At 68.2% G+C, this 57,671-nt stretch carries 49 protein-coding genes and 1 tRNA gene (1 of these 50 running past the window's edge); 32 read left to right on the top strand and 18 right to left on the bottom strand.

Annotated elements, in window-relative coordinates; all coding sequences use genetic code 11:
• On the bottom strand, positions 1 to 341 hold the 5' portion of the coding sequence (locus tag ACFWPX_RS11105; protein WP_378920859.1) for a MerR family transcriptional regulator. The gene continues 28 nt to the left of window position 1, outside the view; 341 of the gene's 369 nt are visible here — the first part of the coding sequence; it begins with the start codon at positions 339 to 341; its stop codon lies off the left edge, out of view.
• Between the two features lie 60 nt (positions 342 to 401).
• Here ACFWPX_RS11105 and ACFWPX_RS11100 point away from each other — a divergent pair, with 60 nt between their 5' ends.
• The gene (locus ACFWPX_RS11100) at positions 402 to 1,163 is read left to right on the top strand and encodes an alpha/beta fold hydrolase (RefSeq protein ID WP_378927265.1); all 762 of its coding nucleotides are present in this window, start codon (positions 402 to 404) and stop codon (positions 1,161 to 1,163) included.
• A gap of 35 nt (positions 1,164 to 1,198) precedes the next feature.
• Here ACFWPX_RS11100 and ACFWPX_RS11095 read toward each other — a convergent pair whose 3' ends face one another.
• Positions 1,199 to 2,611, bottom strand: a complete 1,413-nt coding sequence (locus ACFWPX_RS11095) for a glycosyltransferase family 39 protein (RefSeq protein WP_378927264.1) — start codon at positions 2,609 to 2,611, stop codon at positions 1,199 to 1,201.
• Positions 2,612 to 2,737: 126 nt separating this feature from the next.
• Between ACFWPX_RS11095 and ACFWPX_RS11090 the strand changes: the two genes are divergently transcribed.
• The 4 genes from ACFWPX_RS11090 to ACFWPX_RS11075 all read left to right on the top strand — a co-directional run bounded on the left by ACFWPX_RS11090 (position 2,738) and on the right by ACFWPX_RS11075 (position 7,604).
• Entirely contained in the window at positions 2,738 to 4,135 is a 1,398-nt protein-coding gene (locus ACFWPX_RS11090; protein WP_378920863.1) for an acyl-CoA dehydrogenase family protein, read from the top strand.
• A gap of 30 nt (positions 4,136 to 4,165) precedes the next feature.
• Entirely contained in the window at positions 4,166 to 5,380 is a 1,215-nt protein-coding gene (locus ACFWPX_RS11085; RefSeq protein ID WP_378927263.1) for an acyl-CoA dehydrogenase family protein, read from the top strand.
• A gap of 313 nt (positions 5,381 to 5,693) precedes the next feature.
• Positions 5,694 to 6,470 carry a DUF1206 domain-containing protein gene (locus ACFWPX_RS11080; RefSeq protein ID WP_378927262.1) on the top strand — a complete coding sequence of 259 codons (777 nt, stop codon included), beginning with the start codon at positions 5,694 to 5,696 and terminating at the stop codon, positions 6,468 to 6,470.
• A gap of 111 nt (positions 6,471 to 6,581) precedes the next feature.
• On the top strand, positions 6,582 to 7,604 hold the full coding sequence (locus ACFWPX_RS11075; protein ID WP_378927261.1) for a TIGR03617 family F420-dependent LLM class oxidoreductase: 1,023 nt from the start codon (positions 6,582 to 6,584) through the stop codon (positions 7,602 to 7,604).
• Positions 7,605 to 7,636: 32 nt separating this feature from the next.
• Here the strand turns inward: ACFWPX_RS11075 and ACFWPX_RS11070 are convergent, their stop codons facing one another.
• Positions 7,637 to 8,599 carry a DUF5996 family protein gene (locus tag ACFWPX_RS11070; RefSeq protein ID WP_378927259.1) on the bottom strand — a complete coding sequence of 321 codons (963 nt, stop codon included), beginning with the start codon at positions 8,597 to 8,599 and terminating at the stop codon, positions 7,637 to 7,639.
• A 223-nt stretch (positions 8,600 to 8,822) separates the two neighbouring features.
• On the opposite strand from ACFWPX_RS11070, the gene ACFWPX_RS11065 reads away from it, so the two are divergent.
• From ACFWPX_RS11065 to ACFWPX_RS11015, 11 genes are all read left to right on the top strand, one after another.
• Positions 8,823 to 9,806, top strand: a complete 984-nt coding sequence (locus ACFWPX_RS11065) for a diiron oxygenase (protein WP_378920869.1) — start codon at positions 8,823 to 8,825, stop codon at positions 9,804 to 9,806.
• Between the two features lie 98 nt (positions 9,807 to 9,904).
• Complete coding sequence (locus tag ACFWPX_RS11060; RefSeq protein WP_266292300.1) at positions 9,905 to 10,207, top strand: type II toxin-antitoxin system prevent-host-death family antitoxin; 303 nt, start codon at positions 9,905 to 9,907, stop codon at positions 10,205 to 10,207.
• Complete coding sequence (locus tag ACFWPX_RS11055; RefSeq protein ID WP_378920871.1) at positions 10,204 to 10,581, top strand: hypothetical protein; 378 nt, start codon at positions 10,204 to 10,206, stop codon at positions 10,579 to 10,581. Before ACFWPX_RS11060 ends, ACFWPX_RS11055 begins: the two co-directional genes overlap by 4 nt.
• Positions 10,582 to 10,711: 130 nt before the next feature.
• Entirely contained in the window at positions 10,712 to 11,344 is a 633-nt protein-coding gene (locus ACFWPX_RS11050) for a hypothetical protein (RefSeq protein ID WP_378920873.1), read from the top strand.
• A gap of 99 nt (positions 11,345 to 11,443) precedes the next feature.
• On the top strand, positions 11,444 to 11,938 hold the full coding sequence (locus ACFWPX_RS11045; protein WP_378920875.1) for a helix-turn-helix domain-containing protein: 495 nt from the start codon (positions 11,444 to 11,446) through the stop codon (positions 11,936 to 11,938).
• A gap of 118 nt (positions 11,939 to 12,056) precedes the next feature.
• A complete protein-coding gene (locus ACFWPX_RS11040; protein WP_378927549.1) occupies positions 12,057 to 13,679 on the top strand; it encodes an acyl-CoA synthetase in 1,623 nt (540 codons plus the stop codon).
• 126 nt (positions 13,680 to 13,805) lie between these two features.
• Complete coding sequence (locus ACFWPX_RS11035; protein WP_378927258.1) at positions 13,806 to 15,464, top strand: acyl-CoA synthetase; 1,659 nt, start codon at positions 13,806 to 13,808, stop codon at positions 15,462 to 15,464.
• A 63-nt stretch (positions 15,465 to 15,527) separates the two neighbouring features.
• Positions 15,528 to 16,088 carry a hypothetical protein gene (locus ACFWPX_RS11030; RefSeq protein ID WP_378920879.1) on the top strand — a complete coding sequence of 187 codons (561 nt, stop codon included), beginning with the start codon at positions 15,528 to 15,530 and terminating at the stop codon, positions 16,086 to 16,088.
• A gap of 134 nt (positions 16,089 to 16,222) precedes the next feature.
• Positions 16,223 to 17,686: a PepSY-associated TM helix domain-containing protein gene (locus ACFWPX_RS11025; protein ID WP_378927257.1), complete on the top strand. Its 1,464-nt coding sequence runs from the start codon at positions 16,223 to 16,225 to the stop codon at positions 17,684 to 17,686.
• Between the two features lie 65 nt (positions 17,687 to 17,751).
• Positions 17,752 to 18,084 (top strand): hypothetical protein, encoded by a 333-nt coding sequence (locus tag ACFWPX_RS11020; RefSeq protein WP_378927256.1) that lies wholly within the window; start codon positions 17,752 to 17,754, stop codon positions 18,082 to 18,084.
• 37 nt (positions 18,085 to 18,121) lie between these two features.
• The gene (locus ACFWPX_RS11015) at positions 18,122 to 19,702 is read left to right on the top strand and encodes an alkaline phosphatase D family protein (RefSeq protein WP_378927255.1); all 1,581 of its coding nucleotides are present in this window, start codon (positions 18,122 to 18,124) and stop codon (positions 19,700 to 19,702) included.
• A 38-nt stretch (positions 19,703 to 19,740) separates the two neighbouring features.
• Here ACFWPX_RS11015 and galK read toward each other — a convergent pair whose 3' ends face one another.
• Positions 19,741 to 20,847: a galactokinase gene (gene galK, locus ACFWPX_RS11010; RefSeq protein WP_378927254.1), complete on the bottom strand. Its 1,107-nt coding sequence runs from the start codon at positions 20,845 to 20,847 to the stop codon at positions 19,741 to 19,743.
• A gap of 292 nt (positions 20,848 to 21,139) precedes the next feature.
• Here galK and ACFWPX_RS11005 point away from each other — a divergent pair, with 292 nt between their 5' ends.
• Entirely contained in the window at positions 21,140 to 22,651 is a 1,512-nt protein-coding gene (locus ACFWPX_RS11005; RefSeq protein WP_378927252.1) for a diguanylate cyclase, read from the top strand.
• A gap of 104 nt (positions 22,652 to 22,755) precedes the next feature.
• Here the strand turns inward: ACFWPX_RS11005 and ACFWPX_RS11000 are convergent, their stop codons facing one another.
• From ACFWPX_RS11000 to ACFWPX_RS10990, 3 genes are all read right to left on the bottom strand, one after another.
• Positions 22,756 to 23,118 (bottom strand): VOC family protein, encoded by a 363-nt coding sequence (locus ACFWPX_RS11000; RefSeq protein ID WP_378927251.1) that lies wholly within the window; start codon positions 23,116 to 23,118, stop codon positions 22,756 to 22,758.
• 85 nt (positions 23,119 to 23,203) lie between these two features.
• On the bottom strand, positions 23,204 to 23,971 hold the full coding sequence (locus ACFWPX_RS10995) for a DUF6319 family protein (protein WP_378927250.1): 768 nt from the start codon (positions 23,969 to 23,971) through the stop codon (positions 23,204 to 23,206).
• Positions 23,972 to 24,108: 137 nt separating this feature from the next.
• Complete coding sequence (locus ACFWPX_RS10990; RefSeq protein WP_378927249.1) at positions 24,109 to 25,284, bottom strand: alpha-hydroxy-acid oxidizing protein; 1,176 nt, start codon at positions 25,282 to 25,284, stop codon at positions 24,109 to 24,111.
• An 80-nt stretch (positions 25,285 to 25,364) separates the two neighbouring features.
• Here ACFWPX_RS10990 and ACFWPX_RS10985 point away from each other — a divergent pair, with 80 nt between their 5' ends.
• Positions 25,365 to 25,589, top strand: coding sequence for a hypothetical protein (locus ACFWPX_RS10985; protein WP_378920896.1), 225 nt, complete (start codon positions 25,365 to 25,367; stop codon positions 25,587 to 25,589).
• 3 nt (positions 25,590 to 25,592) lie between these two features.
• On the opposite strand, the gene ACFWPX_RS10980 is transcribed toward ACFWPX_RS10985, so the two are convergent.
• Complete coding sequence (locus ACFWPX_RS10980) at positions 25,593 to 26,411, bottom strand: amino acid-binding protein (RefSeq protein ID WP_378927248.1); 819 nt, start codon at positions 26,409 to 26,411, stop codon at positions 25,593 to 25,595.
• Positions 26,412 to 26,672: 261 nt separating this feature from the next.
• Here ACFWPX_RS10980 and ACFWPX_RS10975 point away from each other — a divergent pair, with 261 nt between their 5' ends.
• The 4 genes from ACFWPX_RS10975 to ACFWPX_RS10960 all read left to right on the top strand — a co-directional run bounded on the left by ACFWPX_RS10975 (position 26,673) and on the right by ACFWPX_RS10960 (position 31,068).
• Entirely contained in the window at positions 26,673 to 27,440 is a 768-nt protein-coding gene (locus ACFWPX_RS10975) for a DeoR/GlpR family DNA-binding transcription regulator (protein ID WP_378927246.1), read from the top strand.
• On the top strand, positions 27,437 to 28,417 hold the full coding sequence (locus tag ACFWPX_RS10970) for a 1-phosphofructokinase family hexose kinase (protein ID WP_378927244.1): 981 nt from the start codon (positions 27,437 to 27,439) through the stop codon (positions 28,415 to 28,417). The genes ACFWPX_RS10975 and ACFWPX_RS10970 overlap by 4 nt, the downstream gene beginning before the upstream one ends.
• Before the next feature lie 162 nt (positions 28,418 to 28,579).
• Positions 28,580 to 30,784, top strand: coding sequence for a fructose-specific PTS transporter subunit EIIC (locus ACFWPX_RS10965; protein WP_378927243.1), 2,205 nt, complete (start codon positions 28,580 to 28,582; stop codon positions 30,782 to 30,784).
• A gap of 26 nt (positions 30,785 to 30,810) precedes the next feature.
• Positions 30,811 to 31,068 (top strand): HPr family phosphocarrier protein, encoded by a 258-nt coding sequence (locus tag ACFWPX_RS10960; protein ID WP_378920463.1) that lies wholly within the window; start codon positions 30,811 to 30,813, stop codon positions 31,066 to 31,068.
• Between the two features lie 52 nt (positions 31,069 to 31,120).
• On the opposite strand, the gene ACFWPX_RS10955 is transcribed toward ACFWPX_RS10960, so the two are convergent.
• A tRNA-Met gene (locus ACFWPX_RS10955) sits at positions 31,121 to 31,194 on the bottom strand.
• Between the two features lie 345 nt (positions 31,195 to 31,539).
• Here ACFWPX_RS10955 and ACFWPX_RS10950 point away from each other — a divergent pair.
• The gene (locus ACFWPX_RS10950; protein ID WP_378927242.1) at positions 31,540 to 32,082 is read left to right on the top strand and encodes a transglycosylase family protein; all 543 of its coding nucleotides are present in this window, start codon (positions 31,540 to 31,542) and stop codon (positions 32,080 to 32,082) included.
• Positions 32,083 to 32,148: 66 nt separating this feature from the next.
• On the opposite strand, the gene ACFWPX_RS10945 is transcribed toward ACFWPX_RS10950, so the two are convergent.
• On the bottom strand, positions 32,149 to 35,133 hold the full coding sequence (locus tag ACFWPX_RS10945) for a UPF0182 family protein (RefSeq protein WP_378920467.1): 2,985 nt from the start codon (positions 35,131 to 35,133) through the stop codon (positions 32,149 to 32,151).
• 156 nt (positions 35,134 to 35,289) lie between these two features.
• Here ACFWPX_RS10945 and ACFWPX_RS10940 point away from each other — a divergent pair, with 156 nt between their 5' ends.
• Positions 35,290 to 35,868, top strand: coding sequence for a PPA1309 family protein (locus tag ACFWPX_RS10940; protein WP_266292347.1), 579 nt, complete (start codon positions 35,290 to 35,292; stop codon positions 35,866 to 35,868).
• A gap of 1 nt (position 35,869) precedes the next feature.
• Here ACFWPX_RS10940 and ACFWPX_RS10935 read toward each other — a convergent pair whose 3' ends face one another.
• Positions 35,870 to 36,895, bottom strand: a complete 1,026-nt coding sequence (locus ACFWPX_RS10935; RefSeq protein WP_378927241.1) for a PDZ domain-containing protein — start codon at positions 36,893 to 36,895, stop codon at positions 35,870 to 35,872.
• A gap of 129 nt (positions 36,896 to 37,024) precedes the next feature.
• Between ACFWPX_RS10935 and ACFWPX_RS10930 the strand changes: the two genes are divergently transcribed.
• The 3 genes from ACFWPX_RS10930 to ACFWPX_RS10920 all read left to right on the top strand — a co-directional run bounded on the left by ACFWPX_RS10930 (position 37,025) and on the right by ACFWPX_RS10920 (position 40,984).
• The gene (locus tag ACFWPX_RS10930) at positions 37,025 to 38,488 is read left to right on the top strand and encodes a zinc-dependent metalloprotease (protein ID WP_378927239.1); all 1,464 of its coding nucleotides are present in this window, start codon (positions 37,025 to 37,027) and stop codon (positions 38,486 to 38,488) included.
• 209 nt (positions 38,489 to 38,697) lie between these two features.
• Positions 38,698 to 39,573 carry a TOMM precursor leader peptide-binding protein gene (locus ACFWPX_RS10925; protein ID WP_378927238.1) on the top strand — a complete coding sequence of 292 codons (876 nt, stop codon included), beginning with the start codon at positions 38,698 to 38,700 and terminating at the stop codon, positions 39,571 to 39,573.
• A 61-nt stretch (positions 39,574 to 39,634) separates the two neighbouring features.
• Positions 39,635 to 40,984 carry an ABC1 kinase family protein gene (locus tag ACFWPX_RS10920; RefSeq protein WP_378927237.1) on the top strand — a complete coding sequence of 450 codons (1,350 nt, stop codon included), beginning with the start codon at positions 39,635 to 39,637 and terminating at the stop codon, positions 40,982 to 40,984.
• 90 nt (positions 40,985 to 41,074) lie between these two features.
• Here the strand turns inward: ACFWPX_RS10920 and ACFWPX_RS10915 are convergent, their stop codons facing one another.
• The 3 genes from ACFWPX_RS10915 to ACFWPX_RS10905 all read right to left on the bottom strand — a co-directional run bounded on the left by ACFWPX_RS10915 (position 41,075) and on the right by ACFWPX_RS10905 (position 44,108).
• Positions 41,075 to 41,398 (bottom strand): WhiB family transcriptional regulator, encoded by a 324-nt coding sequence (locus ACFWPX_RS10915; RefSeq protein ID WP_101468522.1) that lies wholly within the window; start codon positions 41,396 to 41,398, stop codon positions 41,075 to 41,077.
• Between the two features lie 137 nt (positions 41,399 to 41,535).
• Positions 41,536 to 41,841 (bottom strand): hypothetical protein, encoded by a 306-nt coding sequence (locus tag ACFWPX_RS10910; protein ID WP_378920479.1) that lies wholly within the window; start codon positions 41,839 to 41,841, stop codon positions 41,536 to 41,538.
• A gap of 110 nt (positions 41,842 to 41,951) precedes the next feature.
• Complete coding sequence (locus tag ACFWPX_RS10905) at positions 41,952 to 44,108, bottom strand: ATP-dependent DNA helicase UvrD2 (protein WP_378927236.1); 2,157 nt, start codon at positions 44,106 to 44,108, stop codon at positions 41,952 to 41,954.
• A gap of 105 nt (positions 44,109 to 44,213) precedes the next feature.
• Here ACFWPX_RS10905 and ACFWPX_RS10900 point away from each other — a divergent pair, with 105 nt between their 5' ends.
• Positions 44,214 to 44,447 (top strand): mycoredoxin, encoded by a 234-nt coding sequence (locus ACFWPX_RS10900; RefSeq protein ID WP_143876199.1) that lies wholly within the window; start codon positions 44,214 to 44,216, stop codon positions 44,445 to 44,447.
• A 9-nt stretch (positions 44,448 to 44,456) separates the two neighbouring features.
• Here the strand turns inward: ACFWPX_RS10900 and nudC are convergent, their stop codons facing one another.
• The 4 genes from nudC to ACFWPX_RS10880 form a co-directional block, all read right to left on the bottom strand.
• Complete coding sequence (gene nudC, locus ACFWPX_RS10895; RefSeq protein ID WP_378927548.1) at positions 44,457 to 45,350, bottom strand: NAD(+) diphosphatase; 894 nt, start codon at positions 45,348 to 45,350, stop codon at positions 44,457 to 44,459.
• A gap of 26 nt (positions 45,351 to 45,376) precedes the next feature.
• Positions 45,377 to 46,432: a potassium channel family protein gene (locus tag ACFWPX_RS10890; RefSeq protein WP_378927235.1), complete on the bottom strand. Its 1,056-nt coding sequence runs from the start codon at positions 46,430 to 46,432 to the stop codon at positions 45,377 to 45,379.
• 195 nt (positions 46,433 to 46,627) lie between these two features.
• Positions 46,628 to 50,221, bottom strand: a complete 3,594-nt coding sequence (locus tag ACFWPX_RS10885; RefSeq protein WP_378927234.1) for an ATP-dependent helicase — start codon at positions 50,219 to 50,221, stop codon at positions 46,628 to 46,630.
• Entirely contained in the window at positions 50,218 to 54,102 is a 3,885-nt protein-coding gene (locus tag ACFWPX_RS10880) for an ATP-dependent helicase (protein WP_378927547.1), read from the bottom strand. Before ACFWPX_RS10880 ends, ACFWPX_RS10885 begins: the two co-directional genes overlap by 4 nt.
• 88 nt (positions 54,103 to 54,190) lie before the next feature.
• Between ACFWPX_RS10880 and ACFWPX_RS10875 the strand changes: the two genes are divergently transcribed.
• The 4 genes from ACFWPX_RS10875 (at position 54,191) to ACFWPX_RS10860 (ending at position 57,556) form a co-directional block, all read left to right on the top strand.
• Positions 54,191 to 54,979, top strand: coding sequence for an alpha/beta fold hydrolase (locus tag ACFWPX_RS10875; RefSeq protein WP_378927233.1), 789 nt, complete (start codon positions 54,191 to 54,193; stop codon positions 54,977 to 54,979).
• A gap of 4 nt (positions 54,980 to 54,983) precedes the next feature.
• Positions 54,984 to 55,274, top strand: a complete 291-nt coding sequence (locus tag ACFWPX_RS10870) for an MGMT family protein (RefSeq protein WP_378920489.1) — start codon at positions 54,984 to 54,986, stop codon at positions 55,272 to 55,274.
• Positions 55,275 to 55,359: 85 nt separating this feature from the next.
• Positions 55,360 to 57,099: an NTP transferase domain-containing protein gene (locus ACFWPX_RS10865; RefSeq protein WP_378927232.1), complete on the top strand. Its 1,740-nt coding sequence runs from the start codon at positions 55,360 to 55,362 to the stop codon at positions 57,097 to 57,099.
• Positions 57,100 to 57,397: 298 nt separating this feature from the next.
• Positions 57,398 to 57,556, top strand: a complete 159-nt coding sequence (locus ACFWPX_RS10860; protein WP_378920493.1) for a hypothetical protein — start codon at positions 57,398 to 57,400, stop codon at positions 57,554 to 57,556.
• Positions 57,557 to 57,671: the final 115 nt, after the last annotated feature.

Raw genomic sequence — 57,671 nt, 5'->3', positions numbered from 1 at the left:
AGGCTCGCGCCGAGTTGCGCCGCGAGCCGGGACCGCTGGCTGTCGAGGTCGGCGATGCGTCGTTCCAGCTCAGCGGTTCTCTCGGCCATGACTCGCACCGACATCTCGCAGGCCTGGACCGGTCCCGGGTCCTCGGCGCACGGCATGAGCAGGGCGATGTCATCGGTGTTCAGTCCCGCGGCCAGCAGTTCCCTGATCCGGGCGACCGTGGCCACCGCCGACGCGGGGTAGCTGCGATAGCCATTGCCCTCGCGGTACGGATGCAGCAGACCCTGCTCCTCGTAGTAGCGCAGCAGCCGGGTGGCGACCCCGGTGCGTTGCGCCAATTCGCCGATCAGCATGTGACCACCGGCACCTTCGGCTTGACCTTCACACCCATGTCAATCCCTAACGTCGCCCCCATGACCACGATTCCCCTGCACACCACCGTTTATGGCTCCGGCCCCGGTATCGTCCTCGCGCACGGCGCGGGCGGCGGGATCGAGAGCAATTTCGGCACCGCGATCCCCGCGCTCGCCGAGGCGCACACCGTGGTCGCCTCGGACTACCCGGGCGACGACACCCCGCTGGACCTCGACGGCCTCGCCGATGCCCTGGTGGCGGCCGCCGTCGACGCGGGTGTCGAGACCTTCACCATCGTCGCCTTCTCACTCGGCACCGCGGTGGCCGTGCGCGCTGCCGTCCGCCACCCCGAACGCGTCACCGGCCTCCTGCTCACGGCCGGCCTGGCCGCGCCCGACAATCGCGCCCGGCTGATCGCGCGGTCCTGGCAGGACCTCCTCGATCGGGGCGAGTACGAGTCCTTCGCCCGTCTCGTGGTGCTCACCGGCTTCTCCACCGGCTTCGTCAACGATCTGCCCGTGGCCACCATCGACGACATCGTCGCGCAGACCGCCGCGTCGATTCCCGGCGGCACCCGCCGACAGGCGGCGCTCGTCGAGTCGGTGGACACGACAGCCGACCTCGCCGCCATCGCGGTGCCCACGCTCGTCGTGGCCACCACCGCCGACCTCCTCGTCGACCCGGCCAACTCGCGGGCACTGGCCGCCGCGATTCCCGGCGCGGAGTACGCGGAAATCGAAGCGGGCCACGTTGTCATGGTCGAGCGCCCCGACGAGTGGCACAAGCTGCTGACCGACTTCCTCGACCGCAACGGGCTCTAGATTCCCTGCCGCGGCGGATGTGGGAACGAGCCAGGTCATCCGAGCGTGCGCAACTGCGGCCACAGTTGAGACCAAGGCCGGATCGGGTTGCGGCAGACGAACATCGGCTCACCCTGCTCGTCGTTGTCGATGCCGAGGCCGTTGTCGAGGATGCCCGCGGGCTCGACGATCGAGCAGATCTCGGTGAGTCGTTCGCGGTCGATGCCGACGGTGAGGACCTCCGTCGCGGAGTCCGGCGGAGGTCCCCACCACCAGTAGGCATTGTGGCCGGAATACGGTGTGGGCAGGGCATATTCGGGGCCGAAGCGCTCGATCGCGCCCGCCTCGCCGTAGTTGGCGGTGAGGACGGGGGCGCCGGGTGGGCGTGCGGCGGCGATCTGTTCGACGTAGCGGGGCCAGGCGATGGTCTCGCCCGCGTCGTAGTTGACGGCGAGGACAGGCGAGTCCCGCAGCCACGCGATCGGCAGCACCGGCAGGAACAGCAGCGCCGACATCACCGCGTTCACCACGATCACCGAAGTGACTGCCGCCCATCGCTTTCGGTCATCGGCCAGCCACCGGCACAGACCGACAGCGCCGGCCGCGAGCAGCACCGGATACATCCCGCCGAGGTAGTAGGCCTTTCCGCCGGTCACCAGAAACACCACGAACAGCACCGCGTAGGTCAGCGGAAACGCCCGCCATCGCGAGTTCCACAACCGCCACAACCCGTACCCCCACAGCGGCACCAGCAAGGGCCCGAACAGCCCGAACTGCAAGAGCACGAACGTGATCGGTGAATCCGAGGTCCCCGACGAACCACCGGCGATCGCCCTGCTCAGCTCCCACTGCGGGAACCCGTTGTCCGCCTGCCACCACAGATACGGCAGCTGCAGCACCAGCGCGATCCCGACGGCGAACCCGAAGTACCCGGTGGCGAACAGCTTTCGCTCTCCTACCGCCGAGAGCGCCCCTGCCAGCACAAGAACCGGCACGATCAGCAACACCTTGTTCTGCAGCCCGATTCCCACAACCAGCCCGATCAGCAGCCACCATCGCGGATCCCGCCCGAGCTTCAACACCAGCAGACAGATCAGCGACCAGGCCGCCAGATCGAACACCGTGGTCCCCAGTAGGTGCCCCACGCCCATGACCAGCGCGGAACTCGCGACCGCACCGGCGGCCAGCGCTCGCGCGCCACGCCCACCGCCCAACTCCCCCGCCATCAACCCCGCACACACCACGACGAACGTGGCCGCGGCGGTCGCGGGCAATCTCATGACACATAACGAATCGGGATCGACCGCAGCCATGAATCTGGCCAGAAACGGCGACAACGGCGGCTGATCGGGGTAAGACCAGTCCAGTCGCCGACCAGCTGCCAGAAAGTACAGCTCGTCGCGGTGGTAGCCGTAACGCCCCGAGGTCGCCAGCAGAACGAGCGCGAAAATCGACGCTATGACGGGCACTCGACCAGCGTGACAGAAGTCGCCGATCCCACAATGGGTCAGCGCACATCTTACTCTGGAGTAAGATAGACTTACCGAAGAGTAAGATGGTGGGGTCGAAGGCACCCCGACAGCCGAGGAAATCAGGTGATGATGAGCACTCGAGACAGCGCGACGAAGCGACGTCCGAACGACACGTCCGCGGTCGGCCTCAGCCAGCCCAAACGGGACTGGATGGGCGCCGCGATGCGCGCTTTGACGACCATTACCGGGTCGGAGCTCGCGGGCAAGTACAACCTGCGCAAGCCGATCGAGCGAGTCACCTACGAGGGCACCAAGACCGGGTTCCGCACCCTGGGCGCGGCCACTCGTACGTTCGCCAAGGTCGCGGGCGGCGGTGAGCCCAAGCGTCTGGTCGACAACGAGTCCAAGACCAAGGACTACTTCGATCTCACCCCGTCCGACGAGCAGCAGATGATCGTCGAGACCGTGCGTGATTTCGCGGGCGAGATCCTGCGCCCCGCGGCCTACGACGCCGACAACGCCGCCAAGGCCCCGCGCGATCTGCTCGAGCGCGCCGCCGAACTCGGCATCACCCTGATCAATGTGCCCGAGGAGCTCGAAGGCGCGGCTTCCGAGCGCGGCGCCGTCACCAACTCCCTGGTCGCCGAGGCTCTCGCGCACGGCGACATGGGCCTGGCACTGCCGATTCTGGCACCCAGCGGTGTCACCGTCGCACTCTCGCAGTGGGGCACCGACGCTCAGCAGCAGACCTACCTGCCCGCCTTCACCGGCGATGCCGTGCCGCAGGCGTCCGTGGTGATCAACGAGCCGCGCGCCCTGTTCGACCCGTTCGCGCTGCAGACCAAGGCCGTTCGCTCCCCCAGCGGCTTCAAGCTCACCGGTGTGAAGAGCCTGGTCCCGGCCGCCGCCGACGCCGAGCTGTTCATCGTGGCCGCCGAGCTCGACGGGCGCCCCGCGCTGTTCATCGTCGAGTCCGACACCGCCGGGCTGTCCGTGGAAGCCGATCCGAGCATGGGTCTGCGCGCGGCGGGCCTCGGCCGGCTGATTCTGGACAACGTGGCCGTCGGCGCCGACGCCATCCTCGGCGACGGTGACGCCAAGACCCGTGCCGCCGAATACGGCGACGCGGTGCAGCTCGCCCGGCTCGGTTGGGCCTCGCTGGCCATCGGCACCGGCCAGGCCGTGCTCGACTACGTGATCCCCTACGTGAACGAGCGCGAAGCGTTCGGCGAGCCCATCTCGCACCGTCAGGCGGTGGCCTTCATGGTCGCCAACATGGCGATCGAGCTCGACGGACTGCGGCTGGTGACTCTGCGGGGCGCCTCCCGCGCCGAACAGGGTCTGTCGTTCGCCCGTGAGGCGGCGCTGGCGCGCAAGCTGGCCACCGACAAGGGCATGCAGATCGGTCTGGACGGCGTGCAGCTGCTCGGCGGCCACGGCTTCACCAAGGAACACCCGGTCGAGCGGTGGTACCGCGACCTTCGTTCCGTCGGTGTCGCCGAAGGCATCGTGCTGGTCTAGGCCCGTTTCTCACCTTCCAGGAGCCCCCTCATGATCAATCTCGAACTCCCCAAGAAGCTGAAGGCGAGCGCCAACCAGGCCCACCAGGTCGCCTCGCAGATCTTCCGTCCCATTTCCCGCAAGTACGACCTCGCCGAGCACGAGTACCCGGTCGAGCTCGACACGATGGCCGCCATGATCGAAGGGCTCGCCGACTCCGGCACCCAGAAGATCGGTGGCGCCGCGGGCGGCCGTAACGACGAGGCCGCCACCGACCTGACCGCCAATGCCAACGGCGGCAACATGTCCGCGCTGCTCAACGCCCTCGAGACCTCGTGGGGCGATGTCGGCCTGATGCTCACCATCCCCTACCAGGGACTGGGCAATGCCGCGATCGCCGCGGTCGCGACCGACGAGCAGCTGTCGCGTTTCGGCAAGGTGTGGGCCGCGATGGCGATCACCGAGCCGTCCTTCGGTTCCGACTCCGCCGCCGTCACCACCACCGCCACTCTCGACGGCGACGAGTGGGTGCTCAACGGCGAGAAGATCTTCGTCACCTGCGGTGAGCGCGCCACCCACATCGTGGTGTGGGCCTCGGTCGACAAGAGCCTCGGTCGCGCCGCGATCAAGTCCTTCGTCGTCCCGCGTGACGCTCCGGGTCTGTCGGTGGCGCGGCTCGAGCACAAGCTCGGCATCAAGGCCTCCGATACCGCGGTGCTGCTGCTGCAGGACTGCCGTATCCCCGCCGACAACATTCTCGGTTCGCCGGAAGTCAACGTGGAGAAGGGCTTTGCCGGGGTCATGCAGACCTTCGACAACACCCGCCCCCTCGTGGCGGCCATGGCCGTCGGCGTCACCCGCGCCGCGCTCGAGGAACTGCGCGCCGTCCTCACCGAGGCGGGTGTCGAGATCTCCTACGACACCCCCGCGATGAACCAGTCCGCCGCGGCCGCTGAATTCCTGCGCATGGAAGCCGACTACGAATCGGCCTACCTGCTCTCCCTGCGCGCCGCCTGGATGGCCGACAACAAGAAGCCGAACTCCCTCGAGGCCTCGATGTCCAAGGCCAAGGCAGGCCGCACCGGCACCGACGTCACCCTCAAGGCAGTGGAGCTCGCAGGCACCATCGGCTACTCCCAGCGCACCCTGCTCGAAAAGTGGGCCCGCGACTCGAAGATCCTCGACATCTTCGAAGGCACCCAGCAGATCCAGCAGCTGATCGTGGCTCGCCGCGTGCTCGGAAAGACCAGCTCCGAACTGAAGTGACCTGGTAGACAACAGAAATCCGGTGTGAGTCGACTGCTGACTCGCACCGGATTTTCTTGTTTCGACGCATTCGCTTGCCCGGCAGCAGATCTCGCGCGTCGAAGTTTCCTTCATGGTGTTTGAACTTCACGATGCGGGCATTCCCGCAGAGGAAGAGATAGGGAACACCATGGGCGTATTTCGCAGCGCGAACAGATATCGACGACGTGATCGGGTCCGGTCCGGCCGGCGCGGGTGGCGGTCGGTCCGAAACCGGGGCTGGGGCCGCCGGTCCTATGAACGGGCGCCGCGCAGGTCCACCGGTTCCGGCGGAGTGGAGGCAGCCGCCCGTTTCGGTTTCTTGGCGCGTGGCATCGCCTACATCGTGATCGGCATTCTCGCTTTCCTGCTGGCGATCGGAACGGCCGAGCACGAGCCGGACGGCGGCGGGGCACTGGCCGCGATCGCCGCGAAGCCGTTGGGCTATCTGCTGCTGTGGATCCTCGTGTTCGGCTTCGCCGCGCTGGTCGTGTGGCGCGTGGTGCAGGTGGCCGGTGCCCGGCGGACCTATTCGGGCGGGCACCGCCCCTACGCCGTGATCTCCGGAATCGTCTACGCCCTGGCCTTTTGGGCCACCCTGCGGTTCGTGATGCACGGCCGCACGCCGACGCCGAGTGATGCGGTCGCCCGCGATCTGACCGGCCGAATCCTGAGCTGGGACGGCGGGCAGGTGGTCGTGCTGCTGATCGGTGTCGCCATCCTGGCCTTCGGCGTCTGGCAGACAGTGCGCGGTCTGCGCCTCGACTTCGCCGAGGACCTTCGGATGGGCTGGATGACGCACGGTATGCGGCAGGCCGCGATCTGGCTGGGCCGGGTCGGCTATCTCGCTCGGGGCGCGATCGTGATCGGCATCGGTTTCGCCGCCGTGGTAGCGGCGGTGAACTATGACGCGGCGGCCGCCAAGGGTGTCGACGCGGTACTGCACGATTTCGCGGGAAACCCCTTCGGCCCTTGGCTACTCATGCTGATCGCGCTCGGCCTCATCGCATTCGGTGGGTTGTCCTTCCTCGAGGCCAAGCACCGCAGGACCTACGGCGGTGTCCCGGTCTGATCCGCAGACCGGTCGAGTCGGTGTCATCGGCGTTTGCCGGATCAGCCCGGATCGGCGCCTGCGCGGCGATACGTTGACGGTCGGATTGTTGCGGCACACGACGGTGATGGGATGCGCGTTTTGAAGATCGACACAACGCTGACCGGCGGGCTCGCCACGATGGGCAAGGATGCCGCCGCCGCGGAGGCCGCCGGGTACGCGGGTATCTGGACGTTCGAAGGGGCCCACGACCCGTTCCTGCCGCTATTGCTTGCCGCCGAGCACACGGAACGGGTCGAGCTGGGTACCTCGATCGCGGTGGCGTTCGCCCGCAATCCACTGTTGCTGGCCACCATCGCGTGGGATCTCCAGGCGTACTCCCGCGGACGTTTCGTGCTCGGCCTCGGTAGCCAGATCCGCGCGCACATCACCCGGCGCTACTCGATGCCGTGGAGCAGACCGGCCGATCGGATGCGTGATCTGGTGCTGGCGGTGCGCGCCATCTGGACGAGCTGGGAGGACGGCGGGCGGCTCGATTATCAGGGCGAGTTCTATCAGCACACCCTGATGCCGCCGCTGTTCCGCCCCGACGCCGCCGAGGTGGCCGGGTTCGGCCCACCGCCGATCTATCTCGCGGGCGTTGGGCCGGGGATGACCGCGGTCGCGGGGGAGGTCGCCGACGGATTCATGTCGCACCCGTTCTGCACTCCGAGATTTCTGCGCGAGGTGACCGTGCCCGCTCTGGCACAGGGTGCGGTGCGCGCGCGGAAACCCGTAGGCGACATCGTGATCCACCACTCGGCGATGATCGCGACGGGCAGATCCGCGAGCGAACTCACTGCGGCCAGGCAGGCCATCCGAAAGCAGCTGGCTTTCTACGGATCGACACCGGCCTACTGGCCGATTCTCGAGCTGCACGATCGGGCCGAACTCGGACCCCGGCTCAAAGGTATGTCCAAGAACGGGGAATGGGATCGGATGGCCGACCTCATCGACGACGATTTCCTCGACGCCGTCGCGATAACGGCCACCGACCCCGCCCGCGCGGCGGAGCAGCTGCACGAGCGCTACGACGGAATCGTGGAGCGGCTCGGCTTCAACACGCCCTATCGGGTGGACCCCACGCTGCTGACGGAACTGTTGCGGGAGTTGTGATTTCGCGCTAGCTGTCGAGCCGGCCGACGGTGTCAGAGCGCGGTCGTATCGTCGGCGTGGAGTTGGCGGTTGAGTCGGCGGGGGTCGACTTCGAGGAGAGGCCGATCCCACTGCGCCAGCTCGGCGGCGGAGGCGTAGGTGGTGTCGAGGAAGTGCAGGAGGGTGGCGTCGGGGTCGGGGGAATTTCGGACCGATTCGTAGGGGAGGACGAATTCGCCGAGGGTGGTGTCCCACTGGGCGCCGTCGGGGCCTGCGGGGCGGCCGGAGTAGCCGTCGGGTGCGGGATAGGAATAGGCGTAGAAGGTGCCTTCGGTACCGCCGGGCCAGAAGCCGGCGCTGGCGCATTCGCGGGAGTAGGCCTCTTCCATCACCCAGTCGGCGCAGTTCGGGGCGCCGCCGGGGTGCAGGGGCGCGGGGCGGCCGGAGAAGCGCGTGCAAGCCAGGTCGAAGGAACCCCAGAAGAACTGCACCGGACTGGATTTCCCGGCGAAACCGGCACGCCAGAGCTGGAAGACCCGCTCGATCTGGACGAGCTGTTGCCAGAACAGGTGGACGGCGTCCGCGTTATACGAGTGGTGGGTGGTGTCCTCGGCGAACGGGATGGCCGGATCGACCTCGTTCGGTGACGCCTCGATGTCGACCACGATGTCGAGCCGGCCGAGGACGTGGCCGAGCTCGGCGTAGAAGTCGGCGACCGTGCGCGGGCGCAGAGCGATCGTGGCGTGGCGGCCGTCGCTGCTGCGCAGGACGAGTTCGTGGTCGACGAAGTCGAATTCGATGTCGAGCAGGCGGCCGTCGACGGGAATCGCACCGGTCGCCATCCCGCGCGCGCTGACCGCGAACGTGACATTCCACCAGTGGTTGACCAGCGGCGTCCCCGCCAATTTCAGCTTGCCGATGATCTGCGACCACATGTGCAGGGTGTCGCGGGTATCGGACCAGGAATCGACGCGCAGGGTCGGCCAGACGGCCTTGGCTGGAGTTGAACGAGCCATCGGATTCCTCGCTCTCTCGGTGCGCGACCGACATGGGTCCCGCCCGTTCACAGCCAGGTGCGCTGGCTGACTGGTCAACCGTTCGGCGTGTCCTCGGACGTTTCATCCTACGTCGGTGCTGGTAGATCGCGCCGCAACGGCGTTTCCGACCACCGCGGGGTTGTGTGGGACTCCGAGTCTCATATAACGTGGAGCTTGCGCCACACCAAAGGAGACACCACCGATGCTGTCGACAATCAAGAACACCGCCACCGATCCCGAGTACCACGAGATCCTGCGCAACCTGTCCGAAGGTTCGGTCAACCGGCACTTCGACCCCTACGTCGACATCGACTGGGACTCACCGGAATTCGCCGTGCACAGCGACGACCCGCGCTGGATCATGCCCGACGAGGACCCGCTCGGCCGTCACCCCTGGTACAAAGCCCAGCCGATCGAGAAGCAGATCGCCATCGGCATGTGGCGCCAGGCCGGTATCGCCAAGGTGGGCCTGGATTTCGAGCAGCTGCTCATCCGCGGGCTGATGCAGTACCTGGTGTCGGTCCCCAACGGTGACCCGGAATTCCGCTACATCACCCACGAGGCTGCCGAAGAGTGCAACCACACGATGATGTTCCAGGAGATGATCAACCGCATCGGCTATCGCGATGTGGTCGGCATGGGCACCATCGATCGCAAGCTGACGATGGCCATCTGGCCCGCGGTGAAGTACTTCCCCGAGCTGTTCTTCACGATGATCCTCGGCGGCGAGGAGCCGATCGACCACCTGCAGAAGTCGCTGCTGCGCGCCGGCGTCGACCTGCATCCGATGGTGCAGCGGGTCATGCAGATCCATGTGGCCGAGGAAGCCCGGCACATCTCCTTCGCGCACGAATACCTGCGGCGGAACGTGCCCGGCATGAACCCGATCACGAAATCGGTTCTCTCCGTGGCCTTCCCGATCGCCATGCGGGTGATGCTCGACATGATCATGACGCCGCCGAAGGAATTCGTCGAGAAGTTCGGCATTCCGGCGGAGGTCATGCGTGAGGCGTACTGGAGCAGCGAGGAATCGCAGACCACGATGCGCAACATCTTCGGTGACGTGCGTGCGCTGGCCACCAACAGCGGCCTGATGAACCCGGTCGCCAAGCTCACCTGGCGACTGCTCGGCATCGACGGCCCGGTGACCCGCTATCGCAGCGAACCGGCCCGCAAAGTCGCCTGAGTGATCGGGTGAACGTCGACGGCCCGCCGGCCAATCGTCGCGGCGGGCCGTCTTGTCTCATCGGGAGCAAGACTGTACACAGCGATGTACAGTTGACTATGGCCGATTACGACAGTGTGCCGCTGACCGAATTACGTGGTCAGCTCGGTAGTGTTTTCGACGGGGTGTCCGCGAGCGGACGGCCGGTGATCGTGACGCGGGAGGGGAAAGAATTGGTCGCGGTGGTACCTGCTGAGGTGTTGCGGCACGGGGCGTTGCCCCCCGCGTACTTCAACGATGATCTGCGCGAACAGATCCTGGGCAAGCTCGACGCCAGGATCACCCAGCATTCCGCGGAGGACATCGCCGAGGCCGAAGCCAAACTGAGCAAGCTGATGGGCGCGCTGGACAGTCGCCAGTGAGCGTCGCCGATCACACCGCGCTCACCTCGCTGGCACTGTCGCCACTGTTCGGGCAGGTGATCATGCGCCAGTTCACCCAGCAGCGCCGAATCCTGGTGGTGCCCACCGTGAGTCTGATGGCCGCGATGCGCGCTGTGGACAACATCGACGAACTCGGGCGCCTGCTCGACAATCGCGTCGCCGTGCGCTGGGCCGAACTCGACGCGCCCACCGCGATCCGTATCGGCACCACGGTGCCGATCGCCGACGACCACCTCGACTGGCCGTTGATCGCGCCCGTGGTGTTCACCGCGCAGAATCTGGACATGCCGGTCCTCACCGCCAAACCCGAGATGTATCGGGGATACAAGGTAGAGATCGCGAACATGCCATAGCCGACCCCTCGAGGTCCTGAACTCGACTTTTCCCGGGGTAGTGAGCAAGCCCACATCCGCTGTCGGTACGGTGCACAGCGGACGATTTACCAGGGAAAGCAGTACCAGGAACACTCTAGGAGAGCTGGTTATGCATCATCTGAGTTTCATGCGTCGCTTCACCACCGCGGTAGCCGTCACCTCGGCCGCCGCCGCCATGGTCTTCGCGGGCCCCGCGGTCGCGGATCCGGCACCGCAGACTGTCGATGTGGCCTCGGCCGTCGCACAGCTGCGCACGTCGGTGAAGGACAATCCGGGCGCACTCGCCGCCCTCGACAAGCTCACCGCCACGGGCACCGTCGACGTCGCACTGCCCGCGCAGCCGTACCAGATTCCCGCGACCTCCGACATCGGCCAGAACGGCGGCGGCCCCGGGGTGTACGGCTCGGGCATCGCCCTCGATATCGACGGCTTCCGCTTCGGCTTCTTCGGCGGGCCGGGCACCATCTCGCCCAATCAGGCCGGCGCCAAGCTCGAGGTCATGTGGCTGAACCTGTCCAGCGGGCAGAGCGGTACCGCGGTCCTGGCCGAACACCAGGACGTGCCGGTGGACACCACCATCCGCACCGCATCGCTGAACACCGGCGGCGGGCTCATCGTGGCCGCGGTCTTCGGCAACATGTGGCACCGCTGGTCCGTGCCGGTCAGCGAGGCGCACCCGGACGGGTTCGCCTACCAGCTCGGCACGATCCAGCAGCCCTCGTTCGGCGCTGTCACGCGATAACTTTCGCCCACCGCGCACCCCGGGTCCACGCGGCCCCGGGGTGCGTTGTCGTTTCGATGATGCAGCGCAACAGCTTCGGTGTGGCGTAGGTTGACCGGCGTGGAGGATCTGGTCGACCGACTCGAAGAACTGGAACGCCGTGTTGCCGCCCTGGAGAGCGCGCAACCCGAGGACGCACAGCTGCCGTGGGCGGTGGCACGGCTGCGGCAGGAGTTCGCCGATGCCGGGCAGCGCACCGGCGGCGTGCTGCTGGCGGGCGCGCTGCAATTGCCGACCGGCGAGCGATTCGATTGGCAGGCCCAGTACGCCACCGATGCCATCGTCGGCGATGTCTGGACTATCGAGGCCGCCAATTGTCTTGCCGCACTGGCAAACCCGGTGCGCCTGCGACTGTTGCAGGAGATCGTCTACGGCCGAAGGACCGCCGCCGATCTCGCCGCGATCGAAGAACTCGGCACCTCGGCCGAGATCTACCAGCATCTGCGCCAGCTCGCCGCGGTCGGCTGGTTGCAGACCGCGGGTCTCGGCCGCTTCGAGGTACCGGAGGGCAGGCTCGTCCCGCTACTCGCTGCACTGGCCGCCGCGCAGCGCTGACCTGGGCGGCGTCTTCATAAGATGTCCTAATTGTCCGTATAGACTACTGTGACGCAACGCACATCGACTGATACGGTGAGCGTCGAGTGATCAAAGCAGCGGAGGTAGTCGAGTGAACATGTCACATCTGCGCGAAAGCGTGAAGGCGATCGGCGTACTGCGCGCACGCGGGGTCTCCGATCCCAAGAAGCCGCTCGAGACCCTGCGGACGATGAAGGAATCCAAGATCTACGGCCCGCAGGCCACCCTCGTGCGCCATTCGGCCCGTGTCGCCCCCGATCAGGTGGCCCTCGTGGACGAGCGCGGTGAGCTGACCTATCGCGAACTCGACGAGCAGTCCACCGCCATCGCCCGTGGCCTGCGTGAAGCGGGGATTGTCGAGGGCACGGTCATCGCCGTGCTGGCCCGCGATCACCGCGGCCTGATCATGTCGATGATCGCGGCGGGCAAGCTGGGTGCGCGGATCGCGCTGATGAACACCGGCTTCGCCAAGCCACAGTTCGCGGAGGTGTGCGAACGCGAGAACGTACGCGCGGTGCTACACGACAGCGAGTTCCTTAGCCTGCTCGACGCACTGCCCGCCGACCTGCCGCGCTACCTCACGTGGGTCGACGAAGGCACCGCGCTTCCGCCTGGTGCGACGACATTCGACGATCTGATCGCGAACAATGCCACCGAGGATCTGCCCGCGCCGAGCAAGCCGGGCGGCTTCATCATCCTCACCAGCGGCACCACCGGCCTGCCGAAGGGCGCACCGCGCACCAAGGTCACGCCGATGGCCACCGCGCAGTTCGTCGACCGCGTGCCCTTCCCGAGGCGGGGCACGGCGATGATCGTGTCGCCGATTTTCCACAGCACGGGTCTGGGCACCTGGCTGGTCAACACGATCCTGTCGAACAAGATCGTGATGCGCCGCCGATTCGACGCCGAGGCCACCCTCGCCGCGATCGCCGAGCACAAGGTCGAGATGCTCGTCTGCGTGCCGACGATGCTGCACCGGATGACCGAGCTGCCGCCGGAGGTCCGCGCGAAATACGACCTGTCGTCGCTGAAGGTCATCCTCTTCGCCGGTTCCGCGCTCACCCCGGAACTGTGCATCCGCGCCACCGAGGCCTTCGGGCCGGTGCTCTACAACCTCTACGGGTCGACCGAGGTCGCCATCGCGACCATCGCGAACCCGGCAGAGCTGGCGGAGGCGCCGGGAACGGTCGGCCGGTCGCCGATCACCTGCGAGGTCCGCCTCTACGACGAGCAGGACCAGCCGGTCCAGACGCCGGGCGCGCGCGGCCGGATCTTCGTGCGCAGTGGCGCGCCGTTCGAGGGCTACACCGACGGCAGGCACAAGCAGATCATCGACGGGTTCATGTCCAGCGGCGACATGGGCCATTTCACCGAGACCGGGCTGCTCATGGTCGACGGCCGCGACGACGACATGATCGTCTCCGGTGGCGAGAACGTGTACCCGCAGGAAGTCGAGAACCTGCTGGTCGAGCGGCCCGAGATCTTCGACGTGGCGGTGATCGGCGTCGACGACCCGGAATTCGGAAAACGCCTGCGCGCCTTCGTCGTTCTCGAAGAGGGCCAGGCGATCGAGGCCGCCGAGATCCAGGCGCACGTCAAGGCGAATCTGGCCAGGTTCAAGGTGCCGCGCGAGGTGGTCTTCCTCGACGAACTGCCCCGCAACGCCACCGGCAAGATCGTGCGCCGCACCCTCATCGACTATGAGGTCTCACAGGGATAGACCCGGGTTACTACGGAGTAGACAGCACGGCCGGATCGCTTGCTAGTGTTAGCAACAGCACTGGATCTCGAAGACGCGGTCCGGCCTGCGGTTCTGCGCGGGCTCGGTCTGCCGGAAGGCTGTTCGATGTCTCTGTCTCTGCCCGCGCTAGGTACCACCGCCCGACGTGCCGGTGATTTCGCGCTCGGCGTCAAGGTCATGGTGGATCGCAAGCTGTTCAATCCGCTGCGCCTCGACCACGCCGCCCGTTCGTTCCGCAATGTCTCGAAGTTCGGCCCGTTCGCCGGCGTCGTCATGCACGCCGCGCAGAACAGGCCGCAGGCAGGCGCGATCGTCGACGAGCTGGGTGAGATCACCTTCGGCGAACTCGACGCACAGGCCAACGCGTTCGCCCGCGGCCTGCGCGCCAGCGGGATCAGCGAGGGCGACGTGGTCGCCGTGCTGGCCCGCGACCATCGCGGCATGGTGTTGAGCCTGCTCGCGGCGGGCAAGCTCGGCGTGCGCGCGGTGCTGATGAACACCGGGTTCGCCAAGCCGCAGTTCGCCGATGTCGCCGCCCGCGAGAAGGTCAAGGCGGTGCTGCACGACAGCGAGTTCCTCGACCTGATGAGCGCCATCCCCACCGAGATCCCGCGCGTACTCACCTGGGTCGATGAAGCGCACGGCGCCGACCCGTCGATCCCGACCGTGGCGTCGCTGTCGGCGGGCCGTTCGGACGCCGCGGTCGACGCGCCGAGCAAGCCCGGCGGCATGGTGATCCTGACCAGCGGCACCACCGGCACCCCCAAGGGCGCACCGCGCGACAAGGTGAGCCCGTTCGCCTCGGCGCAGTTCGTGGATCGGGTGCCGCTGCCCAACAACGGCACCATGATCATGGCGGCGCCGATCTTCCACGGCACCGGCCTGTCGCAGTTCACCCTCGGGCTCGCCCTCGGGAACCGGGTCATCTTCCAGCAGCGCCGATTCGATCCGGAGCAGACTCTCGCCAATGTGGTGAAGTACAAGGCGGATTCGCTGGTCGTGGTGCCCACCATGTTGCAGCGCATCCTCGATCTGGACGAGCAGATCCTGGCGAAGTACGACCCGTCGACGATGAAGGTCATCTTCGCCGCGGGCTCGGCGATCGCGCCCGACGTGGTGACCCGAACCCTCGACTACTTCGGTGATTCGCTCTACAACCTCTACGGGTCCACCGAATGCGCGGTGATGACCGTGGCCACCCCCGAGGATCTGCGCAAGGCGCCGACCACCGCGGGCAAGGCACCGGTCGGCATCCGGATCGTGTTGCTCGACGAGAACCGCAAGCCCATCACCGCGCCGAACGTCACCGGAACGATCTTCGTCGACAACGGCTTCGCGTTCACCGGATACACCGACGGCCGGACCAAGGAGATGGTCGACGGGATGATGTCCAGCGGCGACGTCGGCCATTTCGATGCCGACGGGCTGCTCTTCATCGACGGCCGCGACGACGACATGATCGTCTCCGGCGGCGAGAACGTCTTCCCGTTGGAGGTGGAGAACCTCATCGCGGGTCGCGCCGACGTGTTCGAGGCGGCGGTGGTCGGTGTCGACGACCACGACTACGGCAAACGGCTGCGCGCGATCGTGGTGCCCGGCCCGGAGTCCAAGCGTGACGCCAAGGAGATCAAGGACTTCGTCCGCGAGAACCTGGCCCGCTACAAGGTGCCGCGCGAGGTGATCTTCGTCGACGAACTGCCCCGCAACGCGACGGGCAAGCTGCTGCGCAAGCCACTGGTCGAGATGGCGGTCGAGGCGGACTGAGCAGGCAACCATAGTCCGCCCGATCGTGTCGGGCGGGCGATTGCCGTCGACTATTATCAGCGCGTGATCATCGGGTTCGAGCAGGCGTCCGCGCCGTCGCGTGCTGTCGGCGCGCGGCTGCGTGGCGCCTGCGCGGGCTCGATGTCGGGCGCGCTGTCGTTGGCGGCGCACGGTATGGCCGCCGGTGGGGCGCTGCCGGGCAGCACGGCGATCGTGTTGCTGGCGGCGGCCTCGGCGATTGTCGGTGCACTCGTCGCCGGGGTGGGTCCGCTGCGCAGCGGTGCGCTCGGACTGGCGGCGGTGTTGCTGGGCGGTCAGCTGATCGGCCACACCACGATGAGCTGGTCCGGGCACTCGCACTCGGCGGACGATTCCCTCGGACTCGGCATGCTCACCGCTCACACGGTCGCGGCACTGCTCGCGGCCGCGGTGATCGTCGGCGCCGAAGCCGCGTACCGGATCGGCAGCGCCGTCTTGGCGCGCATTCTGCCGCTGCGCTACCGAACTCCCCGCATCCCCGACCCGGCGCCCCTGCGCCTGACCTACCGCGACCGCGTCATCCTGCGAATCTTCGCCACGCCGTCGCTGCGCACCCGCGCTCCCCCGCTCGCGATTCCTTTCTGAACTCTCCCTCACCCGGTGCACGGATTCTTCGCCGTGCACTGCCCCGTGCGCATCGAGCGTCCGCCGAATTGTCGGTGCCTCGATGTGCGATCGGCTGTGCCCACCGGGTCCAAGTACTCCAGAAATGAATCAGCATGAGCATCACGGACACTCGTCCGGCCGAGGAGAACTCCCCCTCGGCACCACCGGTCTCCGGTGAACGTCCACGTTCCGGCTCGCGCCGCGGCTTCCATCTCTACCCGCTGGCCCTGCGCCTGCATTTCTACGCGGGAATCTTCATCGCACCGTTCATCCTGATCGCCGCGCTCACCGGCGCGCTCTACGCGATCGCGCCGACGATCGAAGGGTTCGTCTCGCGCGATCTGCTCCGCGTCGAAACCACCGGCCCCGAGCAAGCCCTGTCGACCCAGGTCGGGGCGGCTGTCGCGGCCCGTCCCGATCTGACGCTGGTCGCGGTCGCCCCGGCACCGAACGAGGGTGACACCACTCGCGTCCTGTTCAACGATCCGACGCTCGGCGATTCCGAGCGGCTGTCGGTGTTCGTCGACCCGCACACCGCCCAGTCGGTCGGCGAGTCCGTGGTCTACGGAAGCGGTGGCGCGCTGCCGCTGCGGACCTGGCTCAGCGAGTTCCATCGCAGCCTGCACCTGGGCGAACCCGGCAGGCTCTACAGCGAACTGGCCGCGTCGTGGCTGTGGGTGATCGCGTTGTTCGGGCTGGTGCTGTGGGTGCATCGGGTGCGTAAACGGCGCGACCGCAGGTCCGCGCAGTGGTTGCTCAAGCCGGATCTGTCCCAGACCAGGCGTCGAAAGATGAACTGGCACGGCGCGATCGGCGTGTGGATCCTGCCCGTGGTGCTGCTGCTCTCGGCCACCGGCATGACCTGGTCGACCTATGCGGGCGAGAACGTCACGAAGCTGCGCGAGGAACTCAGCTGGACCACACCCTCGGTGAGCGTCGCCCTGCCGGGTGCCGGGTCCGCGGGTGCCGCACCGGCGCCGAGTGACCACCACAGCGCAGGCCACGTCGCACCGGCACCGGTAGACCCCGCGGCTCAGATCGCACAACTCGATCGGGTCTACGACGTTGCCCGTGCCAGCGGCATCACCCAGGGCGCGGAAATCTCCATCCCGGCAACGCCCGCGAAGGCGTTCGGCGTGAAGGAACGGCGCCTGCCCGGCACCTACACAATCGATTCGCTCGCCGTCGACGGGTCGACCGGCACGGTCACCGATCGACTGGCGTTCGCCGACTGGCCGCTGATGGCCAAGCTCACCAACTGGGGCATCGCTTTCCACATGGGTCTGCTGTTCGGCCTGGTCAACCAGCTGCTGCTGCTCGCGATCATGGGTGGCCTCGTCACCGTGATCGTGCTCGGTTACCGCATGTGGTGGCAGCGTCGCCCCACCCGTAGGGCCGCGCTGCCCGTCCCGCCACGGCGTGGGGTGCTGCGCCGCACGTCGGCATGGATCACCGTTCCGCTGGTCGGCGCGGCGGTCGCTCTCGCTTGGTTCATCCCGCTGATCGGGGTGAGTTTGCTCGTCTTCCTGCTGATCGATATCGCATTGGGACTCGCCGCGCGTGCGGAGAAGGTGTAACGCATGGCTAACTATCGAGGAAACATCCCATGTAACCCATGAACCTCGATGATCGGAGCTTCCCCATGAGAACCTCAGCTCGCGCAGTTGCGATGTGCCTGGCCGCTCCGGTCGTCGCGATCGCCTTGACCGGTGTCGCCGCGGGTACTGCCGCTGCTGATCCCGGTTGCCAGGGGTCGATGAACGGCCCGTGGGCGTTCAACGGTGGATGTTACGGCGGCGAGGGCACCTACCGGCTCGAGGTCGACTGCATCGGATACAACATCGCGCCCTTCGCCGTCGGGCCGTTCACGATCCGCCAGGATCTGCCCGTCGGCCAGGCGGGCACGGTGGCGTGCTTCGGTCCGAACTGGTCCAGCGCGGGCTGGGCTGTGGGTTCGCGGATCTTCCGGCTCTGACACCGCATCGCGCGGACTGGGCCCCTAGGATCCGATGATGCCGCTGTCCCGTCGACAACTCCTGCGTACCGGCGTGGCAGGTTCGATCGCCGCGCTGGTGGGGGTGTCGGCGGTGAGCAGTGCGAGGTTCGCCGCGCCCCGGTGGCTCGGCGAACCGTTCTCCCTCGGGGTCGCGTCCGGCGAACCGACCTCGGACGGGGTGGTGCTGTGGACGCGCCTGGCCCCCGATCCGCTCGCACCCGACGGGTACGGCGGGATGGCCCTCGACGCGGTGACCGTCGATTACGAGGTCGCCGAGGACGAACGGTTCACGAAAGTGGTGGCCAGGGGGTCGGCGGTGGCCACCCGCGCACTGGGCCACAGCGTGCATCCCGAGGTTGCCGGGCTGGCACCGGATCGCTGGTACTACTACCGATTCCGGGCCGGCTCGGCGATCTCACCGATCGGCCGCACCCGCACGGCGCCGCCACCGAACAGCCCGACCGAGCGGCTCCGGTTCGCCTTCGCGTCGTGCCAGTCGTGGAGTTCGGGCTACTACACCGCCTATGAGCATCTCAGCGCCGAAGACCTAGACCTCGTCGTCCATCTCGGCGACTACATCTACGAATCCTCCTGGGTCCTCGCCCGCCGCGGCGCGCGGATGCCGCCGCAACTCGCCGGCGAGGCGGTGGATCTGGCCGGCTACCGATTGCGCTACGCCCAGGCCAAGGGCGAAGCGCCGCTGCAAGCCGCGCACGCGGCGTTCCCCTGGCTGGTCACCCTCGACGACCACGAACTCGACAACAACTGGGCCGGTGACAGTCCCGGCCTCGGACTCGACGTGTACCGCCTCCCGCCGCTGTTCCGGCGCCGCAAAGCCGCCGCCTTCCAGGCCATGTACGAGCACCAGCCGATGCGCCTGGCCCAGCTGCCCGCAGGCCCGTCGATGCACCTGCACCGGCGCTACCGGTTCGGCGATCTGGCCGAGTTCACCATGATCGACACGAGGCAGTACCGCACCCCCCAGGCTTGCGGCGACGGCTCCGCGGTGATCGGATGCGCCGACCGGTTCGCCACCGACCGCACCATTCTCGGTGCGGCCCAACGTGACTGGCTCGTCGACGGCTTCGCCACCTCGACCGCCCGCTGGCAGGTACTCGGCAACCAGGTCGCCATGGCCCAGTCCGACTACGACCCCGGCCCCGACCTGCTGCTCGGCACGGATGCGTGGGACGGCTATGTCGCCGACCGCAATACGGTGCTGGCCGCCGCCGCCGACCGCGCTGTCGAGAACCTGGTCGTGATCACCGGCGACCGCCACGAGAACTACGTCGCCGACCTACGCCGCGACTATGCCGATTCCGAATCCCCCGTCGTAGCAACCGAGTTCACCGGAACCTCGATCAGCACCGGCAGCGACGGCGCCGACCTCACCGACGCGGGCCGCGCCCTGCTGGCCGCCAACCCGGACATGAAGTTCTACAACCGCCAGCGCGGCTATGTCCGCGTCGACCTCGACCATCGGCAGTGGCGCAACGACTTCCGCGTCGTCCCGTACGTCAGGCGACCGGGCGCCCCGATCAGCACGCGCGCGAGTTTCGTTGTCGAGGAAGGAATCCCCGGCGCCGTCGAAGCGTGAGGCCATGGATCCGGGGTGCTGAACAAAAGGACAACTGTTCAATCCAGTTTGTGCGCACCCGCGGCGGGCTCGACGGTGAAGACACGGGGCGGGGCGAAACCCGTGGTGGTGAACCGGTTGATGATGTACTCGGCGACCTGGTCGGCGTGGTCGACCAGGGCGATGATGCTGCCACCGAAGCCGCCGCCGACCATGCGCGCACCGTGGGCGCCCGCGTCGAGTGCCGCGTCGACCGCGAGATCCAGGGTGGGCGCGGATACTTCGAAGTCTTCTCGCAGCGATCGGTGCGAGGCCGTGAGCAGCTCACCGATCGCCCTCGGGTCCGCACCGGTGCGTAGCCGGTCGGCGACGGCGAGTACCCGCGCGTTCTCGGTGACCACGTGCCTCGCGCGGTGTCGTAGTAGTGGATCCCGCAGGTGGAGAAGGTCTTCGGCGGTGGCGTCGCGCAGGGCGGGCAGGTTCAGCGCGTCGGCGGCGGCTTCGCATTGCGCTCTGCGTTCGGCGTATCCGCCGTCGGCCAGGTCGTGCGGGTTACCGGTGTCGGCGACGATCAGCGCCAATCCGGCGGCGTCGAGATCGAACGGAATCTGTTCGGCGGCAGTGGTTTCCGCGCTGGTGAACGCACGGATGTCGAGGAACAGGGCGTGGCCTTCGGTGCACAGGATCGAGGCGGACTGGTCGAGCAGACCGGTCGGCACTCCGGCGAAACCGTTCTCCGCCGCCCTGGCGATCTCGACCATGTTCCGATCGGTGAGTTCGGGCGCGAACAGATCGCGCAGCGCGATCGTCACCGCGCAGCACAGGGCCGCCGACGAGGACAGACCCGCACCGATCGGCACCGCGCCGTCGAGTTCGAGGTACACCCCGTCGACTCGATGGCCGCCGCGGACGAACTCGTCGACGACGCCGAGCGGATAGCGTGCCCAGCCGGGCAATCGATCCCGTTGCGCCACAAGATCGCGCACCCGCACCTCGACGACATCGCCGGGCCGCTGTGCCGAGGTGAGCCGCACCAGCCCGTCACCGCGCGGTCCGGCCGCGCAGACCACACCGAGCGACAGCGCGATGGGCAGTACGAACCCGTCGTTGTAGTCGGTGTGCTCGCCGATGATGTTGACCCGGCCCGGCGCGATCCACTTGTCCACCCGTACTTCCCTTCCGCTTCCTGCGACGATGTCACCACCGAACACCGCGTAAAGCACTCGCGGGACACCGGGTACCGAATCGGTATCCGGCAATGCCCGCAACGCATCGACAGCAGAGCCACGGACGTGTCATGATCGACTGAGTTGTAAAGGTTTTGAGCGTCGGCGCTTGTCGGCTGGGGATTGTGCTCGAACAACAACACTCGGTGTTCTCGGCCGATACTTCGAGTGATTCACCGGCCTCTCATTCGATCGACGTTCGTCGCGTGCGCAGCAAGATCGAGGGGGGCTGATGATCATCAGCGAGAGACGCTACGGAAGCCTGCGACGGTGCGTGCTGCTGCTCGGCGCGGCGGGGGCCGTGCTGCTCGCGCCGCTGGCGAGTGGCCGGGCGCTGCCGTTTCTGCTGCTCATCGTGATCGTCGCGGGATCGCTGGCGATGATCGGATACGGCATGTACAGCCATCGGCCCACGCACCGGTTGCCCTGGTACCTGCTGGCCGCCTCGGTGCCGCTGTTCGCCACCGGCACCGCGATACGCGCGCTCGGGCTGCACCCGAGCTGGCATCCGGTCGACGATCTGTGTACCTTGGCCGCCTCCCTGTGCCTGGGCCTGGCCGCCGTCGGCTGGCTGCAGCCGCACAGACTCCGCAACGCGCGCGACCTGTGGCTGGACTCGACGCTCATCGGACTCAGCGCGCTGCTGGCCTCGTGGACATTCCTGATCTCGCCGATTCTGCGGCAGGGCACCGGGTTCGTCGATACCGCGCTGGCCGCGAGCTATCCGGTGATCCATGCCCTGCTTGCCACGGTGCTCGCGCATTCACTGGCCACAGTGGTTCGCTCGGAGACGTCGCTGCGGTTGTTGCAGGCGGCGCTGATCGCCGTGCTCATCGGCGGCTTTCTCGAAAGCCTCACTGCCGCAGGCACAATCGCGGTAGATCCCGAGGTGGCGGTGGTGCCGCAGCAGTGGGCGTATCTGCTGGCCGGGCTGGCCGCGGTACAGCCGACGATGGGCGCGCTGCGCGACGCCGAGGATGTGGGACCGCATCGATCGCGGCAGCGGGCGGGGATGATCGCGGTGGCACTGGTGGCGGCCTCACTGGTCAGCGTGGTCGGCGCCGACCTCGGGGTCCTCGACCGGGTGGTGATCTGTTCGCTGCTCACGATGCTGCTCGTCGGGGTGCTGGTGCGTAGCGAACGCGCCATCGCCCGCAGCATGCGCAGCGAACGCCGAGCGCATTACCAGGCCGACCACGACCTGCTCACCGGCCTGTTCAACCGCGCCGCCCTGCTGCGCGCACCCAACCGCTACCGCGAGCAGTGGGCCGGAAAACCGGTGTGTCTGCTGTTCATCGACCTCGACGGCTTCAAAATGGTCAACGACAGTTACGGCCACGCCGTCGGCGACGAACTCATCGCCAACGCCGCCTCCCGCATCCGCCGCACCACCACCAGCGCCGACCTCACCGCCCGCTACGGCGGCGACGAATTCGTCGTGCTCGGCCCCCGCACCCGCACCGAAGCCGCGGTCCTGGCCGAACACATCCTCGGCGCCTTCATCCGCCCCTTCGAACTGAGCTGCGGTGAAATCCCCATCACCGCCAGCATCGGCGTCGCCTGCCTGACCACCCGCCCCACCGAGACAACGATCTACGACCTCATCCGCACCGCCGACGCGGCGATGTACCACGCCAAGGAATACCGCCTCGGCCTCAGCTTCCACGACGAACTGCGAAAGCCCACCCCCCGCCGCGCGCACCTCAGTTCCGCGTCCCCGCGAATTCAGCGAGTCGCCAGGTAGCTCGACTGTTCGCTATCGGCCTTGCGTCATGTGCGCGTGCGGAATCTCCGGGACGAAACCGGACATGTCGGCCCGTTGTGTGCGGTGGCGAGATCCTCTCGCTATCAGCTGCCAACCAGGCAGAACGGGTGACCGGCCGGATCCAGCAGCACGCGCCACCGTTCGCCGCCCGGCTGGTGGTCCGGCCTGACCGCGCCGAACCCCAGCGCCAACTTCTCCGCCGCGTCGAGGTCCTCGACCCCGAAGTCCAGGTGCAACTGCTGCGGCACGTCCTGACCGGGCCACCGCGGGGCCCGGTATCCGTCGACCCGTTGGAAGCCCAGGTCGCAACCCGAACCATCGGTCAGGGCGACGAAATCGTCAGCGTCATAGCCGATCCGCATGCCTGTCAGCTCTTGGTAGAACCGGGCCAGAGCCCGGGGATCGGCGCAGTCCAGAGTCACGCCTCGCAGTGTGGCGATCGGCATCGTCACTCCTTGGTCATCCATGTTCGCGAGCCGCGCGGCGGCCGCCGCAGGTAACCCTGATCAGTGGGCGCGACTTCCGACGTGCTCAATCCCCCAACTCCTCCAACAGCTTCCGGGCCGCCTCCAGCTCAGCCTGCAGCTGCGCGACCTTCGCCTGCTGAACCCCCCGAGCAGCCTCCAGAATCCCGGCCACCACTTCCTCCACCTCGGGATGCAGGATCTTCGCGGCCTGGGCGACGGCGGCGCTGCTGACAGCCATTCCCTTCACGCTGCGCTTCTTGCCGTTGACCACATCGACGGTCCACTCACCGTCGGCGGTGCCGGTGAGCGTGACGGTCACCTCGGGAGCCTTAGCCTTGCGCACCGCAGGAGCTTTCGCGGGCCGCGGTGTCGCCGGAGCGGACGCGGACGCGGGCTTGGGGGCGTCATCGGATACCGGGGCGAGCGACCTCGGCGCGGGCGTAGCAGTGCTCGGCAGGGTCGACGGCTGGGTCACAGTGTTGTCCTTTCGGTTGCTCGGCGCGGGGACACTTTCCGGGCGGGTCCGTGCGGATCCGCCCGGCGCTACCGTAGTCCCGCGGGCCGGCTTGGTCAGCGTCACCTCGCTCGGGCCGAACGAGAGCACATCTTTGGAACCGGTGGGCCGCACCTGCAGGAAGTCGCCGGCGGACGGGTCATCGAGCGCGACCACCTTGCCCGACTTCCCCTCGGCGACACCGACAGCGGCGGCGGTGAACCACACCATCGGCGGTTTGCCCTCGGCGAGCTCGCCTGCGATACGCGCGAGCTCGGCGTCGGACAGTACCGGCGGTGCTGATCGGCGGGATGCGGACTTGGTGCTCGGCGAGGACATCGTGGACTCCGGGGGTTGGTGCTACTGCGTGGTGTGTGGCACCGATGATGCCGCACGGCACCGACAAGTTCTCGCCCGAGCCGCCCACACGGCCCGAAATCCCCCTCCTGCGCGGGAATTCCGGGCCGCGACACCCCTCAGCCGCGAGCGGCGTTACCGCGCGTGGTCGGCCGAATGTTCTCGCGCACCGCGGCCACATCGCGATAGCCGTTGACCGCCATCAACAGGTCCGCTTCGGCGGCGTAGCTGCGCAGCAGATGCACCAGACCGCGCACCCCGCCCAGCGCGAGCGCGTACACATACGGCCTGCCGAGCCCGACCATCGTCGCACCGAGTCCGAGCGCCTTCACCACATCGGCACCCGAGCGCACCCCGGAGTCGAACAACACCGGCACCCGGTCGTCACAGGCGGCCACGACCGCGGGCAATGTCTCGAGCGCGCTCAGACCACCGTTGGCCTGGCGCCCACCGTGATTGGAGCAGTAGATGCCATCGGCGCCGAAGTCGATCGCCTTGCGCGCGTCCTCGGGATGGGAGATGCCCTTGAGGATCAGCGGCAGATCGGTGATCGAACGCAACCAGCCGAGGTCGTCCCAGGTCAACGAGTTACCGAAGGTCGCGATCCAGTGCAGGACAATCATTTTGGGGTCGTCGGAGCCGACCATCTTCTGGAAGACCGGGTCGCTGGTGTAGTTCTTCAGCACATGCCCACGCAGCTGCGGGAAGTTTCCGCTGGCCAGGTCGCGCGGCCGCCAACCGGGCACCCAGGTGTCGAGGGTGACGGTGATACCCGCGTAGCCCGCGGCCTCGGCGCGGTGCACCAGACTCTCGGCGAGCTCACGGTTCTTCGGCGTGTAGAGCTGGAAGAACGAAGGCGTGTCGCCTGCGTGCGGACGCACGTCCTCGAGCGGATCCTCCATCAGCGTCGAGTACATCGCGGGCACACCGGTCTGCGCCGACGCCTCGGCGACCGCGATATCACCGTGGCCTTTCTCGCCGACCAGACCGATCACTCCGACCGGCGCGAGGAACAGCGGGCCGGCGAAGGTGTGGCCGAACGCGGAGACGGTGAGATCGCGCTCGGTGGCGCCGACCAGCATCCGGGGCACCAGACCCCAGTCCGCGAAGGCTTCGGCGTTACGCCGCTGCGTGAGCTCGTCGCCCGCCCCACCGGCGATATAGTTCAGCAACGAATCCGGCAGTGCCGCAGTGGCTTTGCGTTCGAGCGTCGCGTAATCCATGGGAAATTCGGGCTGGATCCCACCGAGCGCGGCCAGGTAGATCTCGTTCTGATAGTCGGCGAACTGACTCATTGCAGCACTTTCGCACGCCGACCGGGGTTCACGGACCGCAGGGGGGATGTAAGGTGCGTCATACTCGAAAATACGAGATTGTGAGTGCCCCTGTCGTGACCGTCGTCGAACACTCGGCTGCGCCCGCCGATCCGGACGCCCTACTCGCCGACCGCTTCCATTGCGATGCCATCCGCCATCTGACCCGCCTCGCGCTCGGGCTCTCCCAGGATTCGATGGATCTGCTGACCTCGGTCACCGATCGACTGCGGGCCGCCGAGGGTGCCCTGCGCGATCCACTCACCAGCGACCTCGGCTTCGACTGAACCTCACCGCCGCCGTGCGGTGAGCGCCGCCAGATCGGCGAGCCGATGCGCGCGGGCGATCTCCGCGGGGGTGAACGGTTCGTCCGGGCGCACGAAACCCCAGCGACGGTCGTCGCGGTCCAATTCCAGCAGGGTGCCCTCGCCCGGTTCGCTCACCTGCGGAGCGCCCGGCGCGAGGTAGCGCGCGCCGAGCAGTTCGGCGACGGCCAAGGGCAATTCGTCCGGATCGCCGACGATGCGGGCGGCGATCGCGAGCGCTTTGGTCTGTCCGTCGATCAGCGACAGCACCGTCGCGGGCCAGACCCGCACCCCCGAACCTCCCGCGTGCTCCACGGCAGCGGTGATCGCGTGCGCGGTGACCTCGGCGGGCGCGGCGACGACGAGTTCGTCGAGTACCGCGTCCTCGAGTTGGTGTACGTGCACGGTGAGAATGTTGGCCTCGCGGTGGGCGAGCTGTTTGGCCAGCGTCTCGAGCGCGCCGGGCCGGTCGGCCAGGCGCACGCGGATCCGCCAGAGCGCGGGCGCGGAGTCGAGGCGATCGCGATGGCGTAGTTCCGGGCTGTGCAGCCAGCCGCCGAGCATCCGCATCGCCGACGGTTCCACCACCCAGATCACCAGGATCGTGGTGGTGATCGTCAGCAGCGTGACGGTCACCAGGTACGGCGGATGCAGGTGCACGACCAGGGCGTGCAGCGCCAGTTCCACCGGGAACACCGCGGCGAGTTTGGCGAGCGTGAGCCTGGTCCGTCCCGGATGCGGCAGTCTGCCGCATACCTCGCAGGCCAGGGCGGTGACACGGGGTCGCACTGCGAATCGCCACATGCGAGTCAGCGTCTGTGGCATTCGTGTCGATCTTGGACGAGGTGCGTAACAGCGATGTGAAAGCCGATGCGAAAGCCGTTGACCTGCACAGACTTCCCCGGTGATGCCGAACACCCGCGTGGCCGGGGTGTGACGGCAGGCACTTTTTCCTCGATAGTCAGCGGCAACATTTGTGACTCGGCTCACCAAAATTCATTGACAAACCCACACAAATGGGCATAAAACAACATGAGTACAGATTCACGGAGACCGGAGGAACCCATGTACGCCGAGGAACGGCAGCAGGCGATCGCGACCCTCATCGGGCACCGTGGACGCGTCTCGGTCGCCGAACTCGCCGACCAGTACGGGGTCACCACCGAAACCGTGCGCCGCGACCTCGCGGTGCTGGACCGGCTCGGGGTGATCCGGCGGGTACACGGGGGCGCGGTCGGCGCCGGTGCGCTCACCACGTTCGAACCGGGCACCGCCGAGCGCGACAGCACCCGCGCCGCGGAGAAGGACCGGATCGCCGAACTCGCGCAGCGGTATCTGCCGAGCCCCGGCGGCAGCGTGCTGTTCGACGCGGGCACGACGACGGTACGGGTGGCCGCGGCCATGCCGATCGACGTCGACCTGGTCGCCGTCACCAACTCGCTGCCGGTCGCCACCCGCCTCACCGGGTTCGCCGGTGTGCGGTTGCACCTGCTCGGCGGGCGGGTTCGCGGAATCACCCAGGCCGCCGTCGGTGCCGAGACCTTGCGGCTGCTCGGCGAATTGCGGGTCGACGTCGCGTTTCTCGGCACCAACGCGCTGACCGTGCGGCACGGGCTGTCGACCCCCGACCCGGAGGAGGCGGCCGTGAAACGCGCGATGATCGCCGCCGCCGATCGGGTCGTCGTGGTCGCCGACGCGAGCAAGATCGGGCGCGAGGACTTCGTGCGCTTCGGCGATGCCGCCGATCTCGACGTCCTGGTCACCGATACCGACATCCCGGCCACCGCGCACGCGGCACTGGTCGCCGAAGGAATCGAGGTGGTGCTCGCATGATCGTCACGCTGACCGCGAACCCGAGTGTCGACCGCACGGTCACCCTCACCGAGCCGTTGCGGCGCGGGCAGGTGCATCGCGCGGCGAGCGTCACGTCGCATCCCGGTGGCAAGGGGGTCAATGTCGCACGGGTGGTGGCCGGCAGTGGGGCGCCGGTGCTGGCTGTACTACCAGGGGCCGAGGACGACCCGGTGGTGCACGGATTACGCACGGCGGGAATCGAATTCCGCACGGTGCCGGTGGCGGGCGGGCCGCGGGTGAATCTGACCATCGCCGAAACCGACGGCACCACGACCAAGATCAACGAGCCCGGCTATCCGTTGACGGCGCGCGATCTGGCCGAGCTCACGGCGGTGCTCGTCGAGCTGGCCGCGGGGGCCGAGTGGATCGTGCTGTCCGGGTCGCTGCCGCCGGGTGTGCCCGTCGACTGGTACGCGCGGCTCGTCGCGACGTTGTCCATGCTGCGCGGGAACGGAACTCGCCGCACCCGCGTCGCCGTCGATACCTCCGATGCCCCGCTGCTCGCGCTGTTCGCCGAATCAGTCTCTGCCACACCGGATCTCATCAAACCGAATTCGGCGGAACTGGCCCAGCTCACCGGTCTCGATGCCGTCGACCTCGAAGTTCCCACGGCAGCGGCCGAAGCCGCCTCGACCCTGATCGATCGTGGCGTCGGCGCGGTCCTGGCCACCCTCGGCGCGGCAGGCGCGGTCCTGGTCACCGCCGAAAACGCGTGGTTCGCCGCCGCCCCGCCGATCGTCCCACGCAGCACCGTCGGCGCAGGCGACTCGGCGCTGGCCGGCTACCTCCTCGCCGACCTCGCTGGCGCCTCCCCCGCGGATCGCCTCCGCACGGCCGTCGCCTACGGCAGCGCCGCGACCGCGTTGCCCGGCACCGAACTGCCAGGCCCCGCCGACATCATCCTCGAGGCCGTCACGGCCCACCCACTCACCGCCGCCGAACACCCCGCGCCATGACCGCCCCAGAACAGCACGGAATCCCGCCGCGACCATCGCCGTCGAATTCGACCGTGCGGCTGCCACCTGGCTCTCGATCGCACGGATTCGCCACTCGCCCCGACTGATCCGCCCAGAACCCCATCCCTGCCCGCTCCACCCCCACTCCGGAAAGACACGACGATGGCCGATTCGATCATCACTCCCGACTTGATCGCACTGGACGCCGACCTCGGCGCCGACAAGAACGCGGTGATCACCGCGCTGGCGGTGAAACTCGCCGCCGCGGGCCGCGCCACCGGTGCCGCCGCGGTCGCGGAGGCCGCGCTGGCGCGGGAGTCGCAATCGGCAACCGGTCTACCCGGCGGCATCGCGATCCCCCACTGCCGAGCGGCTGCCGTCTCCACAGCGTCGCTGGCCTTCGCCCGGCTCGCCCCCGCCGTCGACTTCGGCGCCCCCGATGGGCCCGCCGACCTGGTCTTCCTGATCGCCGCCCCGGAAGGCGCGGGGGCCGAACACATGAAACTGCTGTCCTCGCTGGCTCGCGCACTGGTCCGGCCCGCGTTCGTCGCCGATCTACGCGCGGCCACGACTCCGGCAGCCGTGGTCGCCCTCGTCGACGGCGTCATCAATCCCCCACCAGCCGCGACCGGATCGACCGCTGCGGGTTCGACGAGTCCGGCTGGGTCCAGTTCGGCGGCCGACGCAGGCGTGGCGGGTTCAGAACCGGCCACGCCTCCCGCCTCCGGTCTATCCGCCGACGATGACGGCGTCGGTGCTGCTGCTGTTTCCAGCGCGGGAGCCGGTGGCGGCACGGCCGCGCCCATCGGGGATGCGGGCGACGCCGACAGCTCGGCCTCAGCTGGGGATGCCACCACGAGCGGTTCGCCGGCCGACAGCGCATCGACCGGCGCGCCGAAGAAGATCGTCGCCGTCACCGCCTGTCCCACCGGCATCGCGCACACCTACATGGCGGCTGACTCCCTGGTCGCCGCGGGCGAACGCGCCGGAGTCGACGTGGCGGTGGAAACCCAGGGCTCGAGCGGCGGTGACACCCTCGATCCGGCCACGATCGCCGACGCCGACGCCGTCATCTTCGCCACCGATGTCGGGGTGAAGGACCGCGGCCGGTTCGCGGGCAAACCGGTGATCGAGTCCGGCGTCAAACGCGCCATCAACGAACCCGACACGATGATCGCCGAGGCCGTCGCGGCGAGTACCACCCCGGGTGCCGCCACGGTCGGCGGCGCCGCGCCCGTGCCCGCGCCCTCGCAGACAGCGGCCAAGGGCATCGGCTGGGGCACCCGCCTGCGACAGATCCTGCTCACCGGTGTGAGCTACATGATCCCGTTCGTCGCCGCGGGCGGTCTGCTGATCGCGCTGAGCTTCCTGCTCGGCGGCTACGAGATCTCCGACAGCGCGAAAACGATCGTGCTCGACAACTCGATCACCGACCTGCCCGACGGTGGTCTGGCCACCTATTTCGGTGCGGTGCTCTTCCAGATCGGCTCACTCGCCTTCAGCTTCCTCGTCCCGGCGCTGGCCGGATACATCGCCTTCGCGATCGCCGACCGTCCCGGCTTGGCGCCTGGTTTCACCGCAGGCGCGATAGCGGTCTTCGTCGGCGCGGGATTCCTCGGCGGCCTGGTCGGCGGCCTGGTGGCCGGATTCGCGGCCCTGTGGGTGAGCAAGCTGCCGGTACCGACGTGGGCCCGCGGGCTGATGCCGGTGGTGGTCATCCCGCTGCTGGCCTCGGCCATCGTCGGCGTCTTGATGCTCGTCCTGCTCGGCAAGCCCCTTGCCGCCGTGACCAGCGGACTCACCGACTGGCTCAACGGCCTGTCCGGCACCTCCGCCATCGCGCTGGGTGTCATCCTGGGCGTGATGATGTGCTTCGACCTCGGTGGTCCGGTCAACAAGGCCGCCTACTCGTTCGCCGCTGCCGGGCTGTCGGTCACCGACACCGCGACCCTGCGGATCATGGCTGCGGTGATGGCCGCGGGCATGGTGCCACCGCTGGCGATGGCACTGTCGACCCTGCTGCGCCCCCGTCTCTACACCGAGGCCGAACGCGAGAACGGTAAGGCCGCCTGGCTGCTCGGTGCCTCGTTCATCTCCGAGGGCGCGATCCCGTTCGCCGCGGCCGACCCGCTGCGGGTGCTGCCGTCGATGATGATCGGCGGTGCGGTGACCGGCGGGCTGATCATGGCCACCGACGTCACCCTGAGCGCGCCACACGGCGGCATCTTCGTGTTCTTCGCGATCGGGCATCTCGCCTGGTTCCTGGTGTCGCTGGTCGCGGGCACCCTCGTAGCCGCGGCCTGCGTCACCCTCGCCAAGGAATTCACCGGCAAGAAGTCCGTCGCCCCTGTTCTCACCACCGCGTAATCCGTTCGCACACAAGGAGATATCCCATGGCAAGCACCACCGTCACCGTCGGCTCCTCGGTCGGCCTGCACGCGCGCCCCGCGGCCCTGATCGCCGAAGCGGTCGGCGCGGCGGGCGTTCCCGTCACCATCGCGGTCACCGGCGGCGACCCGGTAGACGCGGGTTCCGCGCTGATGATCATGACCCTCGGCGCAGGTCAGGGCGCCGAGGTGACCATCACCAGCGACGATCAGCCGACCCTGGACAAGATCGCCGAGCTCGTCGCCAGCGACCTCGACGCTTAGTCTCGAATAACGCGAAAGGCCCGGAACCAGTGGTTCCGGGCCTTTCGTTTTGTAGCGGGGACAGGATTTGAACCTGCGACCTCTGGGTTATGAGCCCAGCGAGCTACCGAGCTGCTCCACCCCGCGTCGGTGTGAACACAACATTACACACAGGTGCGAGCAGGTGCCAAATCGCGAGGTCAGCACCAGTTTTCCGACCGATTCGCCGCGCAACACCACACGTCGAGGTCATCGAATGTGGCAGCCATCACACATTCTGGCAACCACGCGCGTCGGAGGCGAGTTTCGGTGAGCGGCGTCACTATCACCTCGTGATCCCGAACACATAACGGACCAATAACAGACCGACCGGAATCTAGGTATTCCCACTGGCTATGCAGCGTAAACATTGATAAGACGCCTATTCCATTCATAGAATCCGCTCGTTATCAAGATGTGATCGGTGCCGATTCATTGGTTAGCGTCTCCCCCATGACTGAGACCCGGAAATTCAGCACCCGCGCACTTGGCGTCGCCGCCATCACGGGCGCCCTGGTTGCCGTTCCGTTCAGCCTCGCCACCGGCACCGCCTCCGCCGCCGCCTACAACTGGGACGGCGTCGCTCAATGCGAGAGCGGTGGCAACTGGGGCATCAACACCGGCAACGGCTACTACGGCGGGCTGCAGTTCTCGCAGAGCACCTGGGCGGCCAACGGCGGCCAGGGTTCGGCGCACAACGCCAGCAAGGAAGAGCAGATCCGCGTCGCGGAGAACGTGCTCGCCAGCCAGGGCGTCGGCGCGTGGCCGCACTGCGGCCAGTTCCTGCAGTCGGGCGCGTCCGAGCCCGAGGTGGCCGAAGAGCCCGCCGTCGAACTGCCGGTCGAGCTGCCCGCCGAGGCGAAGACCGATGTCCAGGCTGCCGTCGACCAGGCCAAGGCCGCGGGCCAGGCCCTGGCCGACCAGTACGGTGTCTCGGGTCAGTACCGGGACCTGCTGAACGCCAATGCTCCGCTGATCGCTTCGATCGGCGGCTGATCCACCGTTCCCCCTGCACAAGAAAGGCCCCGTCATCGCGACGGGGCCTTTCTTGCGTGCCGGTGGTTACCGGCCTGCGGCGTCCTGGTACGCCTTCATCGCGACGTCCAGTTCTTCGAGCGCCTTACCGTAATCGGTGAAGTTGCCGGTCCGCATCGCCGTGCGCACCGCCTCGATCTTGCGGCTGACCTCGGCGGCCGCGGCCTCCTGGGTCGGCGAACTCGCGGGCGGTGTGGTCCCCGGCTGCGGTGTCGTCCCGCCGACAGGCGGCGTGACGGTGCCCTGGTCGACCGGTGGGGTCGCTCCCGGCTTCGGCTTCACCGCCGGATCGCCACCGAACGGTGTCGCCAGCGAACCCGCACCCGGCATCACCTGATTCAGTGCCCCGGCCAATGTCGAGTCGTACCCGACCTTCACGCTGCCCGCCGCGTCGCGATAGCTCACCAGCACGCGAAGCAACTGCGGGAAGGTCGACGAACCGGTGTTGCGTTCGTTGTAGAACGGTTCGACGTAGAGGATGCCGCCGTCGGCCACCGGCAGCGTGAGCAGGTTGCCGTAGCGGATCTTGTTCGAGTTCGACAGCAGGGTTTTCTCTCGGGACACCGCGTCGGCGGTGGTCATCGAGTTCTGTGTCTGCTGCGGGCCCTGCGTCTGGGAATCGGTGGGCAGCTGCAACACGGTGAACTTGCCGTACCCGTCGGGGTCGGAGCGCACCGAGATGTAGGCCGACAGGAACTGCCGGTTGTAGCCGACCATCGCCGAGGTCAGGTTGAAGACCGGCTTGGTGGTCTTCGGATCGCCCAGCAGCACGTAGTACGGCGGCTGGTTGAACGTGCCGCCCTCGATCGTCGGGTCACTCGGCACCGACCAGAACGCGTTGTTGGTGAAGAACTCGCGCGGGTTGTCCACGTGGTACTTCGTCAACATGTCGCGCTGGACCTTGAACAGGTCCTCCGGGTAGCGGAAGTGCGCGCGCAGCTCGGGGGAGATCTCGCTCTGCGGCTTCACCGCGTCCGGGAAAACCCCGCGCCAGGCCTTGAGGACCGGGTCGACGGTGTCGGTCTCGTACAGGGTGACGGTGCCGTCGTAGGCGTCGACGGTGGCCTTCACCGAGTTACGGATGTAGCTGACCTCCTTGCGCGGGATCACGCGCCCGGTCTTCTTGTCGATGCTGTCCTCGACCGCGCCGTCGAGCGAGGTCGGCTGAGCGTAGGGGTACTTGTCCAGCGTGGTGTAGGCATCGACGATCCACTTGACGCGGCCGTCGATCACCGCCGGGTAGGCGTTGCCGTCGGTGGTGAGCCACGGTGCGACCTTCTGCACCCGATCACGCGGACCGCGGTTGAACAGGATCTTGGAGTCCTCGCTGATGGCGGAGGAGAACAAGATATTGCGCTCGGCGTACTTGGCCGCGAAAGCGAGCCGGTTGAACCAGTTCCCGATCGGCACGCCACCGCTGCCGTCGTAGGTGAACTGGGCCTCGTCGGAGTCGTATTCGCGCGGCGCCTGGCCCTCGGCGGTACCGACGATGGCGTAGTCGGGGTCGGTCTGGGAAATCAGCTCGCCGTAGTAGATGCGCGGCTGGTCGACCTTGATCTGCTGATCCTCGACCTTGGTGAACAGGTCACTGACCATGAACAGCGGATAACCCGAATCGCTGCCACCCGAGGCGCTCTGCGCCTCGGACTGCGGCTTGTTCACGCGGTTGGCGGGCGCGGCGACGAACCCGTTGCCGTGGGTGTAGACGGTGTGCTGGTTGATCCAGTCCTTCTGGTTGCCCGACAGGGCCTGGGGGTGCAGCTCACGGGCGGCGACGATGTAGTCCTGGAGGTCGCCGTTGAGGTTGTAGCGGTCGATGTCGAGCGACTCGGGGAAGCCGTAGAAGTTCTTGCGCTGCTGCAGCTGAGTGAAGGTGGGCGAGAGGATGTTCGGGTCGAGCAGGCGCGCGTTGCCGATGGTCGCCGCGTCGGCGGGTACCTCGAGCGGGCTCTTCGTGGAACTACCCCGGTAGTCCTGATACTCGACCTTGTCGTCGGTGATCCCGTACGCCTCGCGAGTCGCCATGATGTTGCGCTCGATGTAGGGGCTCTCCTTCTCGGCCGCGTTGGGGCGCACCGAGAACTGCTCGACCACCATCGGCCACACCGCACCGACCAGGATCGACGACAGCACCAGCAGCGCCGCCGCCATGGCGGGAACCCGCAGATCACGCAAGACGATCCCGGCGAAGAACGCCATCGCGCAGATCACCGCGATCGAGAGCAGGATCAGTTTGGCGGGCAGCACCGCGTTGATATCGGTGAACGACGGACCGCCGAAGGTCGGCTCCTTGCGTGTGCTCGACAGCAGGTCGTACCGGTCGAACCAGTACGCCACCGCCTTGAGCAGGACGAAGATTCCCGCGATCACCGCGAGCTGCACACGCGCGGCCCTGGTGAGAGTGCCTTCACGCCCGGCCAGCCGCAGGCCGCCGAACACATAGTGGGTCACCAGGTTCGCGAAGAACGCGATCACCACGGCGACGAACAGCCAGTTCAGCACCATCCGGTAGAACGGCAGATCGAAGGTGTAGAAACCGATGTCGAGTCCGAACTGCGGGTCCTGCTGACCGAACTCGCCACCGTGCAGGAACAGCTGCACGGTCGCCCAGTTCGACTGCGCGACCAGGCCCGACAGTACGCCGAGCAGCACCGGGATGCCGACGCCGAACAGCCGCAGCTTGCTCATCACGGTCGTGCGGTAGCGCGCGATCGGATCGTTGGGCCCGGCGACCGGCACGAAGACCGGACGCGACCGATAGGCCAGCAGCAGCGCCGCCCAGACCACGAGGCCGACGAGCAACGCGACGACCACGAACAGGATCAGCCGCGTGCGCAACACGCCGAGATACACACTGCGATAACCGACCTCACCGAACCACAACCAATTGGTATAGGCATCGGTGAAGCGGGGCCCGAGCAGCAGCAGCGCCGCGAGGACGACTGCTGTCACCAGCAGCACACGGCTGCGTCGGGACAACGAAGGTAAGCCGGTGGGGGGCCGCATGCCCACGGTGCCACTCTCCATGCTCCGGCGGTTCCACACCGTGATCGGCGCAGTCACCGCAGTCCGAATGTTGCGGGCGATCCGTTACCGGACCGTTGGCGCCCACTCTACGGAAATCGGACACCGTGTAAGCGTCTGGGCCGAAAATGATTGGATGTGCGGGTGACCGAAGACGAGCACGCCGAAGTTCTCCTCGCCCGCTGTGTGCGCGAGGTCGTCGAGTTCGCCGACGCCGAGGGCTGGGGAAACCCGCCGCAGATGTTCGCGTTGGTGCCGACCGCCGACCTGGCCGCGGCCGAACCCGACCTGCAGGACCAGCTCGACGACGGCAGCGAGCTGACCCCCGTTGCCCAGGAAGCCTTCCCCGACGACATCACCGGCGGGTCGATGGCGCTCGACGAGTTCCTGGCCACCACCACCTGGCCGCCCGCGGTCGAGGGCTGTGTGCTGGTGCAGGAGATCGTGGTGCTGCCGCCCGACGCCGAGAGCGATCTCGACGAGGCGCTGGTTCCGCTACTCGCCGACGACGAGGCCGCGGACGCGGCCGGGCGTGCCGCCGCGCACGCGCATCCGGGTCGCCGCGACGCGCGCCTCATCGCGGGCGTGCTGCGCCAGGGCGCCACCCTGTGCCTGCTGCAGATCCGCCCCGAGGACGACGACGGCTTCGGCGATCTCGACCTGCGCACCTACCCCAACCTGGCACCGGGCCTGGTCGAGGCCCTGCACCACACGCTGGAGTGAGCTACCCGCAGGTGATCGCCTCGCGGCCGGCGTTGATCTCGGCCAGCGACGCGATCGCGCTGTCGAGGGTGTCGACCTTCACCAATCGCAGGCCCTCGGGAGCCCGCTGAGCGGCTTCGTTGCAGTTGTCGGCGGGGACGAGGAACGTTTCCGCGCCTGCCTCGCGCGCGGCGATCATCTTGTACTGGATGCCACCGATCGGGCCCACCTTGCCGTCCTGGTCGATGGTGCCGGTGCCCGCGACGAACCTGCCGCCGTTGAGTTCGCCCGGCGAGAGCTTGTCGATCAGCGACAGACTGAACATCAGCCCGGCCGACGGCCCACCGATATCGGCGAGGTTGAACTCGACCTGCAGCGGCGGACGTCCACCTTCGCCAGGGGTGATGCCGAGGTAGCCCCGTGCGTCGTCGTCGGGACGGGGCGCCAGGGTGATCTGACTGGTCTGTTCGGCGTCGCCGCGGCGGTAGACCACGCTGATGGTCGTGCCGGGAGCCTTGGTGCCGACGATGTCGATCACGTCCTTGGGCGTGGTGATCGGGGTGCCGTCGATGCTGATCAGCTCGTCGCCGACTTCGAGCACGCCCTTGGCCGGGCCCTCTTCGCCGAGTCCGCGGACCAGCACGACGGTCGGCATCTTCAGGTAGTGCAGCGCGGCGACCTCGGCATCGCTCTCGGAATCCTTGAAGTCCTGCTGATTGGACTTGTCGACCTCCTCGCGCGACACACCGGGCGGGTACACCTCGGCGCGCGGCACGAGACCGTGCTCACCGCTGACCCAGAACCCGAACGCCTCGAACAGGTTCAGCCCGTCGCGCACCGACACGGTCGTCATATTGAGGTGCCCGCTCGTGGGATCCAATGGTGCGCCGGTGACATCGACCACCTGCTTGCCCTCGACCTGGCCGAGGGTGTCGAAGGTGGGGCCGGGGCCGAGTGCGACGAACGGCACGGTGACCACGCTGCCGGCCACGCCGAGCACGAGTACAGGGACGAGGGCGACGATCAGGGTGAGGATCCGACGATTCACTCGGACCACAGTAGTGATCAGCAACCGCGACCGACGGTAGTGGCACGCTTTTGCGGCGCGGCCGATGCCGCCGCGATTTCGCGATGCGCGAACACCGTGGGCCCCTGGGTCCCGCGTAACGTAAGAGGTATGAGCGATCTCCCCTTCGGCTTCTCGACCGGCGACGACGACGATTCCCGCAAGCGTCGCGACGAGGGCAACGGACCCGGCGGAAACGATCCGTTCGGGTTCGGAGCGGGCGGCGCAGGCGGCGCGGGCGGGTTCGATCCGTCGCAGCTGGGCCAGATGCTGAGCCAGCTCGGGCAGATGATCAGCGGCATGGGCCAGGGCATGGGTCCCGGCGGCGCGCAGTCCGGCCCGGTCAACTACGACGTCGCCAAGCGACTGGCCCGCCAGCAGCTCGGCTCCACCATCGCCCCCATCACCGCGGGCACCACCACCGCGGTGACCGACGCGGCGCACCTGGCCGAACTGTGGCTCGACGGCGCCACCGTGCTGCCCGCGGGCGCCACCAAGACGGTCGCGTGGACCCCGAACGACTGGATCGAAGAGACCTTGCCCACCTGGAAGCGCCTGTGCGATCCGGTGGCCGAGCAGATCTCGGGCATGTGGACCGCGCAGCTGCCCGAGGAAGCCAAGCAGTTCGCCGGACCGATGGTCGGCATGCTCGGCCAGATGGGCGGGCTGGCGTTCGGTTCCCAGCTCGGTCAGGCACTCGGCCAGCTGGCCAAGGAGGTGCTGACCTCCACCGATATCGGTCTGCCGCTGGGCCCGGCCGGTACCGCGGCGCTGCTGCCGACCGCGATCTCGGCGTTCAGCGAGGGGCTCGAACAGCCCGAGAGCGAGATCATGGTCTTCCTGGCGGCGCGTGAGACCGCCCACCAGCGGCTTTTCGCGCATGTGCCGTGGCTGCGTCAGCAGGTGCTCGGCGCCGTCGAGGACTACGCGCGCGGCATCAAGATGGACTTCTCCGCGATCGAGGAAGCCGCGCAGGGCATCGACCCGATGTCGCTGAGCGACCCGTCCAAGCTGGAGGAACTGCTCTCCCAGGGCACGTTCGAGCCGCAGACCACGCCCGAGCAGAAGCAGGCGCTCGAGCGCCTCGAGACCCTGCTGGCGCTGATCGAGGGCTGGGTCGATGTCGTGGTCACCGATGCGGTGGGTGAGCGCCTGCCGGGCGCGGGCGCGCTGTCGGAGACGCTGCGCCGCCGCCGGGCGACCGGTGGGCCCGCCGAGCAGACGTTCGCCACGCTCGTCGGACTGGAGTTGCGGCCGCGCAAGGTGCGTGAGGCTTCGGCGCTGTGGCGGCGGCTGACCACCGATGTCGGGATGGAGCGGCGCGACAAGGTGTGGGAACACCCCGATCTGCTGCCCGATTCCACCGACCTCGACTCACCTGCCGGTTTCATCGACTCCATTATCGGTGGCAGCACAGGCGCTTTCGACGATCCGCTGGCCCAGCTGGCCGAGACCGAGGCGCGCGAGCGCCACGCGGCCGATCTCGGCAAAGCCGAGACCGATGAGACCGATTCCGACGAAACCCCGCGTGACGAGGGCGATTCCGGGCTGGATTCCGGCACCGGCAAGTCCTGATCGGCACCGCCACCGAGGTCGGTGAGAAAATCTCCGATCTCGGTGGCGCAACACGGTTCCGCGGCTAACGTTCGCCGGAAAATGCGGCGACGACCCGCCGTGCAGCGCCTGTTCACAATTCGAGATCCACAGGCCGACACGCCGAAAGCCTGTGGATAACTACACTTTCGGCGCACGTTGGGCGCTCGCCGGGTACCGATACTTCTGGCATGACGACCACCTCCCCACTGCGCGGCCCGATGCTCCACCCGCGAGTGACCACCCTGGTTCGCCCGTCCGGCACGGTCCAACTCGGCTGGGACCCCGAACGCGCCCTGCTCCTGGAAACCACCGACCACGACACCGGTACCGTGCTCGCCTTCCTGCGCCTGCTCGACGGCTTGCGATCGCGGCCCCAGATCATCTGGCGTGCGGGTGAATTCGGTATCAGCCCCGACCGCACCATGGGCATGCTCGCCGCGATCGAGCGTGCGGGCCTGCTGCTCGAACCCGAACCCAAACTGGGCAAGATCCGCGGCATCACGGTGCACGGGCTCGGTCCGCTCTCGGATGCCGTGGCGATCGGATTGCGGCGCATGGGTTTTCGGCCGACCCGCTCGCGCGAGTACCGGCCCGGCACTGCGGTCGGCGCCGCCGCGGGCGATCTGGTGGTGCTCACCGACGCGTTGATGATCGATCCGGGACTGTCGGTGGATCTGGTGTTGCGCCGGGTACCGCACCTGCAGGTGCGAGTCCGCGACGGGGTCGGCGTGGTCGGCCCGCTCGTGCTGCCCGGCGAGACCAGCTGCCTGCGCTGTGCCGACCTGACCCGGGCCGGATTCGATACCGACTGGCCGCATCTGGCCGCCCAGCTCCTCGGCCGCACCGGACACGCCTCCCCGGCGGGCATCGCGGCGACGACCGCGCTGGCACTGCGCGAACTCGAGGCGATCGTCGCCTGCTCACCGCGGCGGGCACCGCGCACACTCGACGCCACCGTGGAATTGGACCTCGATACCCACGAGATCCAGCGCCGACCGTGGCTGCCGCATCAGGAATGCGGGTGCCGGAAGATGACCGCACGTACGCCGGAAACCTCCCGGTGACGGGCGCCGCATCGGCCGGTGTGAGCATTCCCATGGCACACACCCCGCGGGTTCAGCCATGATGGGTACCGTGTCCGAGATCGTGCGCCGCAGTTCCAGCCGCAATGCCAAGCTGGCCAAGATTCCCCTCGGCATCGCCGGACGAGCCGCTGTCGGGTTCGGCAAGAAGCTCGTCGGCGGTGACAAGAAGCAGATCAACGCGAACCTGAACCAGAAAGCCGCCGAGCAGTTGTTCACCGTGCTCGGTGAGCTCAAGGGCGGAGCGATGAAGTTCGGGCAGGCGCTGAGTGTGATGGAGGCCGCCGTCCCGGAGGAGTTCGGCGAGCACTATCGCGAAGCGCTGACCAAGCTGCAGGCCGCGGCACCGCCGATGCCTGCGGAGACCGTGCACCGTGTGCTCGACCAGCAGCTGGGCACCAAGTGGCGGGAACGATTCAAGTCCTTCGACGACGCCCCGGCCGCCTCGGCCAGCATCGGCCAGGTGCACCGTGCGGTGTGGTCCGACGGGCGCGCGGTGGCGGTGAAGGTGCAGTACCCCGGAGCCGACGACGCGCTGCGTGCCGACCTGAAAACGCTGTCCCGGATGACCGGACTGCTGTCGTCGGTGATCCCCGGTGCCGATGTGAAGCCGCTGCTCGCCGAGATCACCGAACGCACCGAGGAAGAACTCGACTACCGCATCGAGGCCGCCAACCAGCGCCGCTTCGCGGCCGCGTTCGAGGGGCACCCCACCATCACGGTCCCGAAGGTGGTGGCGGGCGCCCCGAAGGTGATCGTCACCGAGTGGCTCGACGGCACCCCGGTATCGGCGCTGATCAAGGCAGGCGCCGAGGATCCAGAGGGCACCCTGGCACAGCGCAACCGGATCGCCGAGCTGATGGGGACCTTCCACTTCAGCTCGCCCGAACTGGTCGGCCTGCTGCACGGCGACCCACACCCCGGCAATTTCCTGGTGCGCGCCGACGGCACCCTGGCCGTGCTCGACTTCGGCGCCTGCGCGCCGATGCCGGACGGCTTCCCGGACATTCTGGGCCGAATGCTGGCCCTCGCTGTCGCCGACGAGCACGCGGCACTCACCGAGCTGCTCTACGAGCACGGCTGGGTCATTCCGGGACGTGTGGTGACCCACGAGGAGATCGAGGCGTACCTGCGCCCGTTCAGCGACCCGATTCGCACCGACACGTTCCACTTCACCCGCACGTGGATGCAGCGGGTAGCGGGCAAGGCCTCCGAGTTCTCCAGCCCCGAGATGAAAACCGCTCGCGCCCTGCAACTTCCGGCCGAGTACCTCACCGTCTTCCGGGTGCTCGGTGGTTCGGTCGGCATCCTGGCCCAGCTCGACGCGGAACTCGGCTTCATGAACCTGGTTCGCACCTGGGTGCCGGGCTTCCGCGCCGAACAAGCCTCGTAGGCGTCGAACACACATCCCCCACAACGCAAAACGAACCGCTCACCATGACGAGGTGAGCGGTTCGCTTGCGGTACAACCCTTTTCCCGGGTTCATGCCATGATCGCGACCTTGCGCGGGCGACCGCGGGGGCGCTTGCGGGCGATCACGACACCCTGGTCGAAGATCTCACCGCCCCACACGCCCCACGGCTCGGCACGATCGATGGCCGCGGTCAGGCAGCCCTTGCGGATCGGGCAGGCCGCGCACAGTTCCTTGGCCTGCTCGAGATCTGTGGGGCTCTCGGCGAACCACAGATCGGGGTTTCCGCCCCTACAGGGCAGAGTCTTGGTGACCTCACGGACGCGAGGGGTCTGCGCCACGGTTCGGCATGTCACGTCAGTAGTGGCCGTCGGCCAGTCCTGGGCGGTGAACACGTCGTTCTCCTTCAGCTCGTTTGCAGCGGTCGAATGTTCGGTGTGCGAACCCGGTGCCTACGGCTGTGGAGCCGAAAAAATATGGCCACGGATTTCGCTTCTCGCGATCCGTGGCCAGGAGGTCTGGGAGGTGTTCCCTACCTAGTTCGACATCTCTGTCGAGACCTGATCACGGTCGCTGGGTGGACGCGAAGGCGGATTGCGCCGGTGAACTCCGGTGCGTAACCGGCTTCATCGGCGATTGCTGCCGGTGCCGAAACGGCGGTCGGCTGCCAACCCACGCTGGGCTTGTCCTGGAGGAGATGAATTGAAGCTTTGGCATCGCCGCCGGACAGGCCGGTCCCCTGCAGAGCGAGGACCCCCCGGGAGGCGGACATGACAAATGCGTTCACCAGGACGCGATTGCTCATCGCATCGAACGTGGTGTTCGTGTTCGTGTTCATGTGTCTGCCTCCCTCCTGAACTCGTGTGTGAACAATTACCGCGCACCGAGATCACTCTCGGTGCGTGCTCTCAACCATAGGCAATGATCGAGAACCTAACAACCTATTTTCTACCTGGGGTTTTGTGCCGTTGCCCGCAAACGTGACGCGACGATGGCGAGCACGTCGGCGCCGTACTGTTCGATCTTCTTCGCGCCGATCCCCGCGATGGCCGCCAGCGCGGCGTCGTCGGCGGGCAGCTGCTCGGCGATGGCGGTGAGGGTGGTGTCGGTGAACACCACGAAATCACGTCGCTGCAAGGCCTCGGCCTTCTCGGCTCGCCATTCCTTCAGCGCCTCGAGCAATTGCGGGTCGACTTCTCCCGGGCAGCGCCGGCAGCGGCCGAGCATGGTGGCGTAGGTGCCGATCAACGGCTTGAGGCAGACCCGGCACAGCGGACGTGGAGCATCGGCCTTGGCCGGGATTTCGACGGCGATCCGCGAGGCCGAAGAACTGTCCGGAATCAGCCCGTTGAGGAACCGCGACCGGGTCACCGGCCGGTAGTCCCCGCCCGCTTGCAGTCGCCGCTGGGTCCACGACAGGCTCAGATGTTCGCGGGCTCGCGTGACGCCGACGTAGAGCAGCCGGCGCTCCTCCTCCAGTCCCGCTTCGTCGACAGCCGCGTTCTTCCGGCCGAGCACGTGGAAGATCGGCAGCGTGCCGTCGGTGAGCCCGGCCAGGAACACCGCATCCCATTCCAGGCCCTTGGCCGCGTGCAGCGACGCCAGGGTGACGCCGTCGACGGTCGGCGGATGCTTGGCCTCGGCGCGGGTCGCGAGCTCGCGCAGCAGCGCTGTGAGATCCATCTCGTCGTCATGGCTGACCAGTTCCTCGGTGAGCTGCACCAGCGCCAGCAGCGAGGACCACCGTTCCTTCGCCTGCGCACCGGCGGGTTCCTCCGCGGTGAGCCCGACCGGTGCCAACGCGGCACGGACCAGCGTGATCAGCGACGAGCCACTGCGTGCCTCGTCGGGCAGGTCGTCGCGCGCGTCGACCTGCCGCAACACCGACACCGCCTGCCGCACCTCCTGACGGTGGAAGAACCCCTCGCCACCGCGCACCTGGAACGGAATCTCGCGCGCACCGAGTACTTGTTCGAACGGTTCCGACAGCGCGTTGGTCCGGTACAGCACCGCGATCTCGGCAGCCGGCGTCCCGGCGGCGATCAGTTTCTCGATCTGCACGGCGACGGCAACGGCCTCGGCCTGCGCGTCGGCGTACTCGGCGAATTCCGGTTCAGGACCTGCCGGCCGCTGGCCGATCAGCGCCAGGCGGGTGCCCGCGATGCGGCCGCGCGCGGCACCGATGACCTGATTGGCCAGCGACACCACCTGGGGTGTCGACCGGTAATCGCGTTCGAGCCGGACCACGGTGGCGTCGGGGAAGCGCCGGGAGAAGTCGAGCAGGTAGGACGGGGTGGCGCCTGTGAACGAGTAGATGGTCTGATTCGCGTCGCCGACGACGGTGAGGTCGTCGCGCTCGCCCAGCCACGCGTCGAGCACCCGCTGCTGCAGCGGCGTGACGTCCTGGTATTCGTCGACGACGAAACTGCGATAGCGACCACGGAACTCGTCGGCGACGGCCGGGTAGTCCTCGAGGGCGGCCGCGGTGTGCAGGAGCAGATCGTCGAAGTCGAGCAGCAGGCCGTCGGCGGAGGCTTTCGCGGATTCGTAGCCCTGGTACACCTCGGCGACCTTGGCCACGTCGACCGGCGCGTCGCGATGATGCCTGGCGGCAGCGGCCGGATAGTCCTCCGGCGCGATCAGGGAGGCCTTGGCCCATTCGATCTCGCTGAGCAGGTCGCGCACCATTTCGGTGGAGGCGCGCAGCCCCGCCCGTTGCGCGGCCTGCGAGACCACAGGGAACTTGCTGTCGAGCAATCGCCACGGCACATCACCCACCACCTGCGGCCAGAAATACCGCAGCTGCCGCAGCGCCGCGGCGTGGAAGGTACGCGCCTGCACCTGTCCGGCGTCGCCACCGAGCCCCATCGTGCGCAACCGATTGCGCATCTCCCCCGCCGCCCGTGCCGTGAAGGTCACCGCGAGCACCTGGTCGGCCTTCACATGCCCACCCGCGATCAGGTGCGCGATCCGATGCGTGATCGTCCTGGTCTTCCCGGTGCCCGCACCGGCGAGAACGCAGACCGGCCCCCGCGGTGCCCGCACCGCGGCGGCCTGTTCCGGGTCGAGGGCGGTGAGATCGAGTGCTGGCACGCGCACCATCATGACAGCGCCCCCCGACAACAAACCGCGACGCCCGCCGATCCGAGGAACACGACGCCACTTCGCGACGTTGCACATCGCGTGACTGAAGCAACCCCAGATCTGACGATGTACTCGACCACCTGGTGCGGCTACTGCCGACGCCTGCGGACCCAGCTCGACGAGGCGGGCATCACCTACTCGGTGATCGATATCGAGGACGATCCCGCTTCGGCCGAGTTCGTCGGCAGCGTCAACAACGGCAACCACGTCGTGCCGACGATCAAGTACCGCGACGGCTCCACCGCGACCAACCCGTCGCTGGCCGCGGTCAAGCAGGCATTGGCCGCCCAGCAGGCCTGATTCGCCGAGTCAGTCCGCCCAGGACTCGATGATCGATCGTGCGATCGAGATGGATCCGGGAACGAGCAGCCGTGCGCCGGGTTGCCGCGCCGACCAGTCGCCGACCCGCAAGGCGGCGCGGACCTCGTCGCGGGTGAACCAATGCGCTTCGGCGATCTCGCCATCGGAGAACACGAGTTCCTGGGCGGGGTCGCCGACCGCGGCGAAGCCGACCATCAGCGAGCGCGGGAACGGCCACGGCTGGCTGCCGAGGTAGTGGATTTCGCGCAGGTCGACGCCGACCTCCTCGCGGACCTCCCGTTCCACACAGTGCTCCAGCGATTCGCCCACCTCGACGAAGCCGGCCAGCAGCGAGAACATCGTCTCCGGCCAGCTCTGCTGACGGGCGAGCAGCACGCGATCGGCACCGTCGTGGACCAGGCAGATCACCGCGGGGTCGATCCGCGGGAATTCTTCCTCGCCCGCTGTGGTCAGCCGCGACCAACCGCCGCGCGCAGAGGTGGTCGCCGTGCCGTCGCCACCGTGAAACCCGGCCCGATCGTGCCAGTTGAGCAGTGCGTACGCGGTGGACAGCAGCTCCGCGGTGAAGTCGTCGACGGCGCCGAGCGTCCGCAGATCCTTCAGCGTCCCGTCGAGGTCGTGCGCCCGAACCGCCCAGAGGTGACTGCCATCGACGACACCGAGGAAAACCGCGCCTGCGCCTGGCTCCTCGGCCACCGAAACAGCCGCGTCGAAGACGATCTTGTCGCCCTCCACCCGCACTTTCCCGCGCGCGTCGATACGCAGAATCTTCGCTTTTCCCCACCCTTCGCGCAGGGCGCCGGGATCGAGGCGGGCGTGCTCGGCCCGGTCGATGGTGGAACGTGACAGCAGCGGAACGTTTTTCAGCCGGAACGACACGATGCCGAGCATAGTGGGCGCCGACGCGACTACTTTCCGGCGCGGCGGATGTAGAGCAGTTTGTCGCTCGCGTCGAGGGCGTCGACCTCGGGTTCACCGACCCGGATCAGCGCGCCGTTGCGCACCACCCCGAGCACGATGTCGCTGAGATGGCGCGGCGATCCGCCCACTTCGCCCGCCTCCACCTCGCGCTCGGCGACGGCGAAGCCCTGCTCTGGCGTGAGCAGGTCCTCCATCATCTCCACGACTGTCGGTGTGGTGGTGGCGATACCGAGCAGCCGACCCGCGGTCTCCGAGGACACCACCACCGAGTCGGCGCCGGACTGACGGACCAGGTGGGTGTTCTCCGCTTCACGGATGGCCACGGAGATCTTGGCCGTCTTGTTCAGTTCGCGGGCGGTGAGCGTCACCAGCACGGCAGTGTCATCGCGATTGGTGGCGACGACGACCGCGGAAGCACGCTGCACGCCGGTCAGCCGCAGCACATCGGATTTGGTCGCCGAACCGTGCACGGTGACCAGCCCCGCGGCGGCGGCTGCCTCGAGGGCGACGGGGTCGGTATCGACCACCACGATGTCGGACACCTGAATCCCGTCACCGACCATCGCATCGATCGCGGTCCGGCCCTTGGTGCCGTAGCCGACGACGACGGTGTGATTACGCACGGTGTGCCTCCATCGCTGAATCTTGAATGCCTGCCGCGACCGTTCGGTCAGCACGCCGAGAGTGGTACCGACCAACACGATGAGGAACAGGACGCGCAGTGGGGTGATGACGATGATGTTCACCAACCGTGCCGACGGGGTCACCGGGGCGATGTCGCCGTAGCCGGTGGTCGACAGCGACACCGTCGCGTAGTACATCGCGTCGAGGAACGACAGCTCGTCGCCGGTGTTGTCGCTGTAGCCGTGGCGGCCGACATAAACCACTGTCGCGGCGGTGAACAGCAGTGAGATCGCGAACAGCACGCGACGAGTGAGCGAAACCCACGGGCTGGACTGCGCCGCCGGGATCCGCAACAGACCGACCAGGGCGTAGTCGGGACTGCTACTCAACCCCACCGGGTTGCGCGTGTCACCGAACATGCTGCTCCTGTATTTTTTGGCGGCTGGCGCCGCGTGTTTTCGGCCTGTTAACCTTGATCTTCCCTCCCGGCGGGCACTCCTTCGTCGCACCCTCTGGTCAGTCCAGATCAAGGCGGCCGAAAACCGGCGGCTGCGCCGCCGCGTGACCGGCCTTGTGTACCTCGAGCTTTCCTCAGCGATCGCAAGACTATCGGCTCAGTCGGTCTCGCGTGGATCTGTGTCGGTGTTTTCCGGTGCGGCGTCGCGGATGAGGCGCTCCAGTTCGGCCGGTCCCGCGAGTTGCTCGGGGGCGATGGTGCGGCCGGAGCGGATGTAATGGAATGCGGCGCCGACGCGTTGGAGCATCCGGTCCTCGGTCTCGCCGGTGCGGGCGGCCATCAGGCGGGCCCAGGCGAGGCGGTAGACGGCCAGCTGCATGCCGACGGCGGGCTCGTCGGCGGGGCCGGGTTCGGCGCCGGTCTTCCAGTCGACCACGATCCAGCGGCCACCGGGTTCGGCGAACACGGCGTCCATGCGGCCACGAATCACCGTGCCCGCGATGCTGGTTTCGAACGGCACTTCCACATCGACAGGGTTGCGGTGCGCCCACGGTGAGCGGCGGAAGGCGGACTGCATGGCGGCGAGTTCCTGGTCGGCGCGGCCCATTTCGGTGGTGTTGTCGGCGGCACCGGGCAGTTCGTCGAGGCCGAGCAGCTGTTCGGTGCCGAACCAGGATTGCACCCAGGCGTGAAAGGCGGTGCCGCGCCGGGCCATCGGGTTCGGGGGGTACGGAAGTGGGCGGCGCAGCCGAGCGGCCAGCCGGGTCGGGTCGGCGCGTAGTTCCACCAGGGCGGTGGCGGGGAGCTGGCCCGGGAGTTCCACCTGTTGTTCGGCGAGTTCGGCCGAGGTGAATTCGGCGAGGAGCGCGTCGACATCGTTGACCCAGCCTTCGGGGTCGTCGTCCACGAGCTCCGCCGACTCGAGTTGATCGCCGGATGCGCTACCGGAAATCGTTGTGCCGCTTCGTAATGTGTCGAGAGCTTCGCGAACCAGCGCGGCGCCCTGTTCGATGGGATCGCGACGGTTGCCGAGCGGGTCACGCGGCCACTGGGCGGTCGGCGGGTTGTCGGCGAAGGGGTTGACGGCATCCGGTGGTGGCTTGTCGTCCCAGCGGGCGATGGTGGCGACGCCGTAGGCCGCACTGTCCGGATTCTCGTTCGCTTCCTTGAGTTCGAGCAGGAACTCCGACGGACCCTTCTGCGAGCTGCCCGTCTCGGGCCAGTAGTAGGCCGAAACCAGCAGCACCCGTTCGGTTCTGGTGAGCGCTACATAGAACAGGCGGCGTTCTTCGTCGAGTCGGCGGCTCTTGAGCGCGTCCTTGTGGTCGGCGATCGCGTGTTCGAGTTCGGAACGGTCCCCCACGGTGCTCAGGTCGAGCACGGGCACGCCCTCGGACGCGTCCGGCTGGGCGCGGTCGCCGCGCAGGGTGGTGGGCAGTTCGGTGAGTGCGCCGAGCCAGGTGCTCAACGCCGTTGTCGACGGGAACACGGTGGCGCTCACATGAGGCACGGCGACGACTTCCCACTCGAGGCCCTTGGCGGCGTGCACGGTGAGAATCTGCACGCGGTCGCGCGCGACTTCGACTTCGCCCGGCTCCAAACCGTTTTCGACCGATTCGGCCGCGGTGAAGAAAGCGAGCAGGCCGCTCAGCGATGCCCGGGAGTCGGCCGCGTACCCGGCGACCACCTCGGCGAAGGCGTCGAGATGCTCGCGCCCCGCACCGCCACCTGCGATAGCGCGCCTGGCCTGGGTTTCGACCCCGACGCCGATGGTGCGTTCGACATCGGCGACGAGTTCCACCAGCGGCTGCCCACTGCGCTCCCGCAGCGCGGCCAGCTCCTCGCTCAGAGCCGCGATCCGCGCGAACCCTGCCTCTGAATACTGTTCCACCGCACCGGGATCGGCGATGGCATCGGCGAGACCCGCCCGCTCGGTCGGCTCGGGTGCGACCTCACGCAGCGCCGTAGCGAGTCCGGCAGCATCGGTGATGGCGTCGCCTGCACCCGACACGCTGCTGATGGACAGCATCTGGGCACGCCGCGCCAGTGCGGCCAGATCCGTCACCCCGATCCGCCACCGGGCCCCGGTGAGAATCCGTACCGCCGCACTCCCGGTCCCCGGTTCGGCGATCAACCGCAGCGTGGCGACGATATCGGCGACCTCCGGCGTCGCCAGCAACCCACCGAGCCCGACGATCTCGACCGGCAACCCCTGTTCGCGCAACGCCTCGGCGAGTGGTGCCGCATCGGCATTGCGCCGAATGAGCACCGCCGAAGTAGGTGGCGGGCCTTCGTGCTCCCGCGCCGTCGCCCACTCGCGCGCGAACCGCTCGGCGATCCAGTCCCGCTCCTGCGCGATGGTTTCGGTCAGCGCGAACTCGACTACCCCCGCATGCGATTGCGGCTTGGCCCGCAACGCGTCCACCGTCGCCCCACCGGCCGCCCGCGCCACCATCCGCAACGGATCGGCCACCAGATTCGCCAACGCCAGCGCTTCGGGCGGATTCCGCCAGCTGGTCAACAGCGGCAGCACCGGCGCGGGAACTCCTGGCGCAGCGGGGAAGTCGGTGGCGAACCTCGGCAGGTTGGCCGCTGAAGCGCCACGCCAGCCGTAGATGGATTGCATCGGGTCACCCACCGCTGTCACCGCGAGTGCCTGCGAGGATCGGTTGCCCCCGCTTGTGGCGGCCTCCGCATGTCCGTCGTCGCGAACCTGCGGGAGTGCCGAATCCTGATCGTCCACCGCGAACAGGGTGTCGGCCTCGTGCGTCGAAGTCGGCTGCGCGTCACCCCGGATCCGAACCGGCTTCCTCGGCCGACCCTGTTGCACCGCTTCGGCATTGCCGAACAGGGCCGAAAGCAGCACACGCTGGGCGTGCCCGGTGTCCTGGTATTCGTCGAGCAGGACCAGCTTGAATCGAGCGCGTTCGGCGGCGGCGACTTCCGGGTGGTCGACGGCGAGCTGCGCGGCCAGCGACATCTGGGAGCCGAAATCCAGTGCGCCGCGCCGGTTCAGGGCTTCGGCGAGCTGGTGGACCAGTGGCAACAGGGCGACGCGCTCACGTTGCGCGGTCACCACGCCGACCAGCGCCTGACTCGGTCCGCCGCGTTGACGCGGACCGGCGGGCAGCGTGTAGACGAGTTTCTCCAGCTCGGCGTGCGCCTCGGCCAATTGCTCCGGTTCCACCAGGTGTTCGGCGAGCTGCCCGGACAGGGCGAGCACCGCCTCGGTCACCGAGACGGGGGTGCGGTCGGTGTCGAGATCACCGTCCCAGGACCGCACCACCTCGTGCGCGAGCTGCCACAGCTGGGTCTGGGTGAGCAGTGCCGCCGAGGGCTCCACCGGCAGCAGCAGCCCGTGCGCGGTGAGCAGCCTGCCCGCGTACGAGTGGTAGGTGCTGATCTCCGGCTCGGCCCCGGCGACGATCGTGCGCAACGCGCCGCTGGGGTCTATCTCGCGCAGTAGCGGCGCGCCCGCCAACCGTGCCAGCCGCGTACGGATACGAGAGGTCAGCTGCTGGGCGGCTTTCCGGGTGAAGGTCAGCCCGAGCACCTCGTCCGGGGCGACCAGCTGGTTGGCAACCATCCACACCACGCGCGCGGCCATCGTCTCGGTCTTCCCCGCGCCCGCACCCGCGACGACCAAGGTGGGCCCGGGTGGCGCGGCGATCACCGCCGCCTGCTCATCGGTCGGGGGTGGCAGGCCGAGCGCGTCGGCCAACCGCTGCGGGGTGACGCGCACGCCGCTCACTCGTCGGTCACCTGCCGTCCGGTGTCCTGCACCGGGCAACTGCCCGCGACCGGGCAATGCCTGCACCCGTCATTGCGCACCGCCAGATAACCGGGCCCGCGCGTCGCGTCGGCGGCATCGTGAATGGTGGTGCGCCACTGGTCGAGTCCGTCGCTGTCGAGTGCGCTCTGCGTCCGTTCGGCCGCACCGGTCTTGCGGTTCGATTTGGCGACATAGACCAGCCGCGCGCCACCGGGGTCGGCCACCGGGGCCGGCACGTCCGGCTCCTCCTCGTCCAGGGCGCCGTGAGCGGCCGCCACCTGATAGGTCGCCAGCTGTGCGTGGTCGGCCACCGCCTTCTCGCTGACCGGGGTCTTGCCCGTTTTCACGTCGACGATGACGAAGCGCCCCTGCGCATCGCGTTCGAGCCGATCGATGCGTCCCCGGATCCGCACCGCCCGTGCGCCTTCCGTGCGCGCGGGCAACACGCAGTCCACCGGCACCTCCACCCCGGCCTGGGTGAGCTCACCGCGGGTGGTGCGCACCCAGGCGAGGAAGGTCTCCAGCATCGTCTCGGTGCGGCGCAGCTCCTGTCGCGAATGCCAGCCGTCGGCCGGGTCGACCGTTTTCCACGCCTGGTCGAGCGCCGCCCGTACCTGCGCCTCGGGGACATCGCCCGCCAGCGCCTGCACGAGCGTGTGCACGAGGTTGCCCTTCACTGCGTGCGGGTTGTCGCCGTCGGTGCCGCCGTGCCGTTCCAGCGCCCACCGCAGCGGACAGGTGCGCAGCAGTTCGACCGTCGAGGGTGACAAGCCGATCGGCGAATCGTCGTCGTCCCAGAGTTCGCGCTGGGAGCTGAGTTCGGCGGTGCCGTACCAGTCGTCGGGGTCGGTCCCCGGAACTCCGGCGTCGGCGAGCCGCGCGAGCTGGCGTGCGGCCCGGTCGCGACGCTCGGGGTCGGCCCGGGGATCACACACCACCCCACGCAATTCGGCGACCAGCGCGTGCATCACCAGCGCACGCCCCGGATCGGCGACGGGCAACGCGCCGGGTTCGCCGCTGTCGTCGTCGCCGACGAGTTCGGTGAGAAACCGCGACGGCACCAGATCCTGGTCTCCCGCAGCGGATTCGACAGCCGTGACCAGCAAAGACCGCCGCGCCCGGCTGCACGCGACGAGCAGCAGCCTGCGTTCCTCGGCCAGGATCGGCGCGGCCCGGCTCACGGTCGCGCTCGGATCCACCCCGGCGACCAGGTCGACGAGATCCTCGGTGTGCAACAGCGTGCCCCGCGAGCGCGGGTTGGGCCAGATGCCCTCCTGCACGGCCGCCACCGCCACCACATCCCATTCCCGGCCCGCGGCGGCGTGCGCGCTGAGCAGCGTCACTGCCTCACCCTCGGCGGTCAGCGGCCGACCCTGCTGCGGAAGTTGCTGGTGCAGAAGGTATTCGACGAACCCGTCGATGCTCGCCTTCGGCAGCCGGTCGACGTAGGCGGCCGCGGCGTCGAATAATTCGACGGCCGCATCGAGGTCGCGATCGGCCTGCATGCCCGACGCGCCGCCGCGCCGTGACTGCCGGAACCAGCGCCGCTCCAGCCGCGAATTCGTCCACAATGTCCACAGCACGTCTTCGAGACCCTGCCCCCTGGCCTGGGTCTGTTTCGCCTTCGCCACCGCACGCAACACGCGACGCAGGGGCGCGGCTTCGACTTCGGTGAGCCCGTCGAGCAACCGCTCTTCACCGACGCCGACGATCAGGTCCCGCAGTACCTCGGCGGAGGATTGGTCGATCAGCGGCACGGCGGGCGCTTGCGGGCGGACGACTTCCACGACTGTGTTCGCCGCAGGCGGGTTCTCGACATCGAGAAGGTCGATATCGTCGGGCAGCCGCTCGGCGATATCCCAGTCCGGTTCGGGTTCCGGGCGCAGCGGATCATCCGGGTCCGGCGGCGGCAGCCAGTCGTCGTCGACCGGATCCGGTTCGGGCTCAGGCATTTCCGGCGCGGGCGCGGCTTCCTCCCACAGCAGGAACTGGTCGGCGCCATCGGCGAAGGGCTCGGCCAGCGCACCGGTGCGTTCCAGGTCGAGCACGCTGCGCCGTACCCCGCGACGCAATCGGCGCAGCGCGATCTGGTCTGCCCCGCCGAGCGGTCCGGACAGCAGATCCATCGCGTCGTCGGGTGAGAACATCGCATCGATCGCCCGTCGCGAACCCGGCCGCGACGAATCCCCCGCCAACAGCACCCGCAACGCGAGCACCATCCACGCCGCTCCTCGCCGCCGCGCCAACGGCTCGGCCACCGCGGGCCTGCGCACCGGCACCCCCGCCGCCAGCAGGGCTCGCCGCAACGGCGCCAGCGACAACGGCACCGACCGCACGATCACCGCCATCGCCGACCACGGCACACCGTCGGTGAGGTGCGCGCGGCGCAGATGGTCGGCGATCAGCGCCGCCTCCTTGGCGGGCGTCGACAGCACACGCACCCGCACACTCGACTCGTCGACGGGCGGCAGGTCCTCGGGCGGCACCCATGACTCCGACTCGTCATCCGGCGGCGGTTCATCGAGCGGCGGCAGATACTCCGGCCCTGGCCACACGTCTGATTCGTTCCCAGGCGGCACATCGTCGGATGTGGTTGCCCGGTGCGATAACTCGCCATGATGCGGACCCGCCGAATCTTGTCCGGCACGATCGGTTCGGTTTCCGGGTGCGAACAGATCGATGTCACCCGGAGCCGAATCCTCGCTCGCTACCGGCCGTCCCCAGGTTTCGGCGGGCTCGGGTGAGTCGCTCTCCTGTCCCGGTAGTACCCGGTGCCGTGCGCTGCCTGGCAACCTGGCCGCGATGCGCGCGTTCACCAATCGAATCGGCGCACCACTGCGATGGTTGTGCCGCAGGATGATTCGACGCTGAGCGACGGTGTCGAGGTCGGTGAGGAAGTGCGAATCCGCCCCGCGGAAGGTGAAGACCGCCTGATCCGGGTCGCCGGTGACCACGGTGCTCGCGCTGCCGCTGCCGATGGCGCGTACGAGCGTCGCGGCCTGCGGGTCGAGGTGCTGTGCGTCGTCGACGAGCAGGTAGCGGATCCGATCCCGTTCGGCGGCAAGCAGATTCCGGTCGCCTGCCAGCGCGTCGAGAGCCGCGCCGACCAGTTCCGCGGCATCGAGAGCGGGCGCGGTGGCCTCCGGCGCGGCGACGCCGACCGACCAGCGCAGCATCGACGCCTGCTCGTAGCGCTGGAGGAAGCGCCCGGCCGCGACCCACGCATCGTTGTCGTGCTCACGACCGAGTGACATCAGGTCCTCCGGCCCGAGTCCGCGCTCGGTAGCGCGCAACATCAGATCGCGCAGTTGCTCGGCGAACCCACCCAATGCCAGCGCGGGCTGCAATCGCGGCGGCCACAAGCCGCCTGCCCCGTCTTCGATGTCGGCGAGATCTCCCAGCAGCATCTCCCTGAGCACCGCGTCCTGCTCGGCGCCGGTGAGCAGCCGTGGCGGCGGATTACCGTGCAGTTCCGCGTGCCGGCGCAGCACCGAGAACGCGTAGGAGTGCAGCGTCCGCACCATCGGTTCCCGGCTCGCGCCCGGAATACCACCCGCGGCGGGCCCCAGCTGGTGGGTGATCGCATCGCGCAGCGCGGCGGCCGCGTGCTTGGTATGAGTGAGGACCAGCACCGATGCCGGGTCGGCGCCGTCGGCGATCCGCGCGGTCACCAGGTCGACCAGCAGCGCGGTCTTGCCCGTGCCCGGCCCACCCAGCACCTGCCACGGCCGCCACCCCGGCCGTGCCGGCGCGGGCTGGGCCTGCTCGTCGAACAGCGCGCGAACGGACGCACCCCAGGCCCGCGGCCGGGGCGCCCGCGTTGTCCGGCGCACGAGTCGCACCGAGCTATCCGATCGCACCACATCGGCTATTGCAACAGACCAGTCCGACACACCGGCGCACCCCTACCGGGGGGACACGCTGCGCGACCGGGCGCGACCGGCCAGAATGACAGTCGTGTCGTCGCTTCATGTGCACCGATTCGGCCCCGCCGACGGTCCCGTCGTCCTCGCCCTGCACGGTCTCACCGGCCATGGCAACCGGTGGGAAACCCTCGCCACCGAGCACCTGCCCCAGGCCAGGATCATCGCCCCCGACCTGCGCGGACACGGCCGCTCCACCTCGCTGCCGCCGTGGGATTTCGACACGATCGTCGACGATCTCGCGCAGCTGCTGCGCGCCGAGACCGACGGCCCGGTCGTCGTGGTCGGCCACTCCTTCGGCGGCGCGACCGGCATCCATCTGGCCCGGCAGCACCCCGACCTCGTGCGCGCGCTGGTCCTGCTCGATCCCGCCATCGGCATCGACGCGAAACTGATCGAGCAGGTCGCCGCGGCCAACCTCGCCTCACCCGATTACACCGACCTAGCCGAAGCCCGCTCCGACAAGCAGGTCAGTGCGTGGGGACCCGACGAAGTAGCGCCCGAGATCCTGGAGCGGGAGTTGGCCGAGCACCTCGTGCCGACCGAGGGTGGCCGGGTCGGCTGGCACATCTTCCAGCCCGCGATCACCTCGTACTGGGGTCAGCTGGCGCGACCGTTCGTGTTGCCGCCCGCCGACCTGCCGACGGTGCTGGTTCGCGCCGCCAAGGTGGAGCCGCCGTATGTCACCGCGGAGTTCCTGGCCGCCCTCACGGCCCACCTCGACAACTTCACCGCCGAGGTCTGGGACTGCGACCACATGGTCGCCCAGGCCCGCCCCGCCGAGACCGCCGCGCTGATCGCCACGGTCCTGTAGCCCGATGGCCGTGACGACGGAGGAACAGGTGGAGAAGGTTCGCGAACTCGTCGCCGCGATCCCGCCCGGCCGCGTCTCGACCTACGGCGATATCGCCGCCGCGGCCGGGCTGTCCTCGGCTCGCACCGTCGGCTGGATCATGCGCACCGATTCCGCGGACCTGCCATGGCACCGCGTCATCGGCGCCAGCGGCCGCCCCGCGGCGCACCTCGCCACCCGCCAGCTGCGGCTGCTCACCGAAGAAGGCGTGCCGATCGTCGACGGCCGTGTCGTCCTGCGCACGGCGCGACTCTGAGCGGCGCTCGGTCGCGCGGCTCGAGCACGGGCAGTACGCCTACTAGCATGGCTTTCGTGCCGATTACCCGATCCAGGATCAGCCGATGACCGCCGCCGATGCCATCGTGCTCGCGGGCGGGCGAGCCAGCCGGATGGGCGGGGTCGACAAGCCGGCGATCGTGATCGGTGGTCGGTCGATGCTCGACGCGGCCCTGGACTCGGTGCGCGACTGCGCCGAGGTCGTCGTTGTCGGGCCGCATCGTCAGCTCGATCCCCGGTTCGGGCAGGTTCGTGAGGTGCCGCCGGGTTCCGGCCCGGTCGCGGCGATCGGCACCGGCCTCACCGCGCTCGATTCCGCCGCGCCCTGGGTGGTCGTGCTCGCGGCCGACATGCCGTTCCTCACCGATGCCACCGTCCACGAACTGCTGCGCAGCGCAACCGAATCCACCGCTGATGCCGTTTTCGCGATCGATGCCTCCGGTCGCCCGCAGTATCTGGTCGGCGCTTGGCGGCGCAGCGCGCTGATGACCGCGTTGGCCGGCCTGGATTCGCTGGTGAACCAGCCGATGAAGGCCATCGTGCCCGCCGAGACCATCCTGGTCGAGCTACCGGATATCGCTGACTGCGATACCGAGGAAGAGGTCCGCCGCGCCCGCGAATCCTTGGCCACCGACCGCGCGTCGGCCCGCCTCGACCTCACCGAAGCGCGCGAACGGATCGGCACCGGCCTGACTCCCCTGGTCGCCTACGAGGCCGCGCTGAGCGAAGTACCCGGTGCCGCTCTGGCCGCGCCGATCACCGCCGCGGGCCCACTGCCCCGCTTCGACGTCTCGGCCATGGATGGTTACGCCGTCTGTGGCGACGGCCCGTGGCAGCTACGTCGCGACGTCGGATTCGCGGGCGGCGCGCGGCCGGAGGGTCTGCGTCCCGGCGAAGCGGTACGTATCGCCACCGGCGCCCACGTCCCCGACGGCACCACCTCGGTCCTGCGCGACGAGTTCGCCACCATCACCGGGGACGAACTGACCCGCCTGCCCGACACCCCGATCCGCGGCGATGTCCGAAAGAGCGGCGAGGACAGGAAGATCGGCGATCTCGTCGCACCGGCGGGCACGCCGGTCACCGTCGCCCTGCGCTCGGCCGCGGCCTCGGTCGAGGTCACCACCGGTGCGGTCCGCGGACCGGTTCGTGCTCGAATTGTCATGACCGGCGACGAGATTCGCAGCACCGGCCCCCTCCAGACCGGCCAGACCCGTGACTCGATCGGCCCCGTCCTGCCAGATCTACTCGCAGGCTGCGGGGTTCGCGTCATCGACCGCGTCCACCTGCGCGACACCGCGCACGGCTTCGACGACATGCTCACCGACACATCCGATTTCGATCTACTCGTCGTGGTCGGTGCCACCGGCGGCGGCGCGGCCGACCAGCTCCGCACCGCCATCGCCCGGGCCGAAGCCCGCATCCTGGTCCCCCGACTCGCCTTGCGCCCCGGCGGTTCCACCATCGTCGCCGAACTCCCCACCGGACCGACCATCCTCGGTCTCCCCGGCAACCCCTTCGCCGCGATCGCGGTCCTGCTCGCCCTGACCCCGGCGATCGTCGCCGCCCGCACCGGCTCCCCCCTCCCCAGAAGAATCCTCGGCCCCCTCCACAACGCCGCCGAGATCACCGCCCCGGTCCAACGCATCACCCCCGCCCGCTACGCCCCCGACGGCGGCTGGCTCGGCGACCCCACAGTCCGCACCGCCCATCTGGCCGGCCTGATAGACCGCGACGGCCTGGTCATCGTCCCCCCGGATGCCACCGACGGATCAACCGTCGAGTTCCTCCCACTCCCCTCCTGACCGAACTCTTGCCGGGGCTCGTGAATATGACCGAGATCGAATACCCCGTTCTCGCCACAATTCTCGAGTAGGCACAGAATGGCGGGGTCCGGATTATCCGGACCGATGGATCGGAGGCACTGACACGCCGCATTCACGCCGGTAGGAAACCTATTTTGGCCTCAGGTCTACCCTCGCGCCGTATTGGTGCTTATTGTTGGACGAGTCAGGCGTGGGACGCCCCGCACGCGAGGTGGATTGCGTCGGACAGTGCGTTGAAGGCTTTTATCCTTTATCCCTCGGAAAGGACCGTGTGGAGATGGCTGACAAGTCTAAAAAAGCACCGAAGAAGATGCCCAAGCAGATGCCGCGCCAGCAGCAGGAGCAGCGGCAGGAGCAGGGGCAGGACTCGCAAGGGATGACGCGAGCAGGCCAGGACGATCGGCGTGATCAGCAGCGCCGCCCCGGCCATCACTGAAATACGTGTGTCGTGGGGGGGGGGGGGGGGCGGGCCGGCGCCCGGGGGCCCCCCGCCGCGCCGCCCCCCCGCTGGGGTGGTGTGTATGATAAGCACACACACCACACAGACAACA

Source organism: Nocardia sp. NPDC058518, from assembly GCF_042719655.1.
Lineage (GTDB): Bacteria > Actinomycetota > Actinomycetes > Mycobacteriales > Mycobacteriaceae > Nocardia.
This window is presented reverse-complemented; position numbering and strand designations above follow the sequence as displayed.

Bases quoted from the DNA above. Each gene is read 5' to 3' on its own strand.
- ACFWPX_RS11100 (WP_378927265.1), top strand. From the start codon at position 402: ATGACCACGATTCCCCTGCACACCACCGTTTATGGCTCCGGCCCCGGT.
- ACFWPX_RS11085 (WP_378927263.1), top strand. From the start codon at position 4,166: ATGATCAATCTCGAACTCCCCAAGAAGCTGAAGGCGAGCGCCAACCAG.
- ACFWPX_RS11075 (WP_378927261.1), top strand. From the start codon at position 6,582: ATGCGCGTTTTGAAGATCGACACAACGCTGACCGGCGGGCTCGCCACG.
- ACFWPX_RS11070 (WP_378927259.1), bottom strand. From the start codon at position 8,599: ATGGCTCGTTCAACTCCAGCCAAGGCCGTCTGGCCGACCCTGCGCGTC.
- ACFWPX_RS11065 (WP_378920869.1), top strand. From the start codon at position 8,823: ATGCTGTCGACAATCAAGAACACCGCCACCGATCCCGAGTACCACGAG.
- ACFWPX_RS11060 (WP_266292300.1), top strand. From the start codon at position 9,905: ATGGCCGATTACGACAGTGTGCCGCTGACCGAATTACGTGGTCAGCTC.
- ACFWPX_RS11050 (WP_378920873.1), top strand. From the start codon at position 10,712: ATGCATCATCTGAGTTTCATGCGTCGCTTCACCACCGCGGTAGCCGTC.
- ACFWPX_RS11040 (WP_378927549.1), top strand. From the start codon at position 12,057: ATGTCACATCTGCGCGAAAGCGTGAAGGCGATCGGCGTACTGCGCGCA.
- ACFWPX_RS11035 (WP_378927258.1), top strand. From the start codon at position 13,806: ATGTCTCTGTCTCTGCCCGCGCTAGGTACCACCGCCCGACGTGCCGGT.
- ACFWPX_RS11025 (WP_378927257.1), top strand. From the start codon at position 16,223: ATGAGCATCACGGACACTCGTCCGGCCGAGGAGAACTCCCCCTCGGCA.
- ACFWPX_RS11020 (WP_378927256.1), top strand. From the start codon at position 17,752: ATGAGAACCTCAGCTCGCGCAGTTGCGATGTGCCTGGCCGCTCCGGTC.
- ACFWPX_RS11015 (WP_378927255.1), top strand. From the start codon at position 18,122: ATGCCGCTGTCCCGTCGACAACTCCTGCGTACCGGCGTGGCAGGTTCG.
- ACFWPX_RS11005 (WP_378927252.1), top strand. From the start codon at position 21,140: ATGATCATCAGCGAGAGACGCTACGGAAGCCTGCGACGGTGCGTGCTG.
- ACFWPX_RS11000 (WP_378927251.1), bottom strand. From the start codon at position 23,118: ATGCCGATCGCCACACTGCGAGGCGTGACTCTGGACTGCGCCGATCCC.
- ACFWPX_RS10995 (WP_378927250.1), bottom strand. From the start codon at position 23,971: ATGTCCTCGCCGAGCACCAAGTCCGCATCCCGCCGATCAGCACCGCCG.
- ACFWPX_RS10990 (WP_378927249.1), bottom strand. From the start codon at position 25,284: ATGAGTCAGTTCGCCGACTATCAGAACGAGATCTACCTGGCCGCGCTC.
- ACFWPX_RS10980 (WP_378927248.1), bottom strand. From the start codon at position 26,411: ATGTGGCGATTCGCAGTGCGACCCCGTGTCACCGCCCTGGCCTGCGAG.
- ACFWPX_RS10975 (WP_378927246.1), top strand. From the start codon at position 26,673: ATGTACGCCGAGGAACGGCAGCAGGCGATCGCGACCCTCATCGGGCAC.
- ACFWPX_RS10970 (WP_378927244.1), top strand. From the start codon at position 27,437: ATGATCGTCACGCTGACCGCGAACCCGAGTGTCGACCGCACGGTCACC.
- ACFWPX_RS10965 (WP_378927243.1), top strand. From the start codon at position 28,580: ATGGCCGATTCGATCATCACTCCCGACTTGATCGCACTGGACGCCGAC.
- ACFWPX_RS10960 (WP_378920463.1), top strand. From the start codon at position 30,811: ATGGCAAGCACCACCGTCACCGTCGGCTCCTCGGTCGGCCTGCACGCG.
- ACFWPX_RS10950 (WP_378927242.1), top strand. From the start codon at position 31,540: ATGACTGAGACCCGGAAATTCAGCACCCGCGCACTTGGCGTCGCCGCC.
- ACFWPX_RS10930 (WP_378927239.1), top strand. From the start codon at position 37,025: ATGAGCGATCTCCCCTTCGGCTTCTCGACCGGCGACGACGACGATTCC.
- ACFWPX_RS10925 (WP_378927238.1), top strand. From the start codon at position 38,698: ATGACGACCACCTCCCCACTGCGCGGCCCGATGCTCCACCCGCGAGTG.
- ACFWPX_RS10920 (WP_378927237.1), top strand. From the start codon at position 39,635: ATGGGTACCGTGTCCGAGATCGTGCGCCGCAGTTCCAGCCGCAATGCC.
- ACFWPX_RS10910 (WP_378920479.1), bottom strand. From the start codon at position 41,841: ATGAACACGAACACGAACACCACGTTCGATGCGATGAGCAATCGCGTC.
- ACFWPX_RS10905 (WP_378927236.1), bottom strand. From the start codon at position 44,108: ATGATGGTGCGCGTGCCAGCACTCGATCTCACCGCCCTCGACCCGGAA.
- ACFWPX_RS10900 (WP_143876199.1), top strand. From the start codon at position 44,214: ATGTACTCGACCACCTGGTGCGGCTACTGCCGACGCCTGCGGACCCAG.
- ACFWPX_RS10890 (WP_378927235.1), bottom strand. From the start codon at position 46,432: ATGTTCGGTGACACGCGCAACCCGGTGGGGTTGAGTAGCAGTCCCGAC.
- ACFWPX_RS10875 (WP_378927233.1), top strand. From the start codon at position 54,191: ATGACAGTCGTGTCGTCGCTTCATGTGCACCGATTCGGCCCCGCCGAC.
- ACFWPX_RS10870 (WP_378920489.1), top strand. From the start codon at position 54,984: ATGGCCGTGACGACGGAGGAACAGGTGGAGAAGGTTCGCGAACTCGTC.
- ACFWPX_RS10865 (WP_378927232.1), top strand. From the start codon at position 55,360: ATGACCGCCGCCGATGCCATCGTGCTCGCGGGCGGGCGAGCCAGCCGG.
- ACFWPX_RS10860 (WP_378920493.1), top strand. From the start codon at position 57,398: ATGGCTGACAAGTCTAAAAAAGCACCGAAGAAGATGCCCAAGCAGATG.